The sequence below is a fragment of the Kocuria sp. CPCC 205231 genome, assembly GCF_040980965.1.
Lineage (GTDB): Bacteria > Actinomycetota > Actinomycetes > Actinomycetales > Micrococcaceae > Kocuria > Kocuria rosea.
In genome coordinates, this window is sequence record NZ_JAVKPP010000001.1 from 1 (window position 1) to 54,816 (window position 54,816).

General features: G+C 72.3%; 58 protein-coding genes, 1 pseudogene and 1 riboswitch. Of the genes and pseudogenes, 30 read left to right on the forward strand and 29 right to left on the reverse strand.

Going from position 1 to position 54,816, the window contains the following annotated elements; all coding sequences use genetic code 11:
• Nucleotides 1–577: 577 nt before the first annotated feature.
• On the reverse strand, nt 578–928 hold the full coding sequence (locus RF640_RS00005; protein WP_368826055.1) for a hypothetical protein: 351 nt from the start codon (nt 926–928) through the stop codon (nt 578–580).
• On the reverse strand, nt 925–1,527 hold the full coding sequence (locus RF640_RS00010) for a ParA family protein (protein ID WP_368826057.1): 603 nt from the start codon (nt 1,525–1,527) through the stop codon (nt 925–927). Before RF640_RS00010 ends, RF640_RS00005 begins: the two co-directional genes overlap by 4 nt.
• A gap of 535 nt (nt 1,528–2,062) precedes the next feature.
• Nucleotides 2,063–2,248: riboswitch (cyclic di-AMP (ydaO/yuaA leader) on the forward strand.
• Nucleotides 2,249–2,346: 98 nt separating this feature from the next.
• Here RF640_RS00010 and RF640_RS00015 point away from each other — a divergent pair.
• The 7 genes and pseudogenes from RF640_RS00015 to RF640_RS00045 form a co-directional block, all read left to right on the forward strand.
• Nucleotides 2,347–2,754: pseudogene (locus tag RF640_RS00015) on the forward strand (NlpC/P60 family protein); the annotation flags it as partial.
• Between the two features lie 238 nt (nt 2,755–2,992).
• A complete protein-coding gene (locus RF640_RS00020; RefSeq protein ID WP_368826059.1) occupies nt 2,993–3,910 on the forward strand; it encodes an alpha/beta fold hydrolase in 918 nt (305 codons plus the stop codon).
• A gap of 320 nt (nt 3,911–4,230) precedes the next feature.
• Nucleotides 4,231–5,430 (forward strand): pyridoxal phosphate-dependent aminotransferase, encoded by a 1,200-nt coding sequence (locus RF640_RS00025; protein ID WP_368826061.1) that lies wholly within the window; start codon nt 4,231–4,233, stop codon nt 5,428–5,430.
• Complete coding sequence (locus RF640_RS00030; RefSeq protein WP_368826063.1) at nt 5,427–6,386, forward strand: 2-hydroxyacid dehydrogenase; 960 nt, start codon at nt 5,427–5,429, stop codon at nt 6,384–6,386. Before RF640_RS00025 ends, RF640_RS00030 begins: the two co-directional genes overlap by 4 nt.
• A 194-nt stretch (nt 6,387–6,580) precedes the next feature.
• Entirely contained in the window at nt 6,581–6,916 is a 336-nt protein-coding gene (locus RF640_RS00035) for a hypothetical protein (RefSeq protein ID WP_368826065.1), read from the forward strand.
• Complete coding sequence (locus tag RF640_RS00040; RefSeq protein WP_368826067.1) at nt 6,917–7,480, forward strand: DUF6036 family nucleotidyltransferase; 564 nt, start codon at nt 6,917–6,919, stop codon at nt 7,478–7,480.
• A gap of 81 nt (nt 7,481–7,561) precedes the next feature.
• A complete protein-coding gene (locus RF640_RS00045) occupies nt 7,562–9,979 on the forward strand; it encodes a DEAD/DEAH box helicase family protein (RefSeq protein ID WP_368826069.1) in 2,418 nt (805 codons plus the stop codon).
• Here RF640_RS00045 and RF640_RS00050 read toward each other — a convergent pair.
• Nucleotides 9,974–10,756 carry an SDR family oxidoreductase gene (locus tag RF640_RS00050; protein ID WP_368826071.1) on the reverse strand — a complete coding sequence of 261 codons (783 nt, stop codon included), beginning with the start codon at nt 10,754–10,756 and terminating at the stop codon, nt 9,974–9,976. The genes RF640_RS00045 and RF640_RS00050 overlap by 6 nt on opposite strands.
• 135 nt (nt 10,757–10,891) lie before the next feature.
• Between RF640_RS00050 and RF640_RS00055 the strand changes: the two genes are divergently transcribed.
• Nucleotides 10,892–11,842, forward strand: a complete 951-nt coding sequence (locus tag RF640_RS00055) for a helix-turn-helix domain-containing protein (protein WP_368826073.1) — start codon at nt 10,892–10,894, stop codon at nt 11,840–11,842.
• Between the two features lie 235 nt (nt 11,843–12,077).
• A complete protein-coding gene (locus tag RF640_RS00060; protein ID WP_368826075.1) occupies nt 12,078–12,377 on the forward strand; it encodes a hypothetical protein in 300 nt (99 codons plus the stop codon).
• Between the two features lie 156 nt (nt 12,378–12,533).
• Here RF640_RS00060 and RF640_RS00065 read toward each other — a convergent pair whose 3' ends face one another.
• Nucleotides 12,534–12,803 carry a hypothetical protein gene (locus tag RF640_RS00065; RefSeq protein WP_152609208.1) on the reverse strand — a complete coding sequence of 90 codons (270 nt, stop codon included), beginning with the start codon at nt 12,801–12,803 and terminating at the stop codon, nt 12,534–12,536.
• 184 nt (nt 12,804–12,987) lie between these two features.
• On the reverse strand, nt 12,988–13,902 hold the full coding sequence (locus RF640_RS00070; RefSeq protein ID WP_241482800.1) for a nuclease-related domain-containing protein: 915 nt from the start codon (nt 13,900–13,902) through the stop codon (nt 12,988–12,990).
• Nucleotides 13,903–14,188: 286 nt separating this feature from the next.
• Between RF640_RS00070 and RF640_RS00075 the strand changes: the two genes are divergently transcribed.
• The 5 genes from RF640_RS00075 to RF640_RS00095 all read left to right on the forward strand — a co-directional run bounded on the left by RF640_RS00075 (nt 14,189) and on the right by RF640_RS00095 (nt 18,134).
• Entirely contained in the window at nt 14,189–14,935 is a 747-nt protein-coding gene (locus RF640_RS00075; RefSeq protein ID WP_368826077.1) for a hypothetical protein, read from the forward strand.
• 7 nt (nt 14,936–14,942) lie between these two features.
• The gene (locus tag RF640_RS00080; RefSeq protein ID WP_035923684.1) at nt 14,943–15,425 is read left to right on the forward strand and encodes a hypothetical protein; all 483 of its coding nucleotides are present in this window, start codon (nt 14,943–14,945) and stop codon (nt 15,423–15,425) included.
• Nucleotides 15,426–15,752: 327 nt separating this feature from the next.
• Nucleotides 15,753–16,910: a thermonuclease family protein gene (locus RF640_RS00085; RefSeq protein ID WP_368826079.1), complete on the forward strand. Its 1,158-nt coding sequence runs from the start codon at nt 15,753–15,755 to the stop codon at nt 16,908–16,910.
• A 313-nt stretch (nt 16,911–17,223) separates the two neighbouring features.
• Nucleotides 17,224–17,652, forward strand: a complete 429-nt coding sequence (locus RF640_RS00090; RefSeq protein ID WP_368826081.1) for a DUF1801 domain-containing protein — start codon at nt 17,224–17,226, stop codon at nt 17,650–17,652.
• A gap of 155 nt (nt 17,653–17,807) precedes the next feature.
• On the forward strand, nt 17,808–18,134 hold the full coding sequence (locus RF640_RS00095) for a GYD domain-containing protein (RefSeq protein ID WP_290467658.1): 327 nt from the start codon (nt 17,808–17,810) through the stop codon (nt 18,132–18,134).
• A 47-nt stretch (nt 18,135–18,181) separates the two neighbouring features.
• On the opposite strand, the gene RF640_RS00100 is transcribed toward RF640_RS00095, so the two are convergent.
• Nucleotides 18,182–19,132, reverse strand: a complete 951-nt coding sequence (locus RF640_RS00100; RefSeq protein WP_368826083.1) for an intradiol ring-cleavage dioxygenase — start codon at nt 19,130–19,132, stop codon at nt 18,182–18,184.
• Between the two features lie 295 nt (nt 19,133–19,427).
• Here RF640_RS00100 and RF640_RS00105 point away from each other — a divergent pair, with 295 nt between their 5' ends.
• Nucleotides 19,428–19,931 carry an SRPBCC family protein gene (locus tag RF640_RS00105; protein ID WP_290467660.1) on the forward strand — a complete coding sequence of 168 codons (504 nt, stop codon included), beginning with the start codon at nt 19,428–19,430 and terminating at the stop codon, nt 19,929–19,931.
• A 31-nt stretch (nt 19,932–19,962) separates the two neighbouring features.
• Here RF640_RS00105 and RF640_RS00110 read toward each other — a convergent pair whose 3' ends face one another.
• Together RF640_RS00110 and RF640_RS00115 are read right to left on the reverse strand one after the other, a co-directional pair.
• Nucleotides 19,963–20,991: an FAD-dependent oxidoreductase gene (locus RF640_RS00110; protein WP_115163342.1), complete on the reverse strand. Its 1,029-nt coding sequence runs from the start codon at nt 20,989–20,991 to the stop codon at nt 19,963–19,965.
• A gap of 69 nt (nt 20,992–21,060) precedes the next feature.
• Complete coding sequence (locus RF640_RS00115) at nt 21,061–21,438, reverse strand: TIR domain-containing protein (RefSeq protein ID WP_115163341.1); 378 nt, start codon at nt 21,436–21,438, stop codon at nt 21,061–21,063.
• A 414-nt stretch (nt 21,439–21,852) separates the two neighbouring features.
• Between RF640_RS00115 and RF640_RS00120 the strand changes: the two genes are divergently transcribed.
• Nucleotides 21,853–22,713, forward strand: coding sequence for a phosphotransferase family protein (locus tag RF640_RS00120; RefSeq protein WP_115163340.1), 861 nt, complete (start codon nt 21,853–21,855; stop codon nt 22,711–22,713).
• 104 nt (nt 22,714–22,817) lie between these two features.
• The gene (locus tag RF640_RS00125) at nt 22,818–23,408 is read left to right on the forward strand and encodes a dihydrofolate reductase family protein (RefSeq protein WP_368826086.1); all 591 of its coding nucleotides are present in this window, start codon (nt 22,818–22,820) and stop codon (nt 23,406–23,408) included.
• Between the two features lie 35 nt (nt 23,409–23,443).
• Here the strand turns inward: RF640_RS00125 and RF640_RS00130 are convergent, their stop codons facing one another.
• Nucleotides 23,444–24,316, reverse strand: coding sequence for an NAD(P)H-binding protein (locus RF640_RS00130; RefSeq protein ID WP_290467663.1), 873 nt, complete (start codon nt 24,314–24,316; stop codon nt 23,444–23,446).
• Between the two features lie 191 nt (nt 24,317–24,507).
• On the opposite strand from RF640_RS00130, the gene RF640_RS00135 reads away from it, so the two are divergent.
• Nucleotides 24,508–25,098: a GNAT family N-acetyltransferase gene (locus RF640_RS00135; RefSeq protein ID WP_017834942.1), complete on the forward strand. Its 591-nt coding sequence runs from the start codon at nt 24,508–24,510 to the stop codon at nt 25,096–25,098.
• Between the two features lie 35 nt (nt 25,099–25,133).
• Here RF640_RS00135 and RF640_RS00140 read toward each other — a convergent pair whose 3' ends face one another.
• The gene (locus RF640_RS00140; protein ID WP_035923709.1) at nt 25,134–26,120 is read right to left on the reverse strand and encodes a GlxA family transcriptional regulator; all 987 of its coding nucleotides are present in this window, start codon (nt 26,118–26,120) and stop codon (nt 25,134–25,136) included.
• Between the two features lie 102 nt (nt 26,121–26,222).
• Here RF640_RS00140 and RF640_RS00145 point away from each other — a divergent pair, with 102 nt between their 5' ends.
• Both RF640_RS00145 and RF640_RS00150 read left to right on the forward strand, forming a co-directional pair.
• Entirely contained in the window at nt 26,223–26,837 is a 615-nt protein-coding gene (locus RF640_RS00145; RefSeq protein ID WP_368826089.1) for a hypothetical protein, read from the forward strand.
• A complete protein-coding gene (locus tag RF640_RS00150) occupies nt 26,834–27,613 on the forward strand; it encodes an alpha/beta fold hydrolase (RefSeq protein WP_368826091.1) in 780 nt (259 codons plus the stop codon). The genes RF640_RS00145 and RF640_RS00150 overlap by 4 nt, the downstream gene beginning before the upstream one ends.
• 89 nt (nt 27,614–27,702) lie before the next feature.
• On the opposite strand, the gene RF640_RS00155 is transcribed toward RF640_RS00150, so the two are convergent.
• Nucleotides 27,703–28,074 (reverse strand): VOC family protein, encoded by a 372-nt coding sequence (locus RF640_RS00155; protein WP_368826093.1) that lies wholly within the window; start codon nt 28,072–28,074, stop codon nt 27,703–27,705.
• A gap of 76 nt (nt 28,075–28,150) precedes the next feature.
• Nucleotides 28,151–28,735, reverse strand: coding sequence for a dihydrofolate reductase family protein (locus RF640_RS00160; protein ID WP_035924562.1), 585 nt, complete (start codon nt 28,733–28,735; stop codon nt 28,151–28,153).
• Between the two features lie 88 nt (nt 28,736–28,823).
• Here RF640_RS00160 and RF640_RS00165 point away from each other — a divergent pair, with 88 nt between their 5' ends.
• From RF640_RS00165 to RF640_RS00195, 7 genes are all read left to right on the forward strand, one after another.
• Complete coding sequence (locus RF640_RS00165; RefSeq protein WP_368826095.1) at nt 28,824–29,675, forward strand: helix-turn-helix domain-containing protein; 852 nt, start codon at nt 28,824–28,826, stop codon at nt 29,673–29,675.
• A gap of 78 nt (nt 29,676–29,753) precedes the next feature.
• A complete protein-coding gene (locus RF640_RS00170) occupies nt 29,754–30,374 on the forward strand; it encodes a TetR/AcrR family transcriptional regulator (protein ID WP_109269090.1) in 621 nt (206 codons plus the stop codon).
• A 145-nt stretch (nt 30,375–30,519) separates the two neighbouring features.
• On the forward strand, nt 30,520–31,209 hold the full coding sequence (locus RF640_RS00175) for a VC0807 family protein (RefSeq protein ID WP_368826097.1): 690 nt from the start codon (nt 30,520–30,522) through the stop codon (nt 31,207–31,209).
• A gap of 148 nt (nt 31,210–31,357) precedes the next feature.
• A complete protein-coding gene (locus tag RF640_RS00180; protein ID WP_368826099.1) occupies nt 31,358–32,194 on the forward strand; it encodes a hypothetical protein in 837 nt (278 codons plus the stop codon).
• 290 nt (nt 32,195–32,484) lie between these two features.
• Nucleotides 32,485–32,649 carry a hypothetical protein gene (locus RF640_RS00185; RefSeq protein ID WP_017834952.1) on the forward strand — a complete coding sequence of 55 codons (165 nt, stop codon included), beginning with the start codon at nt 32,485–32,487 and terminating at the stop codon, nt 32,647–32,649.
• 213 nt (nt 32,650–32,862) lie between these two features.
• Complete coding sequence (locus RF640_RS00190; protein WP_368826101.1) at nt 32,863–34,212, forward strand: HAAAP family serine/threonine permease; 1,350 nt, start codon at nt 32,863–32,865, stop codon at nt 34,210–34,212.
• Nucleotides 34,213–34,297: 85 nt separating this feature from the next.
• Nucleotides 34,298–35,323, forward strand: coding sequence for a LacI family DNA-binding transcriptional regulator (locus tag RF640_RS00195; protein ID WP_368826103.1), 1,026 nt, complete (start codon nt 34,298–34,300; stop codon nt 35,321–35,323).
• Here the strand turns inward: RF640_RS00195 and RF640_RS00200 are convergent.
• The 13 genes from RF640_RS00200 to RF640_RS00260 all read right to left on the reverse strand — a co-directional run bounded on the left by RF640_RS00200 (nt 35,289) and on the right by RF640_RS00260 (nt 47,203).
• The gene (locus RF640_RS00200) at nt 35,289–36,635 is read right to left on the reverse strand and encodes a glycoside hydrolase family 32 protein (RefSeq protein ID WP_368826105.1); all 1,347 of its coding nucleotides are present in this window, start codon (nt 36,633–36,635) and stop codon (nt 35,289–35,291) included. The genes RF640_RS00195 and RF640_RS00200 overlap by 35 nt on opposite strands.
• The gene (locus tag RF640_RS00205) at nt 36,632–37,519 is read right to left on the reverse strand and encodes a carbohydrate ABC transporter permease (RefSeq protein WP_368826107.1); all 888 of its coding nucleotides are present in this window, start codon (nt 37,517–37,519) and stop codon (nt 36,632–36,634) included. Before RF640_RS00205 ends, RF640_RS00200 begins: the two co-directional genes overlap by 4 nt.
• A 28-nt stretch (nt 37,520–37,547) precedes the next feature.
• The gene (locus RF640_RS00210) at nt 37,548–38,402 is read right to left on the reverse strand and encodes a carbohydrate ABC transporter permease (protein ID WP_368826325.1); all 855 of its coding nucleotides are present in this window, start codon (nt 38,400–38,402) and stop codon (nt 37,548–37,550) included.
• A 92-nt stretch (nt 38,403–38,494) separates the two neighbouring features.
• Nucleotides 38,495–39,901, reverse strand: coding sequence for an extracellular solute-binding protein (locus RF640_RS00215; RefSeq protein ID WP_368826109.1), 1,407 nt, complete (start codon nt 39,899–39,901; stop codon nt 38,495–38,497).
• Between the two features lie 145 nt (nt 39,902–40,046).
• Nucleotides 40,047–40,664, reverse strand: a complete 618-nt coding sequence (locus tag RF640_RS00220; RefSeq protein ID WP_368826111.1) for a maleylpyruvate isomerase family mycothiol-dependent enzyme — start codon at nt 40,662–40,664, stop codon at nt 40,047–40,049.
• Nucleotides 40,665–40,711: 47 nt separating this feature from the next.
• Nucleotides 40,712–40,900 carry a hypothetical protein gene (locus RF640_RS00225; RefSeq protein WP_368826113.1) on the reverse strand — a complete coding sequence of 63 codons (189 nt, stop codon included), beginning with the start codon at nt 40,898–40,900 and terminating at the stop codon, nt 40,712–40,714.
• Between the two features lie 100 nt (nt 40,901–41,000).
• Nucleotides 41,001–42,239, reverse strand: a complete 1,239-nt coding sequence (locus RF640_RS00230; RefSeq protein ID WP_368826115.1) for a sensor histidine kinase — start codon at nt 42,237–42,239, stop codon at nt 41,001–41,003.
• Nucleotides 42,232–42,933, reverse strand: coding sequence for a response regulator transcription factor (locus RF640_RS00235; RefSeq protein ID WP_017834962.1), 702 nt, complete (start codon nt 42,931–42,933; stop codon nt 42,232–42,234). Before RF640_RS00235 ends, RF640_RS00230 begins: the two co-directional genes overlap by 8 nt.
• 19 nt (nt 42,934–42,952) lie before the next feature.
• Nucleotides 42,953–43,333 (reverse strand): hypothetical protein, encoded by a 381-nt coding sequence (locus RF640_RS00240; protein ID WP_290467669.1) that lies wholly within the window; start codon nt 43,331–43,333, stop codon nt 42,953–42,955.
• The gene (locus tag RF640_RS00245) at nt 43,333–44,838 is read right to left on the reverse strand and encodes an Ig-like domain-containing protein (RefSeq protein WP_368826118.1); all 1,506 of its coding nucleotides are present in this window, start codon (nt 44,836–44,838) and stop codon (nt 43,333–43,335) included. Before RF640_RS00245 ends, RF640_RS00240 begins: the two co-directional genes overlap by 1 nt.
• 172 nt (nt 44,839–45,010) lie before the next feature.
• Nucleotides 45,011–45,643, reverse strand: a complete 633-nt coding sequence (locus RF640_RS00250; protein WP_368826120.1) for a signal peptidase I — start codon at nt 45,641–45,643, stop codon at nt 45,011–45,013.
• Between the two features lie 88 nt (nt 45,644–45,731).
• Nucleotides 45,732–46,292 (reverse strand): TasA family protein, encoded by a 561-nt coding sequence (locus RF640_RS00255; protein WP_109269076.1) that lies wholly within the window; start codon nt 46,290–46,292, stop codon nt 45,732–45,734.
• A 215-nt stretch (nt 46,293–46,507) separates the two neighbouring features.
• Nucleotides 46,508–47,203, reverse strand: coding sequence for a dienelactone hydrolase family protein (locus RF640_RS00260; protein ID WP_368826122.1), 696 nt, complete (start codon nt 47,201–47,203; stop codon nt 46,508–46,510).
• A 163-nt stretch (nt 47,204–47,366) separates the two neighbouring features.
• Here RF640_RS00260 and RF640_RS00265 point away from each other — a divergent pair, with 163 nt between their 5' ends.
• The gene (locus RF640_RS00265; RefSeq protein ID WP_368826124.1) at nt 47,367–48,398 is read left to right on the forward strand and encodes a peptidase; all 1,032 of its coding nucleotides are present in this window, start codon (nt 47,367–47,369) and stop codon (nt 48,396–48,398) included.
• Nucleotides 48,399–48,556: 158 nt separating this feature from the next.
• Nucleotides 48,557–50,815, forward strand: coding sequence for an esterase-like activity of phytase family protein (locus RF640_RS00270; RefSeq protein WP_368826126.1), 2,259 nt, complete (start codon nt 48,557–48,559; stop codon nt 50,813–50,815).
• An 85-nt stretch (nt 50,816–50,900) separates the two neighbouring features.
• Here RF640_RS00270 and RF640_RS00275 read toward each other — a convergent pair whose 3' ends face one another.
• Entirely contained in the window at nt 50,901–51,602 is a 702-nt protein-coding gene (locus RF640_RS00275) for a Pr6Pr family membrane protein (RefSeq protein WP_368826128.1), read from the reverse strand.
• A gap of 92 nt (nt 51,603–51,694) precedes the next feature.
• Between RF640_RS00275 and RF640_RS00280 the strand changes: the two genes are divergently transcribed.
• Nucleotides 51,695–52,540, forward strand: coding sequence for a DUF1524 domain-containing protein (locus tag RF640_RS00280; protein ID WP_232035212.1), 846 nt, complete (start codon nt 51,695–51,697; stop codon nt 52,538–52,540).
• A gap of 147 nt (nt 52,541–52,687) precedes the next feature.
• On the opposite strand, the gene RF640_RS00285 is transcribed toward RF640_RS00280, so the two are convergent.
• The 3 genes from RF640_RS00285 to RF640_RS00295 all read right to left on the reverse strand — a co-directional run bounded on the left by RF640_RS00285 (nt 52,688) and on the right by RF640_RS00295 (nt 54,761).
• Entirely contained in the window at nt 52,688–52,918 is a 231-nt protein-coding gene (locus tag RF640_RS00285) for a winged helix-turn-helix domain-containing protein (protein WP_346216178.1), read from the reverse strand.
• 242 nt (nt 52,919–53,160) lie between these two features.
• A complete protein-coding gene (locus RF640_RS00290; RefSeq protein WP_368826130.1) occupies nt 53,161–53,661 on the reverse strand; it encodes a hypothetical protein in 501 nt (166 codons plus the stop codon).
• Nucleotides 53,658–54,761, reverse strand: coding sequence for a TerC family protein (locus tag RF640_RS00295; RefSeq protein WP_368826132.1), 1,104 nt, complete (start codon nt 54,759–54,761; stop codon nt 53,658–53,660). The genes RF640_RS00290 and RF640_RS00295 overlap by 4 nt, the downstream gene beginning before the upstream one ends.
• Between the last annotated feature and the right edge of the window lie 55 nt (nt 54,762–54,816).

Below are 54,816 nucleotides of genomic sequence, written 5' to 3' on the forward strand. Positions count from 1 at the left end.
ACTTCCTCGGTGCTCCCATGACTCTCATCCTTCCGTGGAATGAAAGCCTCCAACAGACCCGTCACGGGACAGGCACCCTCATCGCACCCACAGTCCTGCTGATCGGACCGCCCAGCAAACCGCCCGGACAGCAACCGGTTTCCCGGGCAATCGGCGGCAGCGGCGCCTTGTGCTGGCGGCCACCGCTGCGACACCGCAGGGCAACGTCCCGGGGCAGGGCTCATGCACAGGGGCCGTCACCATGCCTCCTCCACGCATTGAGCAAGCAGCTGATGACGGGCTGACGAACCCTTCCCGGCACGGCGCCGCCGGGACGCCCCGCGTCCACACTGGACAGCGCTGGTCGTCCCTTCGGCGCCCGACAACAGGTCTCGCTGGGGGTTGGCCCTGGCAGCTTTCGGACCGAGTGCGGGCACCCGGGTCGTTCGAGGACCCCCGGAACCGCCCACCCCATCCCGCCGCCTGTCCCCAGCATGAGTGAACCCGGCCCACCAGCAACGATGAGCCGGGCTCCTTCCTCGCCGACCACGGGAAAGCCGCCCTCGGCCTGTTCCCCTCCCCTATCGAGGTCCGGGTGTTATCGGTTGAGCTGTTGGGCGTAGGCGCGCACCGCGTTCTCGATCACCGCTCTGGCGGTGCCGTCGTGCTCGGTGAGCTCCTCGATCAGATCGGAGACGTCCTGGGCCACCCGCACCCCGAGCTGGATCGTGGGTTCCCGGCGCGGCCGGCCGCGGCCGCGCCTGGGTGCAGCTACCGCAGGCTCCGCCGTCTGTGCCGCTTGCACCGGCTGGGACGACACCACCGGTGTCGCGGGTTGGGGTGAGGTGGCGCGTGGGGGTGTGTAGTCGACCGGGTCGATGTGCTCATCCGGGGCCGGGCGGGGCCGACGGCGCTGGAGCGAGGCGGGACGCTCGGGCTGCTCGGTCATCGCAGCACCTTCTTCGCGATCGCCGTGTAGGCATCCAGCACGCGGGCGCCCTTGCGGTATTGGCCGTACCACTCCCCCGATATCCGTACCTCTTGGACGATGGCCCGGTCCGGGATCAACGGCTCCAGGAACAACCCCGTGGCACGCAGCTCCTCGAGGCTGGCCACCGCCGCCCGGCTCATGATCGTCTCCTTCACCCCGCCGACCACGATGCCGGCCTCCGTCAGGGTGTCCGGGGCACCCAGCTGCTGGCGGTGCCGGCGGTACTGGGCCACCATGCGCCGGGCCCCGTCCACCCCGTCGATGCCATCGCTGGTGGCGGTGGCGGCGTAAACCACGGTGTCCGCCGCGTTCAACGCCGAAAGAGTCAGCGGGCCGCCTTGGCGGTTGGGGCAGTCAATGACCACCACATCTGCCTGAAGGCCGGTCAGGGAGATCTTCAGCCGCAGCTCTGCGTGATCGGCCCGGTCGACCTCGCGGTTGGAGACGTTGCGGGCCGAGGGAATGACCCGGAGGTGGGGGTGCCACCCGCTGGGCATCGCGAGGTCCTCGGCCCAGCCTTCGGGGTTCTCATCGCCCAGGATCGCTCCGACGTGCATTCCTTTCGCCGTTGGCTGCACCTCAAACCCCATCGACGGTGCACTGCTTACTGGCCGGGCAAAGCCTGCACCGTGGAGGTGCCCGTGAAGAAGGCCGACCCACATCGAGGGATTTACACCGACACGATCACTGCTTTTTGTGAATTTGTGAATGGGCTCGGGGCATACCAAAAATCATTCTTGCCGCGCCAGCGGGATGCGATAACTGGCGCCAGCGGTCAAAGACTTTGAAGCTTTTCCGGCAAACTGCCGCACCAGCCTCAAGGTCGCCACCGAACACTCCGCTCCAGGGCAGGGGAGCGCTCGTCCATCGGCATGGCTCAGGTAGAGCCCCAGGTCAAGTGCACTTTTGTCTCGACCTGAGTCGTCCCGGGGATCTCCAGCGGCGCCTCTTACCGAACCACTTCGCCTGGGTGGGGAGGCGCCCTGCTGGGCCGACATAAGAGCCGAGACACGCCCGTGATCTAAGCGAGACTTTTTCGTTATTTTTCGGTTAGTGTTCTCTCCGTGCCGGTCGCCTCACCGATCGGTATCCCCGTGCACATCGCCGAATTCTGCCGGTGCCCGGGGCCCCCAGACATAACGCTCGGCAGAAGCGGGGGAACCATGAACGGTCCCTCCCCCGGGACCTAGGGGTTAAGTCGTCAGGGCCCCCGCCCTGACGACCGGGTGTCTCCCACCCGCATCCGACAGCTCACCTCGCAGGCAAGAGGGAGGACATCACTCATGCCCGTTTTCCAGTTCCGCATGCCCCGCCACCGCGCCCAGAGCTCGTCCCGTCTCGGACGCACCGCGATCCTGGCGGTCGCCGGCGGCGCCCTGGCGCTCAGCAGCGTGGCCCCGGCCCAGGCGGCCCCCGCCGCAGCCCCCCAGCAGCTCGTCAGCATCCAGTCCCAGTCCGGCAAGGCCGCGACCATCGCCGCCGCCGCCAAGAACCAGCTCGGCGTGGGTCAGGACTGCACGGCCCTGGTCACCAAGTCCCTGCGCGCAGCCGGGATCAACCACCACGGGTGGCCGGCCTCCTACCTGAAGCTCGGCACCCGGGTCTCCGCCGCCCAGGCCCAGCCCGGTGACCTGGTCTACTACGCCAACGGCGGCATGGGCTTCGCCCACATCGCCGTGTACATCGGCGGCGGCAAGGCCGTTCACGGCGGCTGGAACGGCAACCAGACGGTCATCCAAACCGTCAACGTTGGCTCCGGTCCCGTTTACCTCCGCGTGCGCTGACCCCACGCACGTGAGCGGGGAGTGCGGTTCCCGGCCGTCCCGGCAGGCACCGCACTCCCCCTCCCATATGGGGCCCCTGTCACCGTGATGGGTTCTGTCGAAGCCCTCGATCCCTGCAGGGAGAGGCAGGCGGTCACACGCCGTCGCCGCCCTGGTCGCGGGTGCAGCGACGTCCTAGCGTGGAGTCACCCGGCCGCCACAGACGCACGAGAGCGGCCCACAAACTGCAGGGGAACGCATGAGCGCGCAGCCGGAGGAGCAAGACAACCGCAGCGTCACCACACCGGACGGGCGCAGCCTGGAGTTCCGGCTCACCGGTCCGCCCGGAGACCTGCTGGTGGTCTTCCACCACGGGGCTCCCGGTGCCGCTGTCCCGTTCCGGCCGCTCGAGCGCGCGGCCGCGGACCGCGGGCTGCGCGCGCTCACCGTCTCGCGCCCCGGATACGGCGCCTCGGACCCGCTCCCGGAGGAGAAGGCCCCCGGCATAGTTGCCGACGCCGTGGCCGACACCCGGTGCGTCCTAGACGAGCTGGGGGTGGCGGACTTCCTCACCCTCGGCTGGTCCAGTGGCGCCCCGCGCGCCCTGGCCTGCGCTGCGCTGCTGCCCGATCGGTGCCGAGCGGCCTCCTCCCTCGCCGGCTACGCCCCGCCGCGCGTGGCGGGGTTGGATCCGGTCGCCGGGATGGACGAGGACAGCGCGGCGGAGTCCACCGCTGCCAGGAAGGGGCGCAGCGCGCTCGAGGCCTACCTCGAGGGGCGCATGGAGGCCATGAGCGCGGCGGCTTCAGCGCCCGGCAACGACGTCGTGGCACTCCTGCGCGCGATGCTCCCGCCCGTGGACCAGGCGGTGATGACCGGGGACTTCGCCGGATACGTGCTGGACACGGCCGAGCACTCTCTGCGCCAGGGCGTCGTGGGTTGGTGCGACGACGACCTCGCGGTGGACCGTCCGTGGGGCTTCGCCGTCGAGAGGATCACCGTGCCGACCCGGATCTGGCACGGCCGGGAGGACCGCACCGTTCCCGCGGCCCACGGGGAGTGGCTCGCCGCGCACGTGCCGGGCGCCCGGGCGCACCTGCTGGAGGACGAGGGACACCTCTCCCTCGTGGCACGACTCGACCGAGTCCTGGACGACCTGCTCGAGGCCGCTGGGTGACGAGCCGCGACTCCGCCACGACGGGACCGGGACCGCACTGGCGGCCGACAAGGTGCCGCCTGAGGTCGAACTCCGCGAGGAGCTGCTGCGCCGGCGTCCCGCATCTGGAGCCGGAGGGGTACGCATCGTGCCGTGTCGAACTTTTTCAGTCCGCACCTCCACTCCGACAGATGCTCCGTTGCCGATGACCACGATCTCGCGGCGATGTCCACTGAGAGAATCCATCCGGGGACCACTCTTCCCAGACTGATATATGAGTCGTATGCTCGACCCGGGTCCGCCAGCGGATCGATCGCCAACTCGACGAGGAGTGGAACGGCATGCGACAACTCGCGCACCGGCTCGACCGGCTGGGCACCGAGACCGCCTTCAGCGTCGCGCAAGCCGCGGCCGCTTGGAAGGCGAAGGGGAACCGTGTGTACCCCTTCCACCTCGGCGACATCAACATCCCGACGGCCCCGCACATCATCGAGGCGATGGACCGGGCCATCGCCGAGGGCTACACCGGCTACTGCCCGGGCCCGGGCATCCCCCAGCTGCGCGAGGCCCTCGCCGAGGACATCGGCTCGCGTCGTGGCATCAGCCTGGTCCCCGACAACGTCGTCGTGATGACGGGCGGCAAGCCCGTCATCACGAAGTTCCTGCAGGCGGTCATGAACCCGGGTGAGGAGGTGCTCTACCCGAACCCCGGCTTCCCGATCTACGAGTCGCAGATCGAGTACCTCGGGGGCACGGCCGTGCCGTACCGCTACCTCCCCACGGAGGACGGCTTCGCCATCGACCTCGACCAGGTGCGCGCGACGATCACCCCGAACACGGTCGCCATCATCTACAACGACCTGCAGAACCCCATCTCGGCCGAGTCGACGGCGGCCGAGCGCGAGGCCGTCGCGCAGCTCGCCCAGGAGCACGATCTCTGGGTGCTCTCCGACGAGGCCTACTTCGAGACGCGCTACGAGGGGGTCTCGAACTCGATCGCATCGCTCCCCGGCATGGCCGAGCGCACCGTCATCCTCTACACGTTCAGCAAGAAATTCGCGATGACCGGCTCCCGCCTCGGCTGCGCCGTCGCGCCGCTCGAGATCGCCAAGGTGCTCAGCACGCTCAACACCAACGACGAGTCCTGCACCACGCACTACGTGCAGTGGGCCGGCATCGAAGCACTCCGCGGCCCCCAGGAACCCGTGCAGCAGACGCTCGACATCCTGCGCGAGCGCCGGGATGCCGCCTGTGAGCTGGTGAACGCCATCCCCGGCATGCACGTGGCCGTACCGCAGTCGACGTTCTACCTGTTCCCCGACGTCACCCGGACCATGGAGAGCATGGGCTACACGGCAGTCGGTGACTTCGCCACGGCCGCCCTGCACCAGACCGGCGTCTCCTTCTGCACGCGTGAGCACTTCGGCCGGCGCCAGCCCGACGAGGATCGGCAGTACATCCGGCTCGCCTACTCGGGCATCGACGTCGCCGACATCCGCGACGGCCTCGGCCGCCTGCGCGAGTGGATCGAGACGGCATGAGCCGGGTCGTCGTCACGGGACGCGTGCCCGACGCCGCGGTCGAGAAGCTCCGCGCCTCCCACGAGGTCGAGATGTGGCCGGATCCGGAGCCGATCGGTCGCGAGGAGTTCCTGCGCCGGGTGGCCGGGGCGGATGCCGTGGTGAGTCTGCTCACCGAGCGCATCGACGCCGAACTGCTCGACACCGCCGGCCCGCAGCTGAAAGTGGTCGCGAACGTCGCCGTCGGCTACGACAACATCGACGTGTCCGCCTGCAGCGAACGCGACGTCGTGGCCACCAACACCCCCGGCGTGCTCACGGACGCCACCGCCGACATCGCCTTCGGCCTGATCCTCATGGCGACCCGCCGGCTCGGCGAGGGGGAACGGCTCATCCGTTCCGGCCGGGAGTGGAAGTGGGGCATGTTCTTCCTGCTCGGCAGCGGCCTGCAGGGCAAGACCCTCGGCGTCGTCGGCATGGGCGGCATCGGGCAGGCGACCGCGCGCCGGGCCCGGGCCTTCGGCATGGAGATCGTCTACCAGTCGCGCAGCGAGCTCGACCCCGGGATCGCCGCCGAGCTGGGCGCCCGGCGGGTCGAGCTCGACGAGCTGCTGGCCGTCTCCGACGTCGTGTCGCTGCACTGCCCCTACGGGCCCGCCACGCACCACCTGATCGGCGCCGAGCAGCTGGCGGCTATGAAGGACTCGGCGTACCTCGTCAACACCGCGCGCGGACCGATCGTCGACGAAGCGGCGCTCGCGTCCGCACTCCGCGAGGGCCGGATCGCGGGCGCCGGACTGGACGTCTACGAGCACGAGCCCCGGGTGCATCCCGAACTGCGGGAGCTCGACAACGTGGTGCTCCTGCCGCACCTGGGCTCCGCCACGGTGGAGACGCGCACCGCAATGGCGGTGCTCGCCGCCGAGAACGTGCTCGCCGTGCTCGGCGGGCAACGACCGCCGACACCGATCGGATAGCAGCAGGGGCATCCGTCGATCGGGGCAGGACCGTGATGATCAGCCCGACCTCGATCTCGCCCAGAGCGCAGCCACCGTGATCCTCTGGTGTCCACGCCTGAGGACGTTTCACCTGGGCACCAGAGATGAGCCACCGGGCCGCTCGGACACCATGCCCGACGGTAGAATCGGTCACCAGGACGAGAGGAGGAAGCATGTCCCAGGACACCGAGATGAACCGGTCCAGCCTGCGCGCCCTCCTCCTTCACCGGTCGCTGGTCCCCAAGTTGAACGAGGAGACCCTGTCCTCCTGGACACCGCGGATCCTCCAGAACCTCGAGCAACTCAGCAGCTCCGTACAGGGGCATCCGCACGTCGAGAACCTCGACCGCTGGCGCCGCATCGTGGAGACCCGCGATGTGGAGACCCTGCGGACGGTCCTGGACTCCACCGACTCCGGCAGCATCGAGATGCGTGAGGTCTCCCCCATGGGCGGCCTGATCGGCCAGGAGGAGCGGCTGTCCATCCTGAAGTCGTTGCCGAGCCGCTGAGTGCACCGCTACCAGCTCGAGTACGCGATCCGCGCGGCCTGCAGCATCATCCGCAGAGACCAGGTCATCGTCGTCGGGTCCCAGTCGATCCTGGGTTCCTTCCACGAGGACGATCTGCCCGACCAGGCCACGATGTCCACGGAGGTCGACATCCTGCCCATCGACGCCGACCCGCAGACGGTCCTCGATCTGTCGGATGAGCTCTCGGCGGTTGCCGGCGAGTGGTCGGACTTCGACCAGATGCACGGTTTCTTCCTCGATGGCGTGGACGACACGACGGCGAAGCTGCCGGCTGGCTGGCGCGATCGCCTGGTCGTGGTCAGCAATGAGAACACCCGCCAGGTGGGCACGGGGCAACAGTTCACCGGTCTGTGCCTGGACAAGGAAGACCTGTGCGTGGCGAAGCTGCTGGCCCACCGGGAGAAGGATCAGGCGTTCGTCGGAGCCCTGCTCCAGTACCAGACCGTCGACCGGGAGGTCATCATCGAGCGACTCCGCAGCGTTCAGGAGCGCTGGCCCGTCGAAGTCGGACGAGCACTGGGATGGCTTCAACGCGGCCCCTGACCCTCCATATCGGCGGACACAGCCTTTGCACTGGAAGGCCAGGTCTTCGGGGCTCGTCACCGCATCGGTAGCCTGATGCCCGTGGGGCATCGGGAGATCGGAAACGAGGTCGAGGCGCTGCGATCGCGGATCGTCGACCTCGAAAGCGAACTGGCGGAGGCACGCGCTGCGCTCCGCAAGCTGGAGACTGACCGGGCAGGCCCAGGGAGCACCAGATTCTTTTCGGACGTTCGTTCCAGCGTGACTTCACGCGTCACGGCGACGTCATCGAGCGTCGAGAAGCTTGCGCTTTTCGGTGCTCGCTTCGTCGGCAGGAACGATGTCTACGCGGTCAGATGGACCAGCAGCCGCACGGGCAAGTCCGGTTGGAGTCCCGCGGTCCGTGGTGGCTTCTACACCGGGTCGGAGACCGCGGCGGACCACTTGGCACTCGAAGGTGCCGTCCTCGAGCGGCACCTTCGTGGGGGCACTCGTCCAGGGGATCGTGAGTTCCACGTCGGTATCTATCCTATGCTCGAGGAGGACACTTGCCGGTTGCTGGTGTGCGACTTCGATGACGCGGATTGGCGACTGGATGCCGCAGCGTTCGTCGAGGAGTGCAGGCGTGCCGGCATTGACGTTCTCGCCGAGATCTCCCGGTCCGGCGAGGGCGCGCACGTCTGGATGTTCTTCGCCGCGCCGGTGCCCGCCGCCACCGCGCGATCGGCGGGGATGTCGCTGCTTCGCGCCGCGATGGCAAGACGGCCCGGGATGGCCTTCCGCAGCTACGATCGCTTTTTCCCCTCACAGGACACGTTGCCGGATCGGTCAACAGGCCGGGCACGTCTCGGGAACCTCATCGCACTGCCCTTGCAGGGGGACTGCCGGCGTCGCGGGACGACCGTGTTCGCCGACCCTGCGACATGGGACCCGTACGAGGACCAGTTCGCTGTGCTGGCGACGACGACTCCCGTGCCTGTCGAGCGCGTGGCAGAACTCGGGACGGCAACTGCGACCGACTCGCGCGTCGGTCCGTCGGAGACGCTGGGCGCGCGACCGCGGCGAGCGAGCATCACAGCGCTCGCTCGCGCGACAGCCGGGCAGATACTTGAGCTGCGCCGTGATGCCGTCCTGCACGTCCCGACAGGCGGCCTTCCCGGCGTCGTGATCACCGAGCTCAAGCACATGGCGTCGGTGCCCAACCCCGAGTTCTACCGCAAGCAGGCCCAGCGATTCAGCACCTTCGGCACACCGCGCCTCGTCACCGGCTTCGAGCACGACGAACACGAACTGCGGCTGCCGCGCGGCCTCACCGACGAAGCAGTGGCGTTGTTGGGGGAAGCTGGTTTCCGCGTTGCCATCGGCACCAGCTCGGAGACTCACAAGCACCTGGAACTGGCGTTCGTGGGAGATCTCCGTGAGGAGCAGAGAGTGGCAGTTGATGCGCTCATCGGGCACGACACCGGCGTCCTCGTCGCACCCCCAGGCGCGGGCAAGACGGTCATCGCCTGCGCGCTCATCGCCCAGCGTGCCGCACCCACGGCGATCCTCGTGAACCGCGCCGAACTGCTCACGCAGTGGCGGGAGCGCCTGAAGCAGTTCCTCGGCCTGACGGACCAGCAGATCGGCCAGCTCGGCGCAGGACGGAGAAAACGGCGCGGGATCGTGGATCTCATCATGATGCAGTCCATCGCGCACCGAAACGCGGATCCATCTCTGCTCGAGGAGTACGAACAGATCATCATCGACGAATGCCATGCCGTCGCAGCACCCGCGACCGAAGCCGCGCTGCGCCATGTGAACGTCCGCAATTGGGCGGGGCTGACGGCGACTCCATACCGAGCTGATCAGATGAACGGTCTGATCACGATGCAGTGCGGCCCCATTCGGCATGTGATCGACTCCGCTGACCGAGCTCATCGGGAGCTGATCACGCACGTGACCACATTCACCACCGAAGAACCGGGAACGGACGGGCCATCCATCCAGGCGATCTACTCCGAACTCGCGGCCGATGTCGCCCGCAACACGATGGTCGCGCAACATGTCAGGGACGCCGTCGACTGCGGTCGCACATGTCTGGTCCTGACGAACCGTCTCGGTCACCTCGACGCGTTCGCAGACGCCATCGAGGGATGCGACGCACCGGTGTTCCGACTCCATGGTCGCATGGCCGCTGCTGAGCGTCACGAGGTGCGGAAAGAGCTGAGAGCAGCTGACGCGCAGCAGCGCCCGTTCGTGCTCATAGCGATCGACAAGATCGCCGGCGAAGGCCTCGACCTCCCGACCCTCAACACGCTGTTCCTCGCTGTCCCCGTATCTTTCAGAGGCCGCGTGATCCAGCAACTCGGACGCATCACTCGCGGGCGGACGGAGGCACCCCTTCCAGCAGTCGTTCATGACTACCGTGACAAGGACGTACCGCTCCTGGAACGTATGTATGCACGGCGGCGACGAGTCATGGCGAAAGAAGGCTTCCAGACGGCAGAACAAGCGGGGCCTCCACGCCCGCAGTCATGAGGTGGCACGGAGCCAGTCCTCGAACCGGGTCGGGGCAGTCGTGAAGTCCCCGCGGGGCAGGAGGCCGCCGTTGCCGAGAGCGGTGAAGGACACCGGCACCCGGAGGACCTTTCGGTGGCCTCCACGGTGCTGGTCGATCGCACGGGCCAGCTCCGCCATGTCGCGGACCTCGGGCCCCGCGATGACGGCGTCGTCGGAGGTCGCGGAGCCGGCGGCCGCCAGGGCACGGTCGGCGACGAACGCGGCGGCCTCGTCGGCGGCCAGCGGCCGCGAGCGCATCCCGGGCACCGCGGAGAGCGGGCCGATGCGCAGCTGCGAAAGCAGGGTCTCTGCCAGTTCGTACCACTGCGCCGAGGCCACGAACACGACCGGGACGGGGCCGGCACGGTAGGTCTGCTCCTGTGCGGCCTTGCCCGCGTAGTAGCCCATCCACCGGTGCACCTCGGGCTCCCGGGCGTTGAGGATCGTGACGCACACGATCCGGGGCACCCCTGCCCGCAGTGCCGCCGCCGCCACGTTGCGTGCGGTGGTGGTGAAGAAGTCGACGGCGCGCTTGCGGGACAGTGTCGCCAGGTGGAGGCAGTCCACCACGGTGGAGACCCCCTCGAACGCGGCGTCCAAGCCCTCCCCGGAGTAGACATCAGTGCCCTGTCCCCGGGAGATCTCGACGACCTCGACGCCGCGCTCGCGCAGGTGCGCCACCACCCGCGCGCCCAGCTGCCCGGTCGCGCCCAGGACCGCCACCTTCCGGCGCTCGCCCTCGCCCGTGCTCTCCATGGCCCACCGTCCTCTTCTGGTCCGCCCGTGCCTCGGTGCTGATGACGTCGATTCTCCTCGCGTGCCCGTCCTGCCGCGACTGTCACTTTTCACGCTTTCGTCGACTTCCTGCCGCGCAGTTGGGAGCATGGACCCATGATCAGCAACGTGGCCGTCATCGTGTTCGACGAGGTCTCCCCCTTCGAGCTCGGGGTGGCCTGCGAGGCCTGGGCGATCGACCGATCCGGCGACGGCCTGCCCGTCATGGACTTCGCCGTGTGCAGCCCCGACGGACGGCCGGTCCGCACGATCGCCGGCTTCGACGTGGCGGTCCAGCACGGCCTCGACCGGGTGGCCGCGGCGGATCTCGTGGTCCTCCCGGCGATGTCCCGGGACATCCCGGTCCCGGAGGAGGTGATCCACGCGCTGCGCGCGGCCCACGACCGGGGCGCCCGGCTCCTGTCCATCTGCTCGGGCGCATTCGTCCTGGGTGTTGCCGGGCTGCTCGACGGCCGCCGCTGCACCACCCACTGGATGCACACCGCGGAGCTGGCCGAGCGGTTCCCCGCCGCGCACGTGGTGCCCGAGGTCCTCTACGTGGAGGACGGCAGCATCCTCACCAGCGCCGGCACCGCGGCGGGTCTCGACGCCTGCCTCCACCTGTGGCGCCAGGAGTTCGGCTCGGCGGCCGCCAACACCGTGGCACGGCGCATGGTCGTGCCGCCGCAGCGTCAGGGCGGGCAGGCCCAGTTCATCAAGGACCCGGTCCCCGAGCGCCGGGCCGAGACGCTGGACCCGCTGCTCACCTGGATCCTCGGGCACCTCGACGAGCCGCTCGACGTCGACGCCCTGGCCCGGCGCGCCGCCATGTCCCCACGCACCTTCGCCCGCCGCTTCCGCGACGAGACCGGCACCACCCCGCACGCCTGGATCACCGCACGGCGCCTGCACCGGGCCGAGCAGCTCCTCGAGGAGACCGACCTGCCCGTCGAGCGCATCGCCGCGAACGTGGGCTTCGGCAACGCGGCCACGCTGCGCCACCACTTCACCCGGATCCGCCGGCTCAGCCCGCAGCAGTACCGCCGCCGCTTCGCGACGACCTCCTGAGCACCGTCTTCTGAACGCCTTGGCCGCGAGAGCGCGGCCGAGGCGCTCCGTCATGGTCGCGGTCTCGAGCACGCGTTCCGCTCATCCGGGCTCCGCGGCAGAGCGTCGACACAGTTGGCAGAAAACGACCGGAGGTAGTCATTTCTGCCACTCGTGCGAGAGACTCCGGCCGACGAGGCTTGTCAGCGTGAGAGTGAGCCGGATCGACCGGCACACCGCAGGCAAGGAGCTCATCATGATCTCGTTCGTGTTCCTGGTGCTGGCCGCAGCCGCTGTGCTGTCGGTGTACACAGTGATCGGCCGCCTGGCCGTTCCCCCGGAGGAGCGGGTGCCCTGGCGCGACCTCGGGTGGGACGGCTGGGTGCACACGCTGCGACGCAGCCTGACTTTCCTGGGTGACATGGCCCCGCGCGTGGACGCCGGTCACCCGGCGACACCGTCGAACGTCGTCGCCCCCTCTGGCCGTCGCTCCGGCGAGGCCGACAACATCCCGATGAACGCACGGCCCCTGTCCGGGCCCGCAACCTGCTCGTGAGGTGCGGCCGGGAGGTGTCCTCGTCCGGCAGACAGGTCCAGCGCCTCCTGCCGGACGAGGGCATTACCCCGACAGGCGCTACAGCAGCCGGCTGTAGAACACCGTGGGCAGCGGCGTGAACCCTCCGGCCGCGTAGGCGGCACGGACTGATGAGCCTCAGGGAGTCCAGCCGAGGACCGCTTCCCCGAACGTCATGACGCCGAACCATGTCGCGACGGCCACCACGGGGACCAGGAGCACGAGGTAGGACCGGCGTTGCACCAGCCGCACCCCGATGTAGGTGAGGAGCAGCCACCACACGCCCAGGAGCACGATGGCCCACAGCGGGGCCATCAGACCGCTGGCCATGTAGAAGAACCCGACCACCAGCTGGGCCAGGGCCGCGATCACCACGGCCACCACGAACAACGGCTTCGTCGTTCTCATATGAGAACTGTGCGCCTCGAGACAGCCACCGGCAAGAGGGAACCGGCCTCCCCCGCAAAGCCGCCGACATCTGACGTGGGTGGGACCGGATCGAGTGGATCGCCCATGCCAGAATTCGCGAAAGCTGTAAGGGCGCCTCGTCACCCGGGCCGTGCTGCGCTCCTGACCGATGTGCGTATGCCGCTCAGGACAGCCCGGTGCTGAGCAGTGCCGTCAGGACGTCCGGACCGTGATTGACGAGGGCTGCACCTGCAGCGACGAAAAGCCCGAAGCCCCACAATCTGCGCCGGCGATGCGCGCGCCCCACGGCGGAGCGGAGCTCCGCGAAACGCTCCTGCAGCGCGACCGGATCCTCGGGCGGCGCGGGATGGTGGTGCCAGGTCCCCGGGACCACGGCTGCGGCAGCGATCCGGGCAACCCGCTCAGGGGCCAGGACGGGACGACGGCGCTTCAGCCAACGCAGCAGCTCACGATCGGTGACGACCTTGACGTCGGCGGGACGCTGTTTGATCGTCAGCTTTCCCGGCTCGATCAGCACCAGCACCGGGGTGACCGACACCGGCTCCCCCACCGCCGCGCTCAACCGCTTCGCCGCTCGCGCCGCCTCGTGCCGGGCGTGGGGCAGGTAGTGCTGCTTGTGCCCGCCGACCAGGATCGCGCGCTCCCCGACCCAGACGTCCGACCCCGCGTGGTTCTTCGTGTTGAGCGTGAACACCCCCGCCGGGCCGATCAGCACGTGGTCGATGTCCGAGACCCCGGCGCCGACCGGAACGGCGTGGAGCACCGTCCATTCCGGGCCCAGGCGGCCGAGGATCTGCCCGACTGCGATCTCCCCCAGCGCTCCCTGGAACCAGGGCCGGCTGTCGGCACTGAGCGGGCTGGATCCGACCAGACGTCGCCACCACGATCGGGGCGGATCTCCGTCGTGGATCCGCAGCGTCTCGGCCATCACCGCCTGCCCAGCTCGTCGGTTCGCCAGATTCGACTCCGGCGTCGGAGCCCGCGCCTCCGCCGGCGGCCCGAGCAGCCGGAAGACGGCGAATCCCGCGGTGCGGATGGGCGCAGGAGGTGGCAGCGCAGGGTCGACGGAGGGCGTCATGATGGTCAACTTTCGAACGGGACGAAAAGGTCTCCCTGCATCTCATGTCTTTGCTTTAGTACACGGCAAGTGGCAGCGCCTTCGTTCCGTTGTGTGACGCCATCAGCGCCAGCAGCGCGACCCCCTGCTCCGCAGCACTTCGGCGCAGGCCAGCATGTTCCGACCGACGAGACACGTCCGCGTCGTACTGCCCCCTCCTTTCGGATGATGTCGATTGCAAACACAGTGGATAGCGTCAGCGTCATCCACGACGGTCACAGGGTCGTCCCGGCGCAAGGAGTGGTCCATGAGGCTCAGAAGCATCACCACAGGAACGATCGCCACCGTCCTGGTGGTGGGTCTGCTGGGCACTCCCGCAGCCGCCACCAGGATCGAGACCCCGATTCCTGCACCGGAGATCGGCCAGGAGTTCGCCGAGGTGTCCTTCGCCGTGGTCGGCGACATGGACGTGGTGGTCGGCGAGACCGTGGAGGCCACTGACCTGGAAAAGGTCGGCGTGGAGGAAGGGGTCGCCGAGGCGGTGCTCGAGGAGCCGGAGACGGTGCCCGAACTGCTGCTGCCGGAGGAGGCCGCTCTGCCATCGGATCAGCCCGTTCTGCAGTCTCAGCAGCAGTTCGTGGCCTCGACAGTCGCGGCTCCCCGGGTGATGGTGGCCGCCGCCAACGCGCCCGTGCTCTACAGCTGGCTGGATCGTGACAGCAGGACCGTGACGTTGCGCAGCAACATCAACACCAAGATCGTGAACACCCACAACGTCAACTACCGGGTCGCGCGAGCTACGACGAAGTATCCCCAGCACAAGTGGTTCGTCTCCGGCTCCAAGTACAACTACAGCACCCCGGTGAACGAAGTCAGGTGCTCCGGCATCCTGTGGTGGCGCACGTGCAAGGTGGTGCGAACGGTCACGGTGATGGCGGGGGTGGATTTCCGCACCAACACCAGTGACGGCCGCCCCTTCGGAGTGACGACGACGTACTGTCAGGGATACGCAGGAGCGTGCCCTGACTTCGTGAAGAACGCTCTGAACATCTGAGGGGTTGATGGACGTGACCGTGACCGGCGGAACCTTCCTGCACGAGCTGTCCATGGTCGAACGCGCCCAACACCACAGCCTCATCACCGGCGTCACGCTGGCCCAGGAGACCGCCGACGTGCAGTGCGTGACGGGACCCTCGGTGACCGTGCCGCTGACGGCCGGGCGGATTCGCATCGCACAGCTGCTGAGCGAGGTTGCCGGACCCATCACCCCGCCGGCCGCGCAGGATCCCGACACCTACCCGGACACCCCCGCCCCCCAGCAACTGTGGAGCGAACTCCTGGACGACCTGGGTGCTTACCTCCCCGACCTTTCCCACGCCGACCCCGATCTGCGGCTGGTCTCCGTGCACCGGGACGGGGCGACCGCGCGGATCCAGGTCGCCAACAACACTCGGCAGTTCACCCATGGAGTGCCCCTGGACAGCGGGGAGACACCGGCCGCGGTGACGGTCGACATCGCCGCCGCGTTCGCCGCGGCACCGTAGCCGCTGCGCTGAGACCTGGCCTCATTGCCGGTGGCGGTCCTCGCAGCACTCGCGCCGGAGCACGCCACCGGCCAGATCGTGCCGGGGACCATCCGAGATGCAGGAGGCCGCGCGGCGGGAATGATGACATTCCCCAACATCCGCCGGGATCACTGACTCCCCGGGCACCGTCGAGGACCGCGCCGACGACGGCAGCCCCGTCCCCACGGCCCCTCCTGCTACCGCGCCTGAGCCTGCGGCCGCAGAACTGGGGACACCAGCCTCCCCGGTGATTGCAGATGCATCCATAGGCTGGAGGGGAACTGACGCTTTCCTGACAGGACTCCCGTGGCCCCCTCACCCGCTTCTCTCCGCCTGGGCGCCTCCGCGCTCGTCCTCTTGCTCCTGACCGGCTGCGGCGGGTCGGCGGTCTCCAGCGACACGACGTCGTCGTCGGACGCCGTCTCCACCGAGACCTCCGCCGCCCCGGAACCGCGTGGTGAGCGCGCCGTGGTGGAGCGGGTGATCGACGGCGACACCGTCGACGTCCAGCGGGACGGCGAGGTGGTGCGGGTGCGGCTGCTCAACATCGACACCCCGGAGACCAAGGACCCGAACGAGATCGTCGAGTGCCTCGGCCCGGAGGCCACCGCGCTGCTGGAGGAGCTCCTGCCGCCGGGCACCGTGGTGGGCCTGGAGTACGACCAGGAGCGCACCGACCGCTACGACCGCACCCTGGCCGGGGTCTTCCTGGAGGACGGCACGCTGGTCAACGCGGAGATCGCCCGCCAGGGCCTGGGCACACCGCTCTACATCGCGCCTAACGGCCGGTTCCTGCCGCCCGTCGAGGAGGCCTTCGCGGAGGCCGAGCAGCAGCGGACCGGCCTGCTCGACCCGGCCCACGGCTGCACCATTCCCGCACAGCTCCAGCAGGCGACGAGCGCGCTCGCCGACGCCGCGCCGGCGGATCTCGCCGATGCGGCCGGTGAGGTCGCGGCCGCCGTCGCGTTCCTGGCGGCGCTCGACGCGGTCGACGGCGACGCGCACCCGCACGTCCGCCATCTGGTCGGCCTGCCGTCGCTCACGAGCGGGATCTCGGGCGTCCGCCAGGACGTCGCGGCCCTCCAGGAGCGCGCCGCCGAGCAGCGCCGCGCGGCGGAGGCCAAGGCTGCGGAGCGCAGAGCGGCCGAGGACCAGCGCCGACAGGCGGAGGCGGACGCGGCCCGTCAGGCGGAGTCCGCCCGGCAAGCCGAGATCGACCGCCAGGCGGAAGCGGCACGGCAGGCAGCGGCCGACGCCGCGCGTCGGGCGGTCGCACCCGCGCCGGCGCCCGCGCCGAACCCGGCGCCTGCTCCCGCTCCCGCTCCCGCCCCTGCGCCGAAGCCCGCCCCGAACCCGGGCGCCAACATCGTCAACCAGGCCCCGCCCGGCTACTACGCGGACATTCCCGGCTACACGGGACCTCGTTGCTACGCGCCCGGCGGGAAGTTCTTCAAGCCCTGCTGATCCCGGCGACAGGATCTGGTCACGGAAGTGGTGCCGGCTCCAAGATGAAAAATCCCCCAGGAACGCCGCATGCGCCAGGAAGTCGCCGCCGGAGAACACCGAACGGTTCAAGAACCCCAAGACGAAGATGAAGACCACGACCCGCAGGATCAGGCTGGTCCAGGACGGACCGGACGCCGCGCCTGAGCCCTCGATGACCGGCCGGCGTCTTCGTCGCCCAGGATGCGAGCGGAGTCCGCGCTGCCGTGTCGGACCGGCTGAGGACCCTGGGGCCTGAGACGATCGACGTCCCAGCGACCCCGAGGAGCCCACCGTGGAGAAGACAGGTCAGCCGGTCGAGGAGTACCTTGCCGGGGTCACGCCGGCGAAGCGGCGGGCGGACGCCGAGCGTCTCATCCCCCTGTTCACCCGGGTCACCGGGCAGCCGGCGGAGATGTGGGGCACCATCGTGGGCTTCGGCCAGTACCACTACAGGTACGCGAGCGGGCACGAGGGCGACGCCCCCGCGGCGGGCTTCGCCGCCCGGAAGGCCGCGACGACGGTCTACGTGTACGACGGCGTCGACGCTCACCGGGAGAACCTGGCGCACCTGGGCCCGCACACCACCGGAGTGGGCTGCATCTACCTCAAGGATCTCGGCGCGGTGGACCTGGACGTCCTCGAGCAGATCGTCGCCGCCTCGTACGCCAAGCTCGGCGACGGCCCGTGGACGGACCGCGCTCGGGACAGCGGCCAGGACTGAGCGGACGCCGCCTCCGCCGACACGGAGACGACATGAGTCACGGGCCGGCGACGATCCGGGTGATCCCCTGGAGTGCGCCCCTGCGGGGGCCTACGGTCAGCACACGCCTGATCGGAACCGGCCGGCCGGACACCACCACACGAGGGGACGAGACGATGCCGCTCTACCTGTCCAAGTTCAGCTACACGCCGGAGACCTGGGCGCGGTTGATCGCTCACCCGGAGGACCGTCGCCGGGCCGCCCAGGACTACATCGAATCGGTCGGCGGGAAGCTGCACGGCTTCTGGTACGCCTTCGGCGAGCACGACGGCTACAACCTGTGGGAGGCGCCCGACAACGTGTCCATGGCCGCGGTCGCCCTCGCCATCAGCGGAGGCGGGGCCCTGAGCTCCCTGGAGACCACGGTGCTCATGAGCGTCGAGGACACCCTGGACGCCCTGCACCGCGCCGAGCAGATCACGTACCGGCCGCCCGGCGCCTGATCCCGGCCGCGACGGGATCCGGAGAGACGGGCTGATCGCTGGATCGCTCAGCGGGACGGGGGCGGTCCGGCCGGAGCACCCGCCATACCGCCGGCGGTGGGCTCGGTGGTCGTGTCCACCCCGGCGGTCAGGGTGACCGTGTAGCCGGCGGAGACGCTGCCGGTCACGGCGCCCAGCTGGCTGGCCCCGCCGTCGTCGCCGAAGACGTTGTCGCTCGCCAGGGTGAGCTGGGCGAGGTTGCTGACGGAGGACTCGTAGCCGGCGGTGGCGTAGACGGCGTCGCAGGCGTTCTGCGGCAGGGCGACCTGCGAGGTGGCGATCGCGGTGGTGGAGTCGGTGATGGACGCCTGGTCCGGGTAGACCTCGAAGTGGATGTGCGGCCACCGTCCCGTGTAGCAGGCGGGGAAGATGCTGGTGAAGCGCACCTTCCCGTCGTCGTCGGCCATCTGCACCCCGCGCAGGTAGTTCTCCTCCGTGACGCCCTCCGAGTACATGGAGTAGCGGCCCTCCCGGTCGCAGTGCCAGACGTAGACGGCCACTCCCACGAACGGCACCCCGCCGTGGGCGAGATCGGCGATGGCCAGCTCCAGCGTCATGGGCACGCCCTCGGCGGTCCCGCCGGCGTCCCCGAAGCTGGAGCGGAGGTCGCTGCGCACGATCCCGCTCTGCTCGAGCACGTCGGGACCGTTGGAGCCGTCCCCGGGGTAGGGCCCGGCGGTCTCGTCCGGGATCTCGTCCACCGCCAGGGCGGTGGCCGAGGGCGAGGGCGCCGTGGAGGCCGACGACGACGCGCCCGAGCCGGCACCGCCCGCCCCGGTTCCGCAGGCCGCGAGGCCGAAGGCGGAGGCGCCGAGACCGAAGACCGTCAGCACCTTCCGCCGGTTCATCAGGGTGCCGATGTCGAAGCCCAGCCCCTGGTCGACCACCTCCTCCTCGGGGCGCGGCAGCCGGCGGCCCTCGTAGCTGAGCGCCGTCTCGTGCGGGGTGCTGCGGTCCATGGGTCCTCCATCGGTACGGGTCGTCGTCGGCCTCCACGCTAGGAACAGGTGCTGTGCCGCGGCTGAGCCGGGACACAGCCCCGCGTGTGCGATTTCATGGGCCGGTGCGGGCGCCCGGTCGGCGGGACGCTCACCGACCGCAGTCCGCCGGCGACACGCAGCCGCGGCGAGCAACGATCCGGTCTCACCCGGGCGGACCCGCCGCACCGGGGTCCTACCGTGGGAGCACCCGGCCCGCCGCTCCCCCCCGGGGGGCCCAGGCCGCCGCCACGCGGACACCGCACGGAGGACCACCATGCAGACACTGGGCCGCGCCGAGGACTCCATCCACGTCGAGGCGCCGCCGCGGACGGTCTACGACCTCGTCGCCGACGTCACCCGCACCCCCGAGTACAGTCCCGAGGTCGACGAGGTCGTCTGGCTCGACGACGGGGGGCCCCACGTCGGCGCACGCTTCCGGGCCCGCAACCGGGTGCCGCCCGACTCCCGGTTCCCGTGGCACAACACGCCGATCGTCATGGCCGCCGAGCCCGGCCGGGAGTTCGCCTTCGCCCGCACCGAGCGCTTCGCCGGCACCCTCGTGTGGCGCTACCGGTTCGAGCCGGAGGGCACGGGCACCCGGGTGACGGAGTCCTACGAGATCGCCCGGCCGGTCGGCCGCATCGGCTGGTTCATCATCGGCACCCTGGGCCGGGACCGGGACCGGATGACCACGATGCGCCAGGGTCTGCGGGAGAGCCTGCAGCGGCTCAAGCGCGTGGCCGAGGCCGACGCCGCGTCGTCGTCCTCCGCACCGTGACGGACGGGGTCGGGACCAGCGCCTGACCCGGTCAGCTCAGGCGGGCCGCCGCGGCGACCACGGCGTTGCGCACGGCCAGCCCGTGCCGCGCCGTGCCCACGCGGTTCGCCAGACGGGCCAGACGCACCGTGCGGACGGTAGGCCGGCGGCGTACGACGTCGTACCGGTGCAGGGCGCCGGGCACGTCGGAGGCCGCGCTCAGCGCCTCGACGAGCGCCGTCGCGTCGAGGAGGGCCTCGCAGGCGCCCCGGCCGAGATTGGGGGCCATGCCGTGGGCGGCGTCGCCGAGGAGCACGGTGTGCCCCCGGACATAGGACGGCAGCGGGGGCACGTCGAGCAGCGTGCGCCGGTCGATCGGGGTGTTCCCGAGGGCGGCCAGGACGCGCCGCACGTCCGGGTGCCAGTCGCCGTAGAGGCGTTGGAGGGCCTGGGCGTCGTCGCGCCCGGACGCGGCGGCGGCGAGCACGTCGGCGCGGACGCTCGCGAACCAGTTGGTGCGCTCGGCGTCGTGCGGGGTGATCCCGAAGAGCCGCGCCGGCCCCCAGGTCTCCGTGGCGCCGTCCGCCGGCCCCGGGACGGTGCCCCGAAGGGCGACCGTCCCCAGCGGCCGCGGGGCGACGCCGAAGAGCGCGGCGCGGACGGGGCTGTGCACGCCGTCCGCGGCGACGACGACGTCGGCCGCGGGCAGGGCACCGCGATCCGTCACTGGGGCGTTCCACGCGATGACGTCCGGGGGCAGGCCCTGGGCCAGCGCCGCCAGGAGCGCCGGCCGGGGGACCAGCCGGGCCGTGCGCCCGGGGCCGAGATGGGCGATCTCGGTGCCGTCCGGCCGGAGGAGCCGCGCACCCCGCTGCTCCACGGACGCGGCCCGGACCTGCTCGCCCACCCCCAGCCGGTCCAGGGCCCGCATCGCCTCGGGCCACATGCCCAGCGCCGTGCCGGTGCCCGGCAGGCCCGAAGACCGCTCGAGCACCCGGACGGACCAGCCCGCGCCGAGCAGGCCGCGGGCCGTGGCCAGGCCGGCGATGCCCGCACCGATGACGACGGCCGATCCGCGCACGGCTCCTCCTGTGGTCGGCGGTCCCGGTCCCGGGACGTGCCCCGGTCGGTCGGGCTGCAGGCGGCCGGGCTACAGGCGCTCCAGGAAGTTCCCGATGTTCTCCCACGTCCAGGTCTCGCAGCGCGCCGGGCCCATCTCGGCCGGCTTCATCCGCGCCTCGGGCTCCACCCACAGGCCCAGCAGCGGCTTGTCCTCGGCCACCGCGCACCGGATCTGCCACCGCGCCGCGTCCGAGTCCGGCGTGCCGCCGCCGATCAGCGCGATCACGCCGTCGCTGCGGCGGATCCGGTCCCGCACGTCCTGCTTCCACTCGTCCGGGCTCGCCCCGTTCCCGGGCGGCTCCACGAACCGCGCCTGGTCCCCGGCCCGGTCCCACTGCGCGGTGAAAAGGTTCCGGAACAGCTCGTCCTGCTCCGCGAACGCCAGAAATACAGTCTTCGGCGCCATTGCCGTCAACTCCCTGCCACATCGAAAGTTTGTCCTAGTGCAAGGCACCATATGCGGTCGGCGCCGTCCGGCGGGCGGGGCCGAGCAACATCCCTTCATGAAGACCTCTGATGTCCCGGTGTGCAGTGCGCGGCCCGAACGCCCTCCGTGCGCTCTGGTCTGCTCGCGGGCGGGGTGGGAAAATGGTGCTGCACCTACCCCTCACCCGGGCCGAGCCCGTCGAGCACCGCGGTCGGGAGCACACCCCCGCGCACCGGAGCACGAGAGGCCGACGGGACCGGCCGACGGTCGAGGATCCGGGATCCACCAGCCGGCCCAGCACTGCGGCCGGACCTGACCCGCGCGCTCGGCACCGGCACCGCCGCACGCAAGGAGCCCGCGCCGGACGGATCCGGAGGAGGACAGAGGACCGGCATGGACGAGCTGGAGCGGATCGCCGCGGCCTTCCCCGGACTGACGTGGTCGAGGGCGCGGCGGATCACCGAGGGCTGGGACCACGTCGTCGTCGTCCTGGACGAGGCCCAGGTGTTCCGCTTCCCGCAGGAGGCGCCCTACGCGCAGGCGCTCGGCCGGGAGGTCGCGGTGCTGGACCACCTCGCCCCGCGGCTGCCGGTGCGGATCCCGCGCTACGACCGCGTGGCGCCGGACGGCTCGTTCGCCGGGTACCCGCTCCTGCCCGGCCGCACGCTCCAGCCGGAGGTGCTGGCCTCCCTGGACGGGACGGCGCGCGACGCGCTCGTGGACCAGCTGGCCGGCTTCCTCTCGGCCCTGCACACCGCACCCGTCCCCGGCACGCCGCTGGAGCAGGTGCCGGCGTCCTTCCTGGCCGAGGACCAGGACGACGTCCGCAGCGCGGCCGCCGTGCACCTGCCCGCCGTGCTGACCCCGGCCGAGCTGGACGAGGTGGCGCGGATCCTGGCCGACGTCGACGCGCTCCTCGCCGCCGACCTCCCCGAGGTGGTCGTCCACAACGACGTCTACAGCCGGCACCTGCTCTGGGACGACGACGACGCCCGGCTCGGCGTGATCGACTTCAGCGACATGTGTGTCGGTGACCCGGCCGTGGACTTCGCGGAGCTGCACGAGTACGGCGAGGACTTCGTCCGCGCGGTGCACGAGCGCTACACCGGGCCGAGGGACCCCGGGCTCCTCGACCGCGCCTGGACGTACCAGCGCTGGATCGGGGTGTACATGCTCACCGACCACTTCGACGTCGGCAAGACCACGTGGGAGGTCGCCCGGGAGACCTTCGACCGCGTCCGGCGCGGGCGGTGAAGCGGACCCCGGAGCGGACCCTCGGCGGCGGCCGCGCGGCACCGCGCCCGTCGTCGTCCGGGAATGCCGTGACGTCGCCCGGTGCACCGGCCGAGAATGGCAGCATGCGACGACTGACCTACTTCATCGGCGTCTCGATCGACGGCCGGATCGCCGGCCCGCACGACGAGACCGACTTCTTCCCGCTCTCCGACGCCTACGGCGCCTGGCTGGGCGAGGAGTACCCCGAGACCCTCCCGACCCACGTCCGCACCCACCTCGGCATTGACGACGCGCCACACCGGCACTTCGACACCGTGGTCATGGGCCGGCGCACCTACGAACCGGCCCTGGCGATCGGTGTGGTCAGTCCGTACCCGCACCTGCGCCAGTACGTCGTGTCGACCACGCAGCAGGAGCTCACCCCGGAGGTGACGGTCGTGCGCGAGGACCCGGTCGGGCTCGTGCGCTCGCTCAAGGCCGAGGACTCGCCGTTCGACGTCTGTCTCGTCGGCGGTGCGTCGCTGGCCGCGGCGGTGCTCCCGGAGATCGACCGGGTGGTCGTCAAGCTCTACCCGGTGCTCGCCGGGGCCGGGCGGCCGGCCTTCGACGCCGGGGAGTTCTCGCCCGCCCGGTTCGACCTGACGGACGTCAGCACGTTCGAGGGCGGCCACGTGGTCCTGACCTGGGACCGCCGCCCGGTCGCCTCGTCCTGACCCGGCGGGCACCGCTCCGGGGTCGGCGGGCCGGCTCAGGCCGCGAGCGCGGGGCGGAGGACGGCGTGGGCCCAGGCGCCCAGTGCAGTGGGCGTCGTGGTGAGCGGCTCCCGCGGGTTCTCCGGGGTGAATCCCCGCTGCCCCCGGGACATCCCCAGCACCCCCTCGACCTGCGCGTCGGTGAGGCCGGCCGAGCGCAGGATCCCGGCGACCTCGGCCTCGGCCACCTGGACGGCGGTCAGCGGGCGCCCGAGCGCCTCCCCCACGATCCGGGCGGCCTCGGCGAAGGAGAGGTCCTCGGGCCCGTGCACGCCCTGCGTGTGCCGGCCGGTCCAGTCGGTGGCCAGCAGCCGGACGGCGGCGACGTCCCCGATGTCCCGCGGGTCCACCCAGGGCATCCGGTGGTCGACCGGCAGGGTGGTGCTCAGCACCCCGGACCGCACCGACTCGAGATCCAGCAGCAGGTTGGTGAAGAAGTACCCGCAGCGCAGATGGGTGACGTGCGCGCCCGTGGCGTCGAGCAGCTCCTCGGTGCGGGCCAGCCCGTCGATCTCCCCGAACCCCTGCCGGGCCTCGGCGCCGACGCTGCTCTGGAAGACCACCCGCGGCACGGCGTTCCCGGCCACCGCAGCGGCGGCGACCTCGCCCATCCGGGCGTAGCCGGCGACGGGGTCGTCGTCGTCCGTCGGCGGGTTCACCCAGTACAGGGCGTCGGCCCCGGCGGTGGCCCGGGACACGGCGGCGAGATCGCCCTGGTCCCCCTCGACCACCTCGCACCGGGCCCGCAGGTCCGGGTCCAGGCGGGACGCGCGGCGCACGAGCACGGTGGGCCGCAGCCCGGCCTGCACGAGCAGCCGCACGACGCGGGAGCCCACGTGCCCCGTGGGCGTGGTGACGACGATCCTCATGACGGGTCCCCTCTGCCTCGAGCAGTCCGGTGCTCCCACCACGCTACGACTCCGGCTGCCCCGGCGCACCGGGTCCCGCCGCCGTCCGCACCCGCCGGAGGGTGGCCCGCCCGTAGGGTGGTCCGAACGGCGGGTTCTCCCTCGGTGAAGAGCACGGCCGGCGCCACTCCGCCCAGCAGCGAGGAACGATCATGACTTCCACCGCGTTCACGATCCGACCGGCGACCAGCGAGAGGTTCGACGACGTCGCCACCGTCCTGGGCCCCCGCAACCCCGACTCGGCGGTCTGCTGGTGCCTCACCTACCGGCTCCCCTCCAAGGAGAACCGCGCGCTGACCGGGCGGGAACGGGCGCAGAGGGTCCAGGAGCTGTGCGCCCGGCCGATCCCGCCGGGCGTCCTCGCCTACGACGGCGGGACGGTGGTCGGCTGGTGCGGCGTGGCCCCGCGGGCCGAGCTGCACTCCTTCGCCCACAGCAGGCGCATCCCGCACGTCGACGACCTCCCGGTCTGGGCCGTGTGGTGCTTCCGGGTGCGCGGCGGCCAGCGGGGCCGGGGTGTGGCCCAGGCGCTGCTCGAGGGCGCCGTGGAGCACGCCCGCGGCCACGGCGCGCCGGCCGTCGAGGGCTACCCGGTGGACAACGGGGACCGGAAGGTCGACACCACGATGGCCTATGTCGGCACCCGCGCCATGTTCGAGCGCGCCGGCTTCACCCAGGCCGCCGACACCACCTCGGTCCTCAACGGCTTCCCGCGCGTGCTCATGCGGCTGCCGCTGCGGTGAGCGGGGCCTGAGCGTGGCCCGCACCGGGCACGCGGTCAGGACGCGGGCGCGGCCCGGGGCGGGCGGCTGAAGCGGGCCCGGTAGTCGGTGGGCGAGATCGCGTACCGGCCCACGAAGCTCTGCCGCAGGGCCTCGGCGGAGCCGAACCCGCACCGCTGGGCGATCGCGGCCGCCGGCAACGAGCTGGACTCCAGCAGCCGGGCGGCGGCGTCGGTCCTGGCCTCCCGCACGAACCGGGCCGGCGGCAGGCCCAGGTGCGCGTCGAAGAGGCGGGTGAGGTGGCGGGGGCTGACCCCGACGTGGTCGGCGACGGCCGCGGTGGACAGGTCCGCGTCCAGGTGGGTGGTGATGAACCCGATCGCCTGCTGCACCACGTCGTTGCCTCCTCCGGAGACGCCGGTGAACAGGCTCATCTGGGCCTGGTTGCCCGGCCGCTGCAGGTAGGTCACGAGGTTGCGGGCCACCTGGCGGGCCAGCGGCACGCCGTGGTCGTCCTCGATGAAGGACAGGGTCAGGTCCAGCGCGCTGGTGACCCCGGCGGCGGTGGCGATCCGCCCGTCGCGGATGTAGATCGGGTCCGGGTCGACCTCGACCTGCGGATAGCGGCGGGCGAGGTCGGCGGCGAAGCGCCAGTGCGTGGTGGCGCGCCGCCCGTCGAGCAGCCCGGCGGCGGCCAGGACGCTGGCGCCGGTGCACACGGAGGCCACCCGCCGGCTCGTGGCCGCGAGGCGCCGCACGTGCCGCAGGAGGGGCTCGGCGTCGGCGGCGCGGTGGTGGCCGAGGCCGCCGGTCACGATCATCGTGTCGACCGGTCCGAGCACGTGCTCGAGGGCGCCGTCCGCCTGCAGGGTCAGACCGGTCTCGCAGCGGATCGGGACCCCGCGCAGGCTCAGCACCTGCACCCGGTAGGGGTCGCGCGGCCGGCCGATCATGTTGGCCAGGGCCAGGGGCGTGGTGATGCAGGCGATGTCGAGCAGCTCCGCCCCGTCGTAGGCGATCACCGCCGTGGCACGATCAGCCATCAGGTTCCCCTGTCACCCGGTGTGGGACGAGTATCCCAGGATTCCGGACGCAGCGGAGGACGGGTCCGAAGAGTGACGTCCGGCCGCTCCTACCCTCGTGGCATGAACCACCGGTCTCCGTCCGCAACCCTCTCCGCTCCGGCGCCGACATCGTCGGCGCCCCGACCCGTCCTGGCGATCGCACGGCGGTGGCCCGCGGTCCTCGGCCTGGCGTTCGCCGCGTTCAACCTCGCCACCGACGACCCGCGCAGCGTCACAGCCGTGCTCCTGGTGCTGGTGCTGGCGACGACGGGGTACGTGGTGATCGCCGTGCTCGTCCGTCCCCGCTGGTCCTGGCCGGTGCTCGCCGTCCTGGTCGTCCTCGTGGTCACGGCCCGGCTCGCCGGGGCGGGGCCGGTCGCCGAGCTGGCCGCCATGACCGCGGTCGTGCTGGGCGCCGTCGTCGTCGGCGCGGTCCGGGGCACCTTCTCGCGGCCCGGGGCCTATCGCTGGCAGCCGTTCGCCGCCGTCGGGTTCATGGCGCTCGGACTCGGTGCGCTCTGGCTCTCCCCGGAGGCCGGGCGCGTGCTGGTCGCTGCTGGCCTGATCGGCCACGCCGCGTGGGACCTGGTGCACTGGCACCGCCACGAGGTGGTCTCGCGGTCGCTGGCCGAGTGGTGCGGTGCCCTCGATCTCGCCCTCGGGGTCGGCGTCCTCGCTCTCGCCCTCGCCGGATGAGCCCGGTGGCTGTCTTCGCCCTGGTCCACGCCGCGGCGGTGGACGCCTGGTACTGGCACCTGCTGAGCGCCGAGCTCCGGGCCCGTGGTCATGACGTGGTCGCGGCCGATCTGCCGGTCGACGACGACGCCGCCGGGCTGTCCGAGTACACGGCGACCGTGGTCGAGGCGCTGGGCACCCGCCGGGACGCCGTGGTGGTCGGGCACTCGTTCGGCGGGTTCACGGCGCCGCTCGTGGCGGCACGGGTCTCGGCCGCTCTGCTGGTCATGCTCCAGGCGCAGATCCCGGCTCCCGGCGAGGCCCCCGGGGACTGGTGGGGGAACACCGGCCACGCCCAGGCCCGGCAGCGGCAGGACGCGCTCGACGGGCGGGACCCCGCCGCGCCGGTGGATCCGCTGGACCTCATGCTCCACGACACACCGGCCGGGCTCGCCCAGGAGCTCCTCCGCCACCAGCGCGAGCAGTCGGCCACCCCGTTCGAGGCGCCCTGGCCGCTGGCCTCCTGGCCGGCGGTTCCCACCCGGGTGCTGCTGAGCCGCGGCGACCGGTTCCTGCCGCTGGAGTTCATGCGTCGCGTCACCCGGGACCGTCTGCGCCTCGAACCGGACGTGATGCCCGGCGACCACTGCCCGATGCTCGGGCACCCCGCGGAACTGGCCGACCGGCTGGTCGCCTACCACCGGTCCCTCGGGGCCACGACACCCGGTGCGCGCACGTCACACCGCGAACCGCCGCCTCCCCGCAGGAGTCCCGATGACGACACTCATCACCCCTGACCTCGTCCTGATGGAGCACCGGGACCGTCTCGCCGCGGCCGAGCGCGCCCGGCGGACCCGTCCCGGTCCGGACCGGGACGGGGCGGCCGTCAGCGGCCCCGACGCTCGTGGAACTGCAGCCGGTGCCCGTCCGGCGCGTCGACGGTGGCGTAGGTCCCCCACGGCTCGCTGACCGGATCGGACACCGTGGCACCTCTGGAGCGCAGCTCCGCCACGGTCGCCGCGACGTCGTCGGCGGTGAAGGTCAGGTGGGCGCCCTCGCCGGGGTCCTTGCCGGAGGCCGAGGCCGCCGACAGGACGATCGACGTCTGCGCGCCGTGGGGCCGGACCTCGATCCAGCGAGCGCCCCCGCCCATGTCGGCGTCCGTCACGAGGTCGAACCCCAGGGTGTCCCGGTAGAACGCCAGGGCCTCGTCCTGGTCGCCGACGTACAGCACCGCCGCCGCCACGTTCGTGATCATGGGTTCCTCCTGTGTCAGCTCTTCCCCATGGACAGGTGAGGTCGACCGGCCCCACGTCCCCATCATGACGGGCCGCTCACGCCCGTGTGCCGTAGACGAGCGCGACGGTCCCGAGGTCCGTCCTGGCGACCGATCTCAGCGCGAGCCGGCGCGGGACCGGCAGCTCGCCGAACAGCCGCTTGCCGGATCCGAGCAGCAGTGGGTGGACGAACAGCCGGATCTCGTCGACCAGGTCCTCCGCGAGCAGCTCCCGGCAGAGCACGCCGCTGCCCAGCACGGCGATGTCCCCGTCCTCGCCCGCTCTCAGCCCCCGCACGGCGTCGACGACGTCCGTCGAGAGGATCCGTGTCCCCGGCCACGCGGCCTCGGTCAGGGTCCGGGAGGCCACGTACTTGGGGGTGGCGTTCAGATGCGCGGCCACGGGGTCGTCGGCCGGCTGGTGGGGCCAGAACGCGGCCATCTTCTCGTAGGTCCGGCGCCCGAAGAGGTAGCTCGAGGTCCTCGCGAACCCCGCGGATGCGGTGACCTGGTGGACGCTCCCGGCGTAGGGGGCGCCCCAGCCGCCGTGCACGAACCCGCCCTCCGGGTCCTCCCCGGGTGACCCCAGCCCTTGCATGACTCCGTCGACCGTCAGAAACTCGATCATGACCAGCGCGCCCATCGTGGGGTCCTCTCCTCGTCCTCCTCCGACGGTAGGACTCCGGGGCCGAGGGTGTCTTGAAGAAAGCGGCACGGCACAGAGGGCAGACGTGAGCGGGTCCGCGCCGACGGTCCTCCGGCAGGCCGTGCCGCCTCGGCTGCGGGGGCTGGTGGCGGGGATCGTGGGCTTCGACGAACTCGCTCCGCCGGGAGGGCGGTCCCGGGTGCAGCCGGCCGGCAGCTTCCTGGTGCTGGAGATCTCCTTCACCTCACCGCTGCACGTCCGGGCGCTTCCCACCGGAGCGGAGACGGCCCACGGCGCTTTCCTCGCCGGGCTGATGCCCGGTCCGGTGCGCACGGTCTTCTTCGACCGGCACGCGTCCGTGCAGATCTATCTGACCCCACCGGGCGCCTGCCGGCTGCTGGGCATGCCGGGCCGGGAGACCGCCGGGCACGTCCTGCCCTTGGCGGACCTGGTGCCGCGGTGGGGCCACGACCTGCCCGACCGGCTCGCCGAGGCGCCGGGCTGGCCCCAGCGCTTCGCGATCGTGGTCGGGGAACTGGTGCGGCTCGCCGGGGCAGGGGCACCGGCCGATGCCCTGGTGGAGTGGACGTGGTCGGAGCTGCAGCGGACGGGCGGACAGGCGCGGATCGCGGAGCTGGCACGGCGCTCGGGCTGGAGCGTGCGGCACGTGCGCGCGCGCTTCGACGAGGTGACCGGGGTCCCGCCCAAGGTCGCAGCACAGATCATCCGGTTCGAGCGCCTGCACGCGGAGCTGGGGAGCCGGAGTCTCGGGGCGCTCGCCGCTCGGCACGGCCTCTCGGACCAGAGCCACCTCACCCGGGAGGTGCGGCGCTTCGCGGGCGAGACGCCCCTCGCCCTCGCGCGGGCACGGCGGCCCACTGCGTTCACCCTGCTCGGGACACGCCCTCTTCCCTCTCCGACCTCTCAGACGGTGTGACGAGTCCTGTCCCGACCGCGGGGCGTCACACTCGGCCCTCCCCTTTCCCGGGTTGACCGCGCGGCCTATATTTTGACCATGCGGTCAAACGAGGCCTCGGGTGACTCCCCGACCTTCACGGAGACGGCCCGCCGGGCCCAGATCCTGGCGTGTGCGATCGAGGCCATCTCCGAGTCCGGGTACGGGCGGGCCTCCCTGGCCGAGATCGCCCGCCGCGCCGGCGTGAGCAAGGGCGTGGTCTCCTACTACTTCACGTCCAAGGACGAGCTGCTGGCCCAGGTGGTGATCGACGTCTACCGCCGCGCCGGGGCCGCCATCGCGGCCCGCACCGACGCCGAGACCGACCCCTCGGCGGTGCTGACCGCCTACGTGGAGGCGAACCTCGCCTTCCTGGGCCGGCATCCGGCGGACCTCCGGGCGGTCACCGAGATCGTGATGAACCTGCGCGCCCCGGACGGCGCCCCCCGGTTCACCCCGTCCGGGGCCGACCCGGTGCTGGCCCACCTGGAGCGCCTGCTGCGCGACGGGCAGGAGACCGGGGCCTTCCGGGACTTCGACGCCCATGCCCTGGCGATCCTCGTCCGCGGGGCGATCGACACCGCCTCCGGGCGGCTGGTCACCGACCCGGACTTCGACCTGGGCACCTACACCCGCGAGCTCGTCTCCGTGATCGGGCTCGCGACCCGGAAGAGACCCTGAGGAGAGCGCTGTGAGCGTCCCGGACCCCATCCCGCGGCCGACCGTTCCCCCTGCCGGGACACCACCGGACCGGAACCCTGCGCCGTCGCCGGCCCCGGACGGCGGTGCGGTCCCGAGCGGCGGTGCGGTCCCGGGCGGAACGCCGGTGAGCTGCCGGCGTCACCCGCTGGTGGGACTGCTGGGCGCAGGCCTGGTCCTGCCCTTCGCCCTGTACTACGGACTGCGACTGGCCGGGGCGGAGCCCTGGGTGGCGCTGGTGCTCGGCGGGCTCGCCCCGCTGCTGCGCGTGCTGGGCGCCGCGGCCCGCACCCGCCGGCTGGACCGGCTCGGGGCCTTCACCCTGTCCGTGCTGGCCCTCAACACCGCCGTGGGGCTGATCACGACCGACGCCCGGCTGCTGATGGCCCTGGGCGGCTGGCTCACCGCACTGCTGGGCGCGTGGCTGCTGACGAGTCTCGCCGGCGGCCGGTCCGCGCTCTTCGACGCCACCGTGGCTCTGATGCCCGCCGAGGCCGCCACCCGCTGGAGGCACGGCTGGGAGCAGGACCCGGTGTTCCGCCGGATCTTCCGGGCGATGACCGCGGGCTGGGGAGCCGCCTTCCTGATCGGGACCGGCGCCCGAGCGGTCATGGCCTACACCCTGCCCGTCGACGCGGTCCCGGTCGCCGCCGCGGCGCTGCTGCTGGTGCTGCTGGTCGCCGTCGTCCAGGCCGGCAAGGCGTACGGGCGGCGGCACCTGGGCCCGCCCGCCGCGCCGGCCACGGCGGCCGGGCCGCCCCCGGCGCCCGGCGGTCCGGGCGCCCGGAGCGGACCGGACGGTGACCTGGGCCTTTGACGCCACGTTGCGCCCACAGGGGACCGCAAGGTGTGAGAGTTCCCACTCGGCCTGTGCTTTCCCAGGTCAGTCCGGATAATGGGGAAGGCTGGCCCGAGCATCGTCGCGGGGATCAGCACCCCCTTCCCCGCAACCGAAGCAGGACAGCATGACTCTGGAAAAACCACGCACCGAGGCCCCCGCGGCCGAGGACCATCCGCAGGCACCGGCCGAGGAGCAGTCCGAGAAGAAGAGCCCGGCCCTGAACATCCCGGGCCTGCTCGCCGGCGCCGCCACCGCCGCGACCATGTCCGTGATCGGCGGCCACCTCAGCGTCGCCGGCACCGTCCTCGGCGCCGCACTGACCAGCATCGTCTCCGGCATCGCCATCGTGCTCTACTCGGCCTCGCTCGAGAAGAGCCGCCGCGGCCTGAAGAAGGTGAAGACCACCGTGGCCCAGCGCGTGCTCGCCCGCCCCGGCCTGGACTCCTCCGAGTCGGACGGCAGCACCGCCGTGGCCGCCGGCAGCCGCTGGACCGCCCTGCGCCCGCGCCTGAAGCCCGTCCTGGTCTCCACCGGCGCCGTCCTCGGCCTCGCGGTCGCGGCGATCTTCGGCATCCAGGCGCTCACCGGCACCGAGCTCTCCGGGGGCACGGGCACGATCCAGCGCACCGTGACCGGCAGCGAGTCGGTCTCCGTGCGCAGCGACGTTGCCCCCGCCCCGGTCGAGGACCCGGCCGCCGGCACCGGCGAGGTGGCCCCTGCCGAGGGGACCGTCCCCGACGCGGAGGTCACCGTGGCCCCGGGTGGAGTCGTTCCGGGCGAGGTCGCCCCCACGGACGGAGCGGTGACCGAGGACGACACCACGACCGGCGGCACCCTCCCGGACACGAGCGGCCAGGAGTCGGAGAGCGGGCAGACCGACACCGTCCAGCCGGGCGCCGGCGCGGCCGCCGAGCAGGCCGTGCCGGGCGCCGACGCCGGTGCGGTGCCCGCGGCGCCGTAGACGGCAGCACACCGGAAGGACCGGGGCGGGGACGTGGATACCACGTCCCCGCCCCTTCCCGTGCCGGCCCCTGTTCCTGGACGCAGGCCGCGCCATCTTTCGTCATGTTCGCCTGTTGCCCCTGACCAGGCCCGATGTTGGCGCGGCTCCCACGAGGTCTGGACTTAAGTCGACTGACATATGTCCCGAAAGGCACCTAACTTGGCCTCATCCCGGCTGCGGTCGCAGGCGGGAGGCGATCGACGAAGGGGATGACAGTGGCAGGGGTTCGAGAGGTTCGCGGAAATCAGGTGGCGCAGTGGCTGACGGTCGCGGCCGTCATGCTGTTCGTCGCCAACGGCGCCGTCCTGGCCCTGGGGTCCCAGGCCTACGGGTGGGCCACGCTGCTGTTCGCGGCGGCCGCGTACTTCGCGGTGTCCACCGGGATCGTGGGACGCCCCCTGCGACAGCACTGACCCGCCGGCACCGAGGTGCCGGTCCTGACCCACCGACGGAGCGTCGGCCCGGCACGCCGGTCGTGCCGGGCCGACGCTCCGTCGTCGTCCCGGCGGCGGTTCCGGGGCGCGGGTGCCGCTGCCCGGGAGTGACGCCGCCCGAGGCCCGGAGGGACGCGGTCCGGCTGGTATCGTCCCTGAGGTCCACCCCATGTGCACCCAGCGAGGACCACCATGTCGCGCTCCCCTGCCCCGCGGACGATCTCCGCCGACGCAGAACCTGCTTCCGCCCCGACGACCACGCCGACGACCACGACTCCCGCCCCGGACCGCTCGACCGCGGCACCCGGTGCCCGGAGCCGGCCCTCCGCGGTCGACACCGGCTGGATGCTCGGCCTGTTCGGCACCGCCATCGGCGCGGGCATCCTCTTCCTCCCGATCAACGCGGGGGCCGGCGGCCTGTGGCCGCTGCTCGTGGTGACCGTCCTCATCGGGCCGATGACCTACCTGTCCCACCGGGCCCTCGCACGCTTCGTCTGCGCCTCGCCGCGCAAGGGCGAGGACATCACGGTCGTGGCCCGCGACTACTTCGGGGAGGGCGCCGGGCAGGTGATCACCGCCCTGTACTTCCTCGCGATCTACCCCATCGTCCTGATCTACGGGGTGGGCATCACCAACACGGTCGAGAGCCTGCTGGTCAACCAGCTGGGCCTGCCGCCGGTGCCCCGCGTGCTGCTCTCCGGGGTGCTGATCGCCCTGATGATGCTGGTCATGGTCGCCGGTCAGCGCCTCATGCTCGCGGTGACCCAGTGGCTGGTCTACCCGCTGATCCTCGCCCTGCTGGGGGTGACGGTCTACCTCGTCCCCACCTGGCAGGTGGGCGACCTCGCCGTGGTGCCGTCCGCCGGCGAGTTCACGCTGTCGGTGTGGCTGATCATCCCGGTGCTGGTGTTCGCGTTCAACCACTCCCCCGCGATCTCGCAGTTCTCCCTGGCGATGCAGCGCGAGCACGGGCCGGACGCGCCCGCGGCGGCGTCCCGCGTGCTGCGCCGCACCACGGTCCTGCTGGTGCTGTTCACCATGGGCTTCGTCTGGTCCTGCGTCCTGTCCCTGGGCGCCACCGGGCTGCAGGAGGCCCGGGAGGCCAACCTCCCGGTGCTCTCCCACCTGGCCAACGTGCAGGACAACCCCTGGATCGGCTACCTCGGCCCCGCCGTGGCGGTCGTGGCGATCGTCTCCTCGTTCTTCGGCCACTACCTGGGCGCCAGCGAGGGCGCGGCGGGCATCGTGCGCAGCATGCTCCCCGCCCGGATCCGGCAGCCGCAGGACCGGACGCTGCGCCGGGGGATCGCGGTCTTCATCTTCCTCACCACGTGGGCGGCCGCGGTGCTCAACCCGAGCATCCTGTCCCTCATCGAGTCCCTGGCCGGGCCCGTCATCGCCGTGATCCTGTACCTCATGCCGATGTACGCCGTGCACCGGATCCCGGCGCTGGCGCCCTACCGGGGGCAGCTCTCCAACGTGTTCGTGACCGTCGCCGGGCTCGTGGCCATCAGCGGCATCCTCTTCACCCTCGTCCGCTGAGCCCCCGGCCCCGGGCGGGGCGTCCCCGATAGACTGGGGGCCGCACACCGACCCGGTTCGAGACCGGTGCTACCGCCGGAGGAACATGGCCCGCAACCCCACTGCCGCCGATGTCGCGCGCGAGGCCGGGGTCTCCCGGAGCGCGGTCTCGATGGTCCTCAACAACAACGCCGACGGCAACGTCTCGCCCACCGCCCAGCAGCGGATCCGGGAGGCCGTGCAGCGGCTGGGCTACGTGCCGAACGCGGTGGCGGTCGCCCTGCAGAGCCAGCGCACCAACACCATCGGCGTGATCACCGACGAGATCGTGACCAGTCCCTTCGCCGGCCGGATCATCAGCGGCGCAGGTTCCGTCGCCCGCCCGGCGGGCTACGTGCTGACCGTGGCCGACACGGAGGGGGTGCCGGGGCGCGACCTCGAGCTCGCCGAGGCCCTGATCCACCGGCACGTCGACGGGCTGGTCTACGCCACGGGCGGCCTCGTGGAGCTGGACCCGCCCGAGCCGCTGCTGCACCGCCCCGCGGTGCTCGCCAACTGCTACGACCCGCAGGAACGGCTCGCCGCGGTGATCCCGGACGAGGTGACCGGGATGCGCCGTGCCACCGAGCACGTGCTGGGTCTGGGGCACCGCCGGATCGCCCTGCTGACCGGCACGTCCGACTCGCCGGCCACGCCGCTGCACCGGCAGGGCTTCGAGGCGGCCTGCGAGGAGTTCGGCCGCGAGGGCCTGCGGCTCACGGTCGAGCCGACCGGCTGGGAGATCCAGGACGGCTACCGGGCGGCGCAGCGGCTGCTCGCCCTGCCCGAGCCGCCGACGACGATCCTCGCGTCCAACGACCGCACCGCCACCGGCGTGCTGCTCTGCGCGGCGGCGTCGGGGCTGCGGGTCCCGGAGGACCTGTCCCTGGTGGGGGTCGACGACCAGCAGAGCGTGGCCGATCAGCTCGTCCCCGCGCTGACGACCGTCGCCCTGCCGCACCGGCGGATCGGGGCGCGCGCCGTGGAGCTGCTCCTGGAGCAGCTCCACGGCCTCGAGATCCCGCCCGCGGTGGAGCGCATCGACTGCCCGCTGATCGTCAGGGCGTCGACGGGCCCAGCGCCCACCCGGTGACCGTGCCCGGCTCGACCGCCGCGCACCAGGTCTCCCCGTCCTGCGGATACGCACGCAGGGTGTGGGAGGGCCCGTCCTGCGCGTAGAGCTCCACCAGGGAGCCGTCGACCACGACCGTCGCCGCGCGCCCCGACCAGACCTCGCGCTCGCCGGCGGGTCCGCGCAGCAGCAGGCGCACGGCGGCGTCCGGGCCCGTGGCGCGGAGCTCGGCGGCGTCCGGCAGCTCGACCGTCCCGTCCGCGGACGTCAGCTCGAGGGGCCCGCGCCGGTGCCCCGCGCACTCGGCGGCGGGGGCCGGGACGAGGACGTCGCCGTCCAGCCGGAGCTCGCGCGGCCAGGTGAGCAGTCCGGCCCACCCCTCCTCGTCGCTGACCTGCTCCGGCCGCGTCTCCCACGACCAGCCCCACAGCAGGGTGCGGTCCTCCAGCGCCAGCACCTGGGGCGCGTAGAAGGCCGGCCCCGTGTCCACGGCACCACAGGCCTCGGGGTGGAAGCGTGGGGCGGCCCCCCGGGCCCGGACCCCGTCGTCGTCGTCGTCGGAACCCTCGTCCATGCGGCCGACGACGTAGCGCACGTCCTGCAGCCGGCCGGACCCGTCCTCCTGGCGCATCCACCGGGAGACGATCAGCACCCAGCGGGACACCTCGCCCTCGACCACCTCGAAGAGCTGGGGGCACTCCCAGATCGAGGCGTCGAGGTCCGCGCTGAGCACGGGGTGGTCCGAGGTCAGCCACACGCCCAGGTAGGACCAGTGCGCCAGGTCGGCGGCGTCGTAGAGCAGGATCGCCGCCCGGCCGTCGGCCAGTCCCGCGCCCTGCAGGGCGTACCGCCGGCCCGCCCAGCGGAAGAGGAAGGGGTCGCGCACCGCGACGACGTCGGGGTCGGCGGGCATGTCCGCCGCCGTGACGCCCTCCTGTCGCCAGGACCGGAGGTCCTCCGAGCCGGTGGCCAGCGTCACGCGGGACCGGTCGTCGGCGGCCTCGACACCGCTGTAGACCGCCACGGGGCGCCCCTCGTCCACGGTGAGCACCCCGGACCAGCAGCCGAACGCGTCGGGGCCGTGCCGCTGCGGGCGCAGGGCCACCGGCTCCTCCTGCCACGTCACCAGGTCCGGGGAGGACAGGTGCCCCCACTGGATGGCGTCGTGCCGCGCGGAGCCGGGGTTGTACTGGAAGAACACGTGCCAGGTGCCGTCGACCCGGCACAGCCCGTTGGGGTCGTTGAGCCAGCCCCGGGCCGGCCGGGGGTGCGTGCGGGGGAAGGCCCGGCCGGCGGGCAGGACGGCGGGGGCGGTGCTGGGAGAGAGGGTCATTTGCTGCTTCCTGCGGTGAGGCCCTCGCGCAGGTAGCGCTGCCCGAAGACGAAGACGATGAGTGCGGGGATCATGGAGATCACGACGCCGGCCAGGACCACGGAGATGCTCCCCGTGCCCAGGTTCCCCTGCAGGGACACGAGGCCCAGGGGGAGGGTGAAGTTCTGCTCCGAGATGGTCAGGATGAGGGGCCGGAAGAACTCGTTCCAGTGGTAGTTGAACGCCAGGATGCCCACGATGGCCATGCCCGGCAGGGACAGCGGCGCGTAGACGGAGAAGAACGTCCGCCAGGGGCTCGCGCCGTCCAGGGCGGCGGCCTCGGCGAGGTCGTTGGGCAGCCCCATGAAGTACTGGCGCATCAGGAACGTGCCGAACGCGGTGGGGATGGCCGGGATGATCAGCGCCAGGAGGGTGTCGGCCAGGCCCATGCCGCGGACCAGCATGAACACGGGCACGATCGTCACCTGGACCGGGACCATCATGGTGGCCAGGACCACGCCGAACATCAGCCCGGAGCCCCGGAAGCGCATGCGGGCGAAGACGTATCCGGCCATGGCCGCCGTCAGCATCTGCCCGGCGGCGATGAGGGCGGTGACCAGCGCGCTGTTGAGCACGAGCCGCACCAGGTCGATCTGCCGGGCGACCTCGGCGTAGGCCGTGGTGTCCGGGTCCGTGGGGAGGAACTTGGGCGGAAGGTCGAAGGCCTCGCTGGGGCTGCGCAGGGACGTCGACAGGGTCCACATGACGGGCCCCAGGACCGCGACGGCGGCGACCAGCAGGAAGAGGAGGCCGGCGACGCGCCCCGGGCTGGGCAGGCCGCGGCGGCGGCGACGGCGGGGCACGGGGCCGGCCGTCCGGGGCGGGGTGTGAGCGGGTGCAAACATGAGGTGGTCCTTCGTCGGTGGGAAGAGCTCACTGGTAGTGGACGTAGCGCCGGGAGAGGCGGAACTGCGCCAGGGTGACGAGCATGATGAGCACCATGAGCACCAGCCCGATGGCGGAGGCCTTGCCGAACTCCAGCTGCTGGAACGCCGTCTGGTAGACGACCATCACGGCGGAGCGGGTCGAGTCCCCGGGGCCGCCGCGGGTGAGCACGTAGGGCTGGTCGAAGACCTGCAGCGCGGTGATGATCGCCGTCACGGACGCCACCAGGAGCGTCGGGCTGACCAGGGGCAGGGTCACGTTGCGGAACTTGGACCAGCCCGTGGCGCCGTCGAGATCGGCCGCCTCGTAGAGCTCCTTGGGGATGGACGCGATCCCGCCCAGCAGGATGAGGAACGTGAAGCCGAAGTTCTGCCACACGTAGACGAGCACCACCACGAGCGAGGCCCCGGTCGTGGTGGTCAGCCAGGGCACCGCGGGCAGGCCGACATTGGTGAGGAGCCAGTTCACGACGCCGAACTGCTCGTTGAACATGTAGCGCATGAAGATCGAGACGCTGGCCGCGGAGAGGATCAGCGGGAAGAAGAACGTGGAGCGGAAGAACAGCCGCAACCAGGCCGGCATCTTCCCCTGCACCAGCACCGCCAGGGTCATCGCGAGGGACAGCTGCAGAGCCACCGCGACCACCACGAACACGATCGTGTTCAGGAAGGAGACCCGCACGGTCCGGTCCGTGACGAGCTCGGTGAAGTTGCGCAGCCCCACGAACTCGGGCGCGGAGATGATGTCCCACTGGAAGAAGGCCAGCACCACGGAGGCCAGGATGGGCAGCACCGTGAAGACGCCCATCCCGATGACGGTCGGAGCCAGGAAGACGACGGTCATCCACCTCTCGGCCCGGGAGCGGGTCCGCCGCGGCGACGGCACCGGTGCGGAGACCGTGGTGCGGGCGACGTCCGGTGCCGGTGCGATGGTGGTCATGAGTCCTCCCCGAGGATGAGAGCGAGTTCGGTGTCGAGCCGGTCGAGGGCCGAGGTCATCTGGCCGGCGCCGCCGCCCATGGCGACCGCCACGTTCTTCATGAGCGCGGACTCGACGGCGGCCTGCTGCGGCGGGGCGGGGATGGGACCGGTGCTGGGGAAGCGGTCCAGCGTGTCGTAGAAGACCTGCCAGTGCTCGGGACCGGCCCCGCGGTAGAAGTCCGCGGTGACCATGGAGCGCCGGCTCGGCGTGGTGTTCGGGTGGGGGGTGGCCAGCTGCATCGACTCCTTGCGGGCCGTGAACTTGATCCACTCCCACGCCTGGTCCTTGCGCTCCGAGGTCTTCATCAGCGCGTAGCCGGCGCCGCCGAACTGGTGCCGCTGCGTGCGCCAGCGCGGGAAGAACTGCACGTCGAAGGCCTCCGGCCCCATCCCGGCCTCGTTCAGCCCCTGCGCCCAGTACCCGCCGGCCGGGGTGGCGCCCACGCGGTTGGAGGCGAACAGGCCGATCAGGGCGTTGCCGCCGCCCTCCTCGGGGCGCACGCCGAGGCCCTCCTGCACGAGCTCCCGCAGGTAGTCGAACGTCTCCGTGACCCGCTCGTCCCGGACGTTGGAGCCCGTCCACAGGTAGCCGCCGCTGCGGTCGGCACCCGCCGGGTGGTCCCCGTAGAAGCCGTTCCACAGCCATCCGCCGCCCGGCGCCTTCTCCTCGGTGAGGAAGCTGGTGCCGTTGGCGTAGAGCCAGGGGACCACACCGCCGAACAGGCGGTTCGTCCAGTAGTAGGGGCGGAAGGAGCCCTCGTTGGAGCGCTGCATGGCGCGCATGAGCCCCGTGAAGTCGTCCTTGGTCCAGTCGTCGGCGGGCCGCTCCGCCCCGGCCCGGCGCAGCGCCGCCGTGTTGAGGTACATGTTGGCCGCGTTGAACTCCAGCGGCAGCTGGTACAGGTTCCCCTTGTACATGAAGGCCTCGACGAGGCTGGGGTGCACGTCGCGGAAGTACTCGCCCATCGTGGCGGCGTCCCGCTGGACGAAGCTGTCGAGGGGCACCGCGAGCCGGTCGGCGAACAGCTGGGTGCCCTCCGTGGCCACGTACACCAGGTCCGGCGCCTGGCCGGCCGCGACCATGGTGAGGATCTTGGAGAAGAAGTCCCCCCAGTCCGCGCTCTGGACGGCCTGGATCCGCACCGGGATGTCCGGGTGCTCGGCCTGGAACTCGTCCACCAGCTGCTGCCGGTTCGCGGCGTCCTGGGCCGTGCCCTGGATCGCGACCGTCAGGACGTCCTCACCACGGCCGGGGATGTCGGAGCCGGTCAGTCGCGGCCACGCCCCGACGGTGGCCCCGGCCAGGGCGATGCCGCCGACCCCCAGTAGCGCGCGACGGGTCAAGCTGCTCGCTGCAGTCATCCGCGTGTCCTCACTCTGCTGAACTAACACGTGTCAGGTTCCTGACACGTGTTAGGAGAGTAGGGACATCCGGGCCGGGGTGTCAAGGATCACACTGCGGGGCCGTCACACCATCGCATCGAGGGCCGTGCGGGACGGCGAACGCTCAGCGCGCGAGTCCGGCGGCTCCGGGGCCGGTGAGCTCCTCGGGGCCGACCGCGCGCCCGGACACCGCCAGCAGCAGCGCGAGGACGCCGCCGCGCACCTCCGGGCCGGTCCCGGCGACCAGGTCGGCGTCGGTGGCCACGAGCCGCAGGCCCGCCGCCCGCTCCTTCCCGCCGCCGAGCTTCGTGCTGGTCCGCAGCTGGTGGCGCAGGGCCTCGGCGACCGGTCCGGCCGGACGGTCCCGGGTGAGCGAGAGCGGGCGCCGGATGTCCTCCCCGTGCACGAACGCCTCCACCAGCCGGGTGGCCGGCGCCGCCGGCGCGCTCGTGGTGCGGCCGCTCACCGCGCGGAACGCGGCCAGGGTGTCCCGCGGGTCCGCACGGCGCTCCCGCGCGACGCCGCGGGCGTTGCAGCGGTCGAAGTCGAAGCGGGCGGCCGCGAGGCGGCGGAGGAAGCCCAGGCGCGTGGTCCGCGCGTCGTCGACGAGGTGGGCGAGGACGTCGTGGACGTCCCAGCCCGGGCACAGCGAGGGGGTCGCCCACCGCTGCGCCGGGAGGTCCTCCAGGTCCCGGATCAGCGCCCGGCGCTCGGCGTGGACCACGGGCCAGATCTCGGTCATGGGGACTCCTCGGTGCTCGGGCGCCCGGCGTGCTCGGGGCGGTGGGGTCAGGGGCGGACCCGCACCCGGGCCAGGTCGCGGGTCAGGCGCAGGTCCCACCCGGTGCCGAGGACGGCGATGAGCAGTGCCGCGGTGAGGGGCTCCGGCTGCTGCAGCACCACCGCCAGGGCGACCAGTGCCGCGGTGAGCACGGCGGTCGCGGTGCGCGTCATGGTCCGGGTGGTCGTCTGCGTCATCGGTTCTCCCTGGGTGGTCTCGGGCGTGCTCCGGGGCCGAGCCTGGCACGGCAGGCTGTGCCGGAGCTGTCACCGCGACCGGCGGTGCCTGGGCGTCGGCTCAGGTCGACGGTGCCGCCGGCAGCCGCAGCAGGAACGTGGTGGTCGGGGCGGACTCGAGGGTGAGGCTGCCGCCGAGGGACTCGGCGAGCTCGGCGGCGACCGTCAGTCCGATGCCCTCGCCCCCCTCCCCGGTGCTGACGTGGCGGTCGAAGATGCCCCGGTCCACGGGTCGGTCCCCCTCATCCTGGACCGTGATCGCCCAGTGCGTGCGGGCATCCCTGGCCCGTACGCGCACGACTCCGCGGCCGTGCCGCAGGGCGTTGTGGATGAGCACGTCCAGGATCTGCTGCAGCAGCCCGGGATGCGTGCGGACGCGGGCGGGACGCGGTGCCATCGCCGTGACGGTGCGGCCCGCCGCACCGGCCTGCCGGTCCCAGCGCGCGGCGGTCTCGGCGGTGAGCAGCGCCAGGTCCACGGGCACCGGGCGCTCCAGACGGCGGCCGTGGGAGTGCTCCAGCAGCTCGGTCACGGTCCCGCTAAGCCGGTCCAGCTCTCCCAGCGCCCGGTCGAGCTGCTCGGACACCGCGGGGGCGGTCTCTGGCCAGTAGGTGAGGTCCTCGAGCTCCAGGCGCAGGGCGGTGAGCGGGGTCCGCAGCTGGTGGGAGGCGTTGGCCGCGAACTGCCGCTCGCGGTGCAGGAGGGCCTCGAGCTGCCGGGAGCTGGTCTGCAGCGCCACCCCGATGGCCCGGGCCTCGGGCAGCGTGGAGTCCATCGGCGGCAGGCTGAAGGTCCCGTCCCCCAGCCGGCGGGCGGCGTCGGCCAGCTGCTGGAAGGGCCGCGCCAGCCCGCGGGCCAGCACCACCGCGGCGAGGACGGCCAGGACCACGACCCCCAGGCCGATGAGCACGATCGGCATCACGGCATCGGTGATCCGCTCGCTCACCGCCGCACCGGAGCGGGTCAGCTCCAGGGCGCTGCCGTCCGGCAGCCGCCGGGTCGCCACCACGTCCGCGGCGTGGCCCTCGGCCTCGCCCGCCGACGCCAGCACCCGGCCGTCCGCAGCCCGGTGGACCAGGACCTCTCCGTCGTGCACGAGGGCGTCAAGGTCCTCGTCGACGGGTCCACCGCCGCGCGAGCGCTCCGTGAGCACGGCTGCGATCAGGTCCGCGGAACGCTCGGTCTGCTGGACCACGGTGGTCTGCGCCTGCTCGGCCACCATGTAGGCCCGCGGGCCGCCGTACAGGACGATCACGGCGATCGCCAGACCGACGAGCGCCGTGACCAGCCGGTCACGCATCCGGCGGGCCGTCCTCGAGCCGGAAGCCGATCCCGCGCACGGTGACGATCTGGGCCGGCGCCCCGGAGTCGGCCAGCTTGTGCCGCAGCCTGGCCACGGTGACGTCGAGGGTCTTGGTGGAGCCGAACCAGTTCTCGTCCCACACCCGGTCCATGAGGTGCTCCCGCGTGACCACGTCCCCGCGGACACCGTCCAGTTCGGCCAGCACGTCGAACTCCTTGGCGGTGACCGGCAGGACCGCGTCCGCCACGAAGGCCTGCCGGGACCGCGGGTCCACCCGCAGCCCCGGGGCGGTCTGCGGCTGCGGCACGGGAGCGGTGGACGGGCCGATCTGCCGGCGCAGCAGCGCCCGGACGCGGGCCAGCAGCTCGGCCAGGCTGAAGGGCTTGGCCATGTAGTCGTCGGCGCCCACGTCGAGGCCGACCACCCGGTCGATCTCCGAGCCGCGCGCGGTGAGGATGAGCACGGCCCCGGTGTAGCCGTCCTCGCGGGCCTGCCGGCACACGTCCAGTCCGTCCCCGTCCGGCAGCCCGAGGTCGAGGACCACCAGCGGGAACCGCCCGGTGGCGGCGCTCGCGAGGGCGGCCTGGCCGGTGCTCACCCGCTCCACGGCGTACTGCTCCCGCTCGAGGGCGCGGGTCAGGGGGAGGGCGATGCCGTCGTCGTCCTCCACCAGGAGGATGCTGGGGACCATTGCAAAAGCATATCCATTCTCATGGGACTGCCCGGTGTCCCGCGTCATGTTTCGGCCGCAGGCCCACCAGGACGACGACGGCGCCCGCCATCGCCGCTGTTCCCGTCACCGCGAGGCCGGTCCGTGCGCCCGCGTGACCGAGCCCGGGCAGGCCGAGCGCCGCCAGCAGGCCCTCCCCGAAGAGCACGAGCGCCGCCACGAGCACCAGGGTGAAGCGGGCCGCGAAGCAGCCGCGGAGCCGGAGGCGCACGGCACCCACGACGCCCAGTGCGGCGCCGGCGAGGAGCAGCACGCTCAGATAGGCGGCCTCGTCCCGGATGAGCACGGCCTGGACGGCGAGGACTGCGGCGAGCAGCACCGCGGCCACGGCGGTGGCCCGGCGGGCGCGCGGACGGCGCATCAGAAGTCCCCGTCCGCGGCGCCGGTCTCGTTGACCGCTGCCGACGACACGGCCTTGCCGGCGAGGTCCTTGACGGCGGTGCTGGGCGTCCAGGCCATCGTCGGCGTGCTGTTCGTGCTCGGCGTGCCGCCGCCCGTCCTCTGGCCCAGTGTCACGGTGATCACCGTGCGCGGACGGCCGTCGACGACGACCGCCCCCGCCGTCATGGTGGCGTCGAACCGGGCGCTCGTCGAGACCGAGAGGTAGTCGGCGTCCAGGTTCACGGAGCCCACGGAATCGGTCCGGGCGGAGCCGGCCACGGTGATGCTGCTGTCGGCGAACCAGCCGCTCTGCATGTTCAGCGCGGTCGCCAGTGCGCTGCCGTCCCACCCGGTGCTGATCGTGTTCAGGTCCACGAGGTGGCTGTAGGTGTAGGTGATCGTGTCCCCGGCGTCCATCGTGCCGGCCCTGCCCCCGTTGGCGGCCTGGACGTCCACGCCGCGGACCACGGTGTTGAGCACGTGCCGTTCGGGAACGGACGCCGAGGCGGTCTCCCGCCCCTTGCTGTCCACCAGGACCGTGCGGAGGTCGTAGGCGCCGTCTGCCACACCGGTCGTGGTCCAGGCGCAGCTGTACGGCGCGGTGGTGTCGGTGCACACCGTGCTCCAGGTGGTCGTGCCGGCGGGGGCGTACTGGAAGCGGACCGCCTGCACCCCCGCGGTGGAGGCAGCGGTGGCGCTCAGCGTGGTGCCGCCGGACAGGTAGGTCTTCGGGGCGGCCAGGGTGACGGTGCTGACCGGGTTCTCGACCTCCCGGTTCGCGACCACCGCGGAGGTGGTGGCGTTGCCGGCGCGGTCGGTCGCGACCGCCCGGAGGTCGTAGCGGCCGTCGGGCAGCTGCCGGGTGTCGTAGCGGCAGGAGTAGGGGGCGGCGGTCGCGGTGCACAGGTCCCGGTAGGTGCTCGAGCCGCTCGGGGCGTACTGGAGGACCACCGTCTGCACACCGGTGCCGGGGTCGGCCGCGGTGGCCTCGAAGGTCCGGGTGCCGCCGAGGAGCGCGCCGGGATCGATCATCGTCACGACGGGCCCGGTGTTGTCCACCACGGTGGTCGCCACGGCGGAGACCGCCGAGTACCCGGCCCGGTCGGTCGTCACGGAGCGCAGCGCGTAGGAGCCGTCCACGACACCGGGGGTGCTCCACGTGCAGCGGTAGGGGGCCGAGGCGGTGGTGCACACTGTGCGCCACTCGCCTCCGGAGGCCGAGCGGTACTGGACCGCGACGGTGTCGATCCCGGTCTCGGCGTCTGCGGCGGACGCGGTGAGGACGACCGAGCCCGCCAGGATTGCGCCCGGAGGGGTGAGGGACGTGGTGGGCGGGGTCCAGTCCGCGGCGGCCCGGACGGTGCCCTGCGGGTTGTCCGAGCGGCTCGTGAAGGACGCGGAGGAGAACTCGGCGGTGCTGCTGAGGCCCAGGAGCAGACCGAGCACGACGACGAGAACGGCGGTCGCAGCGGTTCGTGCGGTCATGGCGATCAGTGGCTCCCGGGGCGTGGGTCGAGGTCGGTGTGGGCGAGGACCGGGTGGTCGGTTCCCACGCTAGAGAGCCGGTGGCAACAGCCGGGGAACAGAGGCCGCTCGCAGTTCCACAGTTCGGCAACACCTCCGCGGCACGGCGTGCGGCATGCCGTGCCGCCGCGGGTCAGACCGCGGCGGCGGTCCTCCGGCCCGGGACAGGGCGTCTCGGCGGGCCGTCGAGGCGCTTCCGCGCCGTGGCGGCAGACGGCTGGGGGGTCGCGGTTCGGGGCCGGGGACGGCGCAGGACCTGCACGACCTCGATCGCGCAGCGGAGGGCGATGAGCCCGGCCGGCACGCCGATGACGAGCTGCCGGACCTGCGGGTCGGACAGGGCGATGAACGCCCAGCCGAGGTGGGGGACGGCGTGGTCCAGACGGGCCTGGGTGGGCCCGGGCAGCTGGAAGGTCCACGGGTCGGCGTCGGCGTTGGCGTCGCCCTGGGTCCGGAACACGGGCCCGCTCTCGGACTCCTCGACGGTGAGGATGCGGTGGGTGACCAGTTCGGTGAGCCCGGAGTCCGGCGGGGGCAGGTAGGTGATGACGTCGCCGACGGCCAGGTCCGCCACCGGCACCGCGCTCTCGATGGCCAGGGTGCCCTTCTCGAAGGTCCCGGACATCGACGCGCCGGTGATGACGTAGCGCTCGTAGCCCAGCGCACCGGGCACGAGCATGGCCAGGGCCAGGGCCAGCACCACGAGCGCCGCCAGGTTCAGCAGCACCCGGGAGGCGGTCCGGGCCGCGATCCGCACAGCACGCACGGTGTCCTCCTGCTGCGGGCGCACGCCCGCGGTCGTGTCGAGCAGGGACGGCGGGGCCCGCCCGTCAGGGCCGGCCCCGCCGGACGGGTCACTGGTCGGTGGTGGTGCCCGCGGACTGCACCGCGTCCCAGCTGTAGGTAGCCGTGGCGGTCTTGCCCTGCTCGGTGTTGTCGGCCTTCGAGTCGAGGGTGACGCTGAAGACGAACGTCTTGGCCTGGCCCGGAGCCCAGTCGCCCAGCACCAGCGGGCCGGCGGCGGTGAGCTCGCCGAAGGTACCGGTCCACACCGGCGCGGTGGAGCCGGACTCGGTGATCGTGAGCCGGAGGTTGGACTTCGTGGTGAACCCGTTGGTCGCGGTCTCCGTGAGCTTGAAGCCGGCGCCGAGGGAGCCGGAGTTGGTGATGGTGACCGAGCCGTTGAGGGTGTCGCCGGGCTTCATGTTGTCGAGGTTGAACACCGCACTGTTGGCCTTGGAGTTCGTCTGGGTCAGCGAGCCGGTGCTGAAGGCGTTGGCGGAGTTCACCGAGTTGGAGGTGAAGTCCGCCCCGGAGCCCACGGCGAGCGCGGCGGCGGCGGCTAGGCCGGCGAGGGGGACGAGGACGCGGTAGCGGCGGGGGCGGGAGACGGTGGCGACGGCGGTGGCGGTCATGGGAGGAGCCCTTCGTTCGGTGGTGCGCTGCGGTGGGTTGTTGACTCCAAAACTACGGAGCGCCGTTCCACCGCTCGGCCACGCATTTGCCTCCGCAAAGCCCCAGTTCCACCACACCCGACGCCGGGCGCCACCGTTTCCTACATCCTGGTAACAACCCGCGCAGCAGGACGTTTCCCCTTGTGGGCGGGTCGGGGGACAGCCCTCGCCATCGACTACCGGACGTGCTCGCGCAGGAAGGCGACCGCGCGCTCCCAGGCCGCGGCCGCGGCGTCGGGGCGGTGGTTCGCCCGGTTCCGGTCGTTGTGGAAGGCGTGCGGGGCGTCGTAGTAGTGGAACTCGACCACGGGTGCGGAGGACTCGCGGCGGAGCTGCTCCTCGAGCGCCTGCGCCTTCTCGACCGGGTAGGACGAGTCCTCGCGGCCGTAGTGGCCCTGCACCGCCGCGCGCACCCCGTGGCAGGCGTCCGGCACGCCCTGGCCGACGCCGTAGAACGGCACCGCGGCGCCGATCCGCCCGCCCTGGTCGGCGGCGAGGGCCAGGACGAACCCGCCGCCCATGCAGAAGCCGATCGCCCCCGCCGTGGAGCTGGTGACGGCCTCGTGGCCGAGCAGGAAGTCGACGGAGCCGGCGAGCAGCCGCACGCCCTCCTCCTCGGGCAGCCGGGACATCATCTCGGCGGCCTCCTCGCCCTCGTGGGTGATGGACCCGCCGTAGAGGTCGGGGGCCAGGGCCACGAAGCCCTCGGCGGCGAGCCGGTCCGCGACGTCCCGGATGTGGTCGGTGAGCCCCCACCACTCCTGGATCACGAGCACGCCGGGACCGCGGCCGGCGTCCGGCAGCGCCAGGTAGCCGTGGGCCCGGCCCCCGGCCGAGGGGAAGGTGACGTTCTGGTGCGGGGTGGTCTCCACTGCGGTGCTCCTTCGGGTCGGGGCTGCGTCGGGCCAGTGTAGGCAGGAGTGTGGACAGGCGATTCCCCGTCACGGGCCGGTGCGGGATCCCCCGCCGTGTTTGCTTTCGTACACTTCAGTGTGGGCCGCGTGACGGCCTGATCCAGCACAGAAGCCAGGAACCATGCACCAGCCCGGTGGCGCCACGCCGCAGCGGGGAGCGTCGCCCCGGACCCGCGACGAGCACGCCGCCGCCGCGCGCCTCCCGCGGTCCCCGAGCGGACGGACGCCGCAGTGGGTGCTCGAGGAGGCGCTGGAGCAGCAGCGCGAGGCCTTGCTGGGCCCGGGCGCGCGCCGGCGCCGGGACCGGCGCGCCGCCCGGGCGGCCAGGGCATCCGCCCGCCGCTGGGCGAGGGCGCCGCGCAGGCGCAGCCCGGCGTGGCGGGGGACCCCGGCCGTGGGCGTCGTGGTGCTGCTGATGCTCTGGTTCACGCCCGGGCTCTTCCAGGACTACGCGCTGCCGGTCATCCGCCCCTACCTGCCGAACGCGTCGGCGCCCCCGCCCGGGGTCGGGGCCGCACCGGCGCCGCTGGGGGCGCCCCCGGCGGTCGAGGACGTCGGCGGCCACCGCTTCATGGACTCCCCGGACCCCGCCCAGCCGATGGTCGCCTACGACCCGTGCCGTCCGGTGCACTACGTCGTGCGCCCGGACGGCGCCCCGCCGGGCGGCCGGCAGCTCGTCGAGGAGGCGGTCGCCGAGATCTCCGCGGCCACGGGTCTGCGGTTCGTCCCCGCGGGGACGACGACGGAGGCGCCCGCCGAGCAGCGCGCGCCCTATCAGCCGGACCGGTACGGCCGGCAGTGGGCGCCCGTGCTCATCGCGTGGGCCGACGAGGCCGAGGTGCCGGGGCTGGCCGGCAACGTGGTGGGCCTCGGCGGCAGCACGGCCCGGCAGGCGCCCGGAGGGCCGTTCGCCTACGTCACCGGTCAGGTCGCCCTCGACGCCCCCGGTCTGGCGCCGGTGCTGGAGCACCCGGACGGGGCGGCCCACGTCCGCGCGACCATCATCCACGAGCTGGCGCACGTGGTGGGGCTCGCCCACGTCGACGACCCCACCCAGATGATGCACCCGGCGGGCGGGGCCACGGTGCTCTCGGCCGGGGACCGGGCCGGCCTGGCGAAGCTGGGCGCCGCGCCGTGCGTGCCGCGGCTCTGACCCGGACCGCGCCGGCATACCGCCCGGATCCGGAGCGGAGCCGCAGGTCGGAGCACGGTGGGCGGACGCCCGGTGGGTGAACGACCGGCGCGGCGTCGTTCGCCGACATGTTCCCCGGACGCCACCGTCCGGCCACGCCCCGGTCCTACGCTCGGCGCATGCGCAGAGTCCCAGCAGCAGCCGCACTGGCCGCGGCCGTCCTCCTCACCTCCACGCCGGGGGCGCTCGCCCACAGCGGCGATCCGGGCCGCGGGCCCGCCGGCGCGCCCGTGCTCGAGCAGCGCGCCACCCTCTCCGCCGACCACCTCGCCGAGGGCCCTCCCTCCGGGGCGGCGGCCACGCCGGCGAACGGCCGCACCGGCCCCTTCGGCGGCCAGGTGATCCCGGGTTTCTCCGCCATGGTCGACAACGGCGACGGCACGTTCTGGGCTATGCCGGACAACGGCTTCGGCAACCAGGAGAACTCCGCCGACTTCCTGCTGCGGCTCTACCGCATCGCCCCGCAGTGGGAGACCGCCGAGGGCGGGAGCGGCGAGATCGAGGTCCAGGACCACGTGTCGCTGCGGGACCCGCACCACCGCATCCCCTTCCCCGTGGTGCACGAGGACACCGAGGAGCGGCTGCTGACCGGCAACGACTTCGACGTCGAGTCCGTGGTCCGCCAGCCGGACGGCACCTTCTGGATCGGCGAGGAGTTCGGGCCCTTCCTGCTGCACGTGGACGCCGAGGGCGTGGTGCTCGAGGAGCCCGTGCCGCTGGCCGACGTCCGCGACGGCGGGACGGGCACGCTCGAGTCGCCGCAGAGCCCCTACCTCGAGGACGGGGAGCGGCCCGCCGTCGGCGCCAGCAAGGGCTTCGAGGCCATGGCGGGCTCGCGGAACGGCCGCTACCTCTACCCGATCCTGGAGGGCGCCCTCGCCGACGACGACGATCCGCGCCGCCGGCTGGTCCTGGAGTTCGACACGAGGACGCGGGAGTACACCGGCCGCACGTGGGACTACGAGACGGACACCGACGCCAACCTCGTGGGCGACGCGTTCCTGACGGGTCAGAACCGGCTCCTGGTCCTCGAGCGCGACGACCTCGACGGCCCCGCGGCGGTCACCAAGCGCGTCTACGCCGTCGACCTTCGCCGCACGGACGACTCGGGTCACCTCGAGAAGGAGCTGGTGGCCGACCTGCTCGCCATCGACAACCCGGCCGGCATCGGCACCGGGACCTCCCCCGGCGCCTACGGCGTGGGCGAGCAGTTCTCCTTCCCCCAGCAGTCGGTCGAGGTGGTCCTGCAGCTGCGGGACGGCCGCCTGCTGGTCGGCAACGACAACAACTACCCGGGCAACGACGCCCGCGTCCCGGGCACCCCGGACGACACCGAGCTCTTCGTGCTGGACCGCGAGCGCCTCGAGCCCGCGGCCGGGACGGGCCCCGGGGTGATCGGTCACCGCGGCGCCTCCGGCTACCGCCCCGAGCACACGCTGGCCTCCTACCAGCTCGCCATCACCCAGTGCGCCGACGTCGTCGAACCCGACCTCGTCCCCACGAAGGACGGCGAGCTCGTGGCGCGGCACGAGAACGAGATCGGCGGCACCACGGACGTCGAGGACCGCCCGGAGTTCGCCGAGCGGCGCACCACCAAGGTGGTCGACGGCGCCGAGGTCACCGGCTGGTTCACCGAGGACTTCACGCTGGCCGAGCTGCGCACCCTGCGCGCGGAGGAGCGCATCCCGGAGCTGCGCCCGGGCGGCACCGCCTTCGACGGCCTGTACCCGGTCCCGACCTTCGAGGAGGTCGTGGACCTCGCCCGCCGCTCGCGCACCTGCGACGGCGAGCCGGTGGGGATCGCGCCCGAGCTCAAGCACCCCACGTACTTCGACTCGATCGGCCTGTCCCTGGAGGAGAGGACGGTCGAGGTGCTCGAGGCCAACGGCTACGGCGACGAGGCGGACCCGGTGGTCCTCCAGAGCTTCGAGACCGCCAACCTGCGCGAGCTCGACGGGATGACCGACGTGCGCCTCGCCCAGCTGGTCGACTGCTCGGGCGCGCCGTTCGACCTCGTTGCCGCCGGCGATCCGCGCGGCTACGCGGACCTCACGACGGCGGAGGGTCTGGCGGAGATCGCGTCCTACGCCGACATCCTCGGCGCCTGCAAGGACGTCATGATCCCGCGGGAGACTGACGACACCCTCGGCGAGCCGACGGCCGTGATCGCCGACGCCCACGCCGCGGGTCTCGAGGTCCACGGCTGGACCTTCCGGGCGGAGAACTTCTTCCTCCCCGCCGAGCACCGCGCCGGCGCCGATCCGCGGGCGCACGGCGACCTGGCGGGGGAGATCAGGGCCTTCGTGGAGGCCGGCATGGACGGACTCTTCTCCGACCACCCGGACCACGCGGCGGCGGCCCTCGAGGACCTGTCCTGACGACCCGTTCCGGCGCCCTGTCCTGACGCCGGCGTTCCAGGGGCCGCCCGGGCCGCACCGGGCGGTCCCTGCGCGGCCCGGCCCGTCACCGGCGGCGCTCGGCCCCGTCGTCGGCGGGAGCCCTGGTGCGGAGCCGGGAGAACCCGACGAGGACCGAGGCCGTCGCCGTGATCGCCACCGCGAGCACCGCGATCCAGACCGCCACGGACCCGTAGCCGCCGGCGGACCCGTGCGGGTCCAGGAACGGATAGGGGTACCACCAGGGGTTGCCGGTGCCCTCGTCCAGCACGAACGGCGCCCGCACCAGGGTGTAGACGGCCCACAGCACCGGATAGACCACGATCCCGCCGACCGTCCGCCACCGGACCGGGCTCCGCCCCGGGGCGAGCAGCCAGTCCAGCAGCGCGTAGACCGGGACGATCGTGTGCAGCACCTCGTTGGCCCACGGCTGCTCCAGGGCCGCCTCCTGCGGCAGAGCGCGCAGCAGCGCGTTGTAGACCACTCCGGTGGTGACGGTGTACGTCGTGGCCGCGGCGCGCAGGGCCCCGAACCACGGCGGGTCGGCGCCCCGCCGTGCGAGCAGGTACCACGCGCCGAACCCGAACACCACGGCGTGGAACAGCGACGTCTGGATGGTGAAGTAGCTGAAGAAGTTGGCGACGTCGACCGCGATGGCCCGGTCCCCGCGCTCGATCCAGAACCGCAGGTACGCCTGCAGCCGCCCGGCCACTGCCACGACCAGGGCCAGGCCCATCAGCACGCGGGCCGCGGCGAAGCACCGTCTCATGTCTGCCCTCCTCCGGTGCCGCAATCTACCCCGAACGGCTGACCTGCGAGAATAGGGGTCCCGACACCACCGGCCGGAGCGGAGGGAACACCGTGCGCAGGTTCGAGCCACCGCAGACCCGTGCCCGGCGGACGCTGCTCGTCCCGCTCGCGGTCGCCCTGGGCGTCCTGACCGGCTGCACGCCGCAGGCCGTGGAGGCCACCTCCCCCGCCGCACGGGCGCTCGCGGCCCTGCCCGTCGAGAACGCCGGCGGCGGGGAGGACTACGACCGGCTCGCCCAGTTCGGGGACTGGGCCGATCCCGACGGCAACGGCTGCGACGCCCGCAACGACGTCCTGGCCCGGGACCTGACCGGTGACGTCCTCCACGACGACGGGTGCAGGGTCCTCTCCGGGACCCTCGATGACCCCTACACCGGGCGGACGATCGAGTTCGTCCGCGGACCGCTGACCTCCGCCGACGTGCAGATCGACCACGTGGTGGCGCTGAAGAACGCGTGGATCTCCGGGGCCGACCGGCTCACCCGGGACGAGCGCACGGCCCTGGCCAACGACCCGCTCAACCTGCGGGCCGTGGACGGGCCGACCAACGGGGAGAAGTCCGCCTCCGACGCCGCCGGGTGGCTGCCGCCGAACGAGTCCTTCCGGTGCGAGTACGTGGCCACCCAGATCGCGGTCAAGACCCGCTACGAACTGTTCGTGACGGCTCCCGAGCGGGACGCCATGGCGGACGTGCTGGCCGGGTGCCCGGACCAGGACGTGCCCACCGACGTCCCGCCCGCCGGGAACACCGCCGCGGGGCCGTCACCGGCGGAGGAGGTCCACTACGCCGACTGCGCCGCGGTCCGCGCCGCGGGTGCGGCGCCCCTGCGCTCGGACCAGCCCGGCTACCGCCCGGAGCTGGACCGAGGCGGGGCCGAGGGCCTGGCCTGCGAGTGACCGAGGGTGCCGCGATGCACCGGGAGGCCGCGGCGCTCTCCGCGGAGGACCACCGGGGCCGTCACCGGAACGGCGCGCGTGGGCCCGGCCTGACCCCCACACACCGTTCCTCGTGCAGCTCGGGAACGGACTCCCTCCGGCATCGACTCAGCTGTTCTCCTGCGACGGAGCCGCCGCCCCGGGGGCGAAGATCGCGAGGAGCTCGCCCACTTCGTGGGCGGCAGTGGCCGGATGGCGGAAGTGCCGGTGGGTGTCGACGGTGTAGTGGCTGCGCCGGCCCACTCGGTGCCGGGTGAGATAGCCGGCGTCCTCGAGGTCCTTGAGGATGGTCAGGGTCGCCCGGGTGGTGATGCCCACCTGGGCGGCGATCTCGGTCACCCGGGCGTCCTGGGACCGGGCCACGGCCAACAGGACGTGGCCGTGATTGGTGAGCAGCGTCCACGGCGGGCGCTGGACCGGGCCGGAGTCCTCCGCTCCTGCCGCGTCGGAGTGACCTGGGGCCGGGGAGGAGGTCCGAGCCGTACCGGGATTTGAGCTGGAGGGCAATGGCGGGGTCCTTGTCGTCGGGGCGTCCATGGACTTCTCGTCGACCGGTGTGCCGTCCCGAGGGGGCACGGGCATCACAGTTGGGCCAGTCGGCGGGAGCGCGCCGGGCGGTGCACGCTGAACGGGGAGCCGCCGGCCTCGGCCACGAGCAGGACCTCGGCCCCGTGCCGCACCGTGGGCACCGGCAGCTGTGCCGGGGTGACGATCACGGCAGCTCCGATCCGGGCGCCCGCGTGGGACACGGCGATGGCCCGCACCTGCTGGGCGCGGCGGAAGGGGCAGGATCGGTGCCACACCACCTGCACCTCGGCGCTCATGCCGGCGGCGTCGAGGGTCGGGCGGGTGCGGGCGGCGATGGCCTCGGCCTCGCGCAGCCCTTCCTGGCGGACCCGGCCGGCGATGACGGCGTCGGTCGTGAAGGCCGAGCGCAGCATCGGCACCAGCAGCAGCAGCGGGCGGTCCTGGTCGGTGGCGATCCGGACGGCGCAGCGAGCCACCGCGACGGCCTCGGGCCCGTCGGTGATCACCGCGACCACGATGCGGCACGGTGCCGGGGACAGGTGGACCAGGGTCATCGGGGGTCTCCTTCGTGCGGGTGGACGCGCTCGGGCTCGCGGTGGGTGTCCTGGGCCTGGGCCTGTTGCGGTCGAGTGGCCGGGCGTGACGCCGTGCGCCGGGTCCACACGGGCTCCAGGGCGGCGTCCTCGGCCTCGGTGGCAACCCGGAACGGGGGCTCGGCCGGGGCCGGCAGCGCCTGGCGGCCCTGTCCGCGGGTGGCGCGCAGGCTGGCGACGACGGAGACGGTGATGATCGTGGCGACCACGGCCAGCGACACCGGGGTCGGGATGTAGAACACGTCGATCTTCAGCAGCATCTTGATCCCGACCCAGATCAGCACCAGAGCCAGGCCGATCTTCAGGTACACGAAACGGTGGATCAGATCGGCCAGCAGGAAGTACATGGCCCGCAGCCCCAGGATCGCGAAGGCGTTGGCGGTGAAGACCAGGAACACCTCGTCGGTGACGGCGAAGATCGCCGGGATCGAGTCCACGGCGAAGACGACGTCGGTGGCCTCGATCAGCACCAGCACCGCCAGCAGCGGGGTCGCCAGCCGCACCCCGTTCTTCCGGACCAGCAGCTTCTGCCCGTGGTAGGCCTCGGTCATCGGCACGAAGCGGCGGAAGCCGCGCAGCACCATCGACTGCTCGGGGTTCAGGTGCTCGTTGCGCTGGCGGATCATCCGGTAGCCGGTGTAGAGCAGGAACGCGGCGAAGACGTAGAGGATCCAGGAGAAGTTCTGGATCAGCACCGCCCCGGCGGCGATGAAGATCCCGCGGAACACGAGGGCACCGAGCACCCCCAGGAACAGCACCCGGTGCTGGAACTCCCGGGGGACGGCGAAGTAGCTGAAGATGATCGCCCAGACGAAGACGTTGTCCACCGCCAGGGACTTCTCGATCAGGTAGCCGGCGAAGTACTGCTGACCGAACTCCGGCCCCCACACCTGCCAGACGATGACGCCGAAGGCCACGCCGAAGGCCACCCACACCCCCGACCACACCGCCGCCTCGCGCACTCCGATCACGTGGGCGCGGCGGTGGGCGAACAGGTCCACGGCCAGCATCACCACGATGAAGCCCAATACCGCGGCCCAGATCCAGAACGGGACATCCATGACGAAACCTTCCGATCGATCTGATCGGAGGTCTCTCCCGGCCCCGGCTGGGGCC

Excerpts from the sequence above, each read along its gene's own strand:
- RF640_RS00005 (WP_368826055.1), bottom strand. The coding sequence starts at position 928 with ATGACCGAGCAGCCCGAGCGTCCCGCCTCGCTCCAGCGCCGTCGGCCC.
- RF640_RS00010 (WP_368826057.1), bottom strand. The coding sequence starts at position 1,527 with ATGCACGTCGGAGCGATCCTGGGCGATGAGAACCCCGAAGGCTGGGCC.
- RF640_RS00020 (WP_368826059.1), top strand. The coding sequence starts at position 2,993 with ATGAGCGCGCAGCCGGAGGAGCAAGACAACCGCAGCGTCACCACACCG.
- RF640_RS00025 (WP_368826061.1), top strand. The coding sequence starts at position 4,231 with ATGCGACAACTCGCGCACCGGCTCGACCGGCTGGGCACCGAGACCGCC.
- RF640_RS00030 (WP_368826063.1), top strand. The coding sequence starts at position 5,427 with ATGAGCCGGGTCGTCGTCACGGGACGCGTGCCCGACGCCGCGGTCGAG.
- RF640_RS00035 (WP_368826065.1), top strand. The coding sequence starts at position 6,581 with ATGTCCCAGGACACCGAGATGAACCGGTCCAGCCTGCGCGCCCTCCTC.
- RF640_RS00050 (WP_368826071.1), bottom strand. The coding sequence starts at position 10,756 with ATGGAGAGCACGGGCGAGGGCGAGCGCCGGAAGGTGGCGGTCCTGGGC.
- RF640_RS00055 (WP_368826073.1), top strand. The coding sequence starts at position 10,892 with ATGATCAGCAACGTGGCCGTCATCGTGTTCGACGAGGTCTCCCCCTTC.
- RF640_RS00060 (WP_368826075.1), top strand. The coding sequence starts at position 12,078 with ATGATCTCGTTCGTGTTCCTGGTGCTGGCCGCAGCCGCTGTGCTGTCG.
- RF640_RS00065 (WP_152609208.1), bottom strand. The coding sequence starts at position 12,803 with ATGAGAACGACGAAGCCGTTGTTCGTGGTGGCCGTGGTGATCGCGGCC.
- RF640_RS00070 (WP_241482800.1), bottom strand. The coding sequence starts at position 13,902 with ATGACGCCCTCCGTCGACCCTGCGCTGCCACCTCCTGCGCCCATCCGC.
- RF640_RS00075 (WP_368826077.1), top strand. The coding sequence starts at position 14,189 with ATGAGGCTCAGAAGCATCACCACAGGAACGATCGCCACCGTCCTGGTG.
- RF640_RS00080 (WP_035923684.1), top strand. The coding sequence starts at position 14,943 with ATGGACGTGACCGTGACCGGCGGAACCTTCCTGCACGAGCTGTCCATG.
- RF640_RS00095 (WP_290467658.1), top strand. The coding sequence starts at position 17,808 with ATGCCGCTCTACCTGTCCAAGTTCAGCTACACGCCGGAGACCTGGGCG.
- RF640_RS00100 (WP_368826083.1), bottom strand. The coding sequence starts at position 19,132 with ATGGACCGCAGCACCCCGCACGAGACGGCGCTCAGCTACGAGGGCCGC.
- RF640_RS00105 (WP_290467660.1), top strand. The coding sequence starts at position 19,428 with ATGCAGACACTGGGCCGCGCCGAGGACTCCATCCACGTCGAGGCGCCG.
- RF640_RS00115 (WP_115163341.1), bottom strand. The coding sequence starts at position 21,438 with ATGGCGCCGAAGACTGTATTTCTGGCGTTCGCGGAGCAGGACGAGCTG.
- RF640_RS00120 (WP_115163340.1), top strand. The coding sequence starts at position 21,853 with ATGGACGAGCTGGAGCGGATCGCCGCGGCCTTCCCCGGACTGACGTGG.
- RF640_RS00125 (WP_368826086.1), top strand. The coding sequence starts at position 22,818 with ATGCGACGACTGACCTACTTCATCGGCGTCTCGATCGACGGCCGGATC.
- RF640_RS00130 (WP_290467663.1), bottom strand. The coding sequence starts at position 24,316 with ATGAGGATCGTCGTCACCACGCCCACGGGGCACGTGGGCTCCCGCGTC.
- RF640_RS00135 (WP_017834942.1), top strand. The coding sequence starts at position 24,508 with ATGACTTCCACCGCGTTCACGATCCGACCGGCGACCAGCGAGAGGTTC.
- RF640_RS00140 (WP_035923709.1), bottom strand. The coding sequence starts at position 26,120 with ATGGCTGATCGTGCCACGGCGGTGATCGCCTACGACGGGGCGGAGCTG.
- RF640_RS00145 (WP_368826089.1), top strand. The coding sequence starts at position 26,223 with ATGAACCACCGGTCTCCGTCCGCAACCCTCTCCGCTCCGGCGCCGACA.
- RF640_RS00150 (WP_368826091.1), top strand. The coding sequence starts at position 26,834 with ATGAGCCCGGTGGCTGTCTTCGCCCTGGTCCACGCCGCGGCGGTGGAC.
- RF640_RS00155 (WP_368826093.1), bottom strand. The coding sequence starts at position 28,074 with ATGATCACGAACGTGGCGGCGGCGGTGCTGTACGTCGGCGACCAGGAC.
- RF640_RS00160 (WP_035924562.1), bottom strand. The coding sequence starts at position 28,735 with ATGGGCGCGCTGGTCATGATCGAGTTTCTGACGGTCGACGGAGTCATG.
- RF640_RS00170 (WP_109269090.1), top strand. The coding sequence starts at position 29,754 with ATGCGGTCAAACGAGGCCTCGGGTGACTCCCCGACCTTCACGGAGACG.
- RF640_RS00180 (WP_368826099.1), top strand. The coding sequence starts at position 31,358 with ATGACTCTGGAAAAACCACGCACCGAGGCCCCCGCGGCCGAGGACCAT.
- RF640_RS00190 (WP_368826101.1), top strand. The coding sequence starts at position 32,863 with ATGTCGCGCTCCCCTGCCCCGCGGACGATCTCCGCCGACGCAGAACCT.
- RF640_RS00195 (WP_368826103.1), top strand. The coding sequence starts at position 34,298 with ATGGCCCGCAACCCCACTGCCGCCGATGTCGCGCGCGAGGCCGGGGTC.
- RF640_RS00200 (WP_368826105.1), bottom strand. The coding sequence starts at position 36,635 with ATGACCCTCTCTCCCAGCACCGCCCCCGCCGTCCTGCCCGCCGGCCGG.
- RF640_RS00205 (WP_368826107.1), bottom strand. The coding sequence starts at position 37,519 with ATGTTTGCACCCGCTCACACCCCGCCCCGGACGGCCGGCCCCGTGCCC.
- RF640_RS00210 (WP_368826325.1), bottom strand. The coding sequence starts at position 38,402 with ATGACCGTCGTCTTCCTGGCTCCGACCGTCATCGGGATGGGCGTCTTC.
- RF640_RS00215 (WP_368826109.1), bottom strand. The coding sequence starts at position 39,901 with ATGACTGCAGCGAGCAGCTTGACCCGTCGCGCGCTACTGGGGGTCGGC.
- RF640_RS00220 (WP_368826111.1), bottom strand. The coding sequence starts at position 40,664 with ATGACCGAGATCTGGCCCGTGGTCCACGCCGAGCGCCGGGCGCTGATC.
- RF640_RS00225 (WP_368826113.1), bottom strand. The coding sequence starts at position 40,900 with ATGACGCAGACGACCACCCGGACCATGACGCGCACCGCGACCGCCGTG.
- RF640_RS00230 (WP_368826115.1), bottom strand. The coding sequence starts at position 42,239 with ATGCGTGACCGGCTGGTCACGGCGCTCGTCGGTCTGGCGATCGCCGTG.
- RF640_RS00235 (WP_017834962.1), bottom strand. The coding sequence starts at position 42,933 with ATGGTCCCCAGCATCCTCCTGGTGGAGGACGACGACGGCATCGCCCTC.
- RF640_RS00240 (WP_290467669.1), bottom strand. The coding sequence starts at position 43,333 with ATGCGCCGTCCGCGCGCCCGCCGGGCCACCGCCGTGGCCGCGGTGCTG.
- RF640_RS00245 (WP_368826118.1), bottom strand. The coding sequence starts at position 44,838 with ATGACCGCACGAACCGCTGCGACCGCCGTTCTCGTCGTCGTGCTCGGT.
- RF640_RS00255 (WP_109269076.1), bottom strand. The coding sequence starts at position 46,292 with ATGACCGCCACCGCCGTCGCCACCGTCTCCCGCCCCCGCCGCTACCGC.
- RF640_RS00265 (WP_368826124.1), top strand. The coding sequence starts at position 47,367 with ATGCACCAGCCCGGTGGCGCCACGCCGCAGCGGGGAGCGTCGCCCCGG.
- RF640_RS00270 (WP_368826126.1), top strand. The coding sequence starts at position 48,557 with ATGCGCAGAGTCCCAGCAGCAGCCGCACTGGCCGCGGCCGTCCTCCTC.
- RF640_RS00275 (WP_368826128.1), bottom strand. The coding sequence starts at position 51,602 with ATGAGACGGTGCTTCGCCGCGGCCCGCGTGCTGATGGGCCTGGCCCTG.
- RF640_RS00290 (WP_368826130.1), bottom strand. The coding sequence starts at position 53,661 with ATGACCCTGGTCCACCTGTCCCCGGCACCGTGCCGCATCGTGGTCGCG.
- RF640_RS00295 (WP_368826132.1), bottom strand. The coding sequence starts at position 54,761 with ATGGATGTCCCGTTCTGGATCTGGGCCGCGGTATTGGGCTTCATCGTG.